The sequence below is a fragment of the Nitratireductor sp. XY-223 genome (assembly GCF_004959855.1).
Lineage (GTDB): Bacteria > Pseudomonadota > Alphaproteobacteria > Rhizobiales > Rhizobiaceae > Hoeflea_A.
Genome location: NZ_SPNT01000006.1, coordinates 57,672 through 115,342, shown reverse-complemented (window position 1 = coordinate 115,342; position 57,671 = coordinate 57,672). Strand labels below are relative to the sequence as shown.

48 protein-coding genes (2 of these 48 cut by a window edge) are annotated in these 57,671 nt (G+C 63.1%); 12 read left to right on the top strand and 36 right to left on the bottom strand.

Annotated features, from left to right (window positions below):
* Together E4M07_RS19715 and E4M07_RS19710 are read right to left on the bottom strand one after the other, a co-directional pair.
* Positions 1 to 36 carry the beginning of a molybdopterin cofactor-binding domain-containing protein gene (locus tag E4M07_RS19715; protein WP_136660115.1) on the bottom strand. 2,205 nt of this gene lie to the left of the window's left edge, so only the first 36 of its 2,241 coding nucleotides appear in the window; it begins with the start codon at positions 34 to 36; the stop codon falls past the left edge of the window.
* Position 37: 1 nt separating this feature from the next.
* Positions 38 to 496, bottom strand: coding sequence for a (2Fe-2S)-binding protein (locus tag E4M07_RS19710; protein ID WP_136660114.1), 459 nt, complete (start codon positions 494 to 496; stop codon positions 38 to 40).
* Between the two features lie 149 nt (positions 497 to 645).
* Between E4M07_RS19710 and E4M07_RS19705 the strand changes: the two genes are divergently transcribed.
* Positions 646 to 1,209 (top strand): TetR/AcrR family transcriptional regulator, encoded by a 564-nt coding sequence (locus tag E4M07_RS19705; RefSeq protein ID WP_136660113.1) that lies wholly within the window; start codon positions 646 to 648, stop codon positions 1,207 to 1,209.
* Here E4M07_RS19705 and E4M07_RS19700 read toward each other — a convergent pair.
* A complete protein-coding gene (locus tag E4M07_RS19700; RefSeq protein WP_136660112.1) occupies positions 1,206 to 1,640 on the bottom strand; it encodes a hypothetical protein in 435 nt (144 codons plus the stop codon). The two genes, E4M07_RS19705 and E4M07_RS19700, sit on opposite strands and share 4 nt — an antisense overlap.
* Before the next feature lie 139 nt (positions 1,641 to 1,779).
* Here E4M07_RS19700 and E4M07_RS19695 point away from each other — a divergent pair, with 139 nt between their 5' ends.
* Entirely contained in the window at positions 1,780 to 2,553 is a 774-nt protein-coding gene (locus E4M07_RS19695) for a helix-turn-helix transcriptional regulator (RefSeq protein WP_136660111.1), read from the top strand.
* A gap of 8 nt (positions 2,554 to 2,561) precedes the next feature.
* Here the strand turns inward: E4M07_RS19695 and E4M07_RS19690 are convergent, their stop codons facing one another.
* The 4 genes from E4M07_RS19690 to E4M07_RS19675 all read right to left on the bottom strand — a co-directional run bounded on the left by E4M07_RS19690 (position 2,562) and on the right by E4M07_RS19675 (position 5,582).
* The gene (locus tag E4M07_RS19690) at positions 2,562 to 3,272 is read right to left on the bottom strand and encodes an NAD-dependent deacylase (protein ID WP_136660110.1); all 711 of its coding nucleotides are present in this window, start codon (positions 3,270 to 3,272) and stop codon (positions 2,562 to 2,564) included.
* A gap of 62 nt (positions 3,273 to 3,334) precedes the next feature.
* The gene (locus E4M07_RS19685; protein ID WP_136660109.1) at positions 3,335 to 3,877 is read right to left on the bottom strand and encodes a hypothetical protein; all 543 of its coding nucleotides are present in this window, start codon (positions 3,875 to 3,877) and stop codon (positions 3,335 to 3,337) included.
* Between the two features lie 38 nt (positions 3,878 to 3,915).
* Positions 3,916 to 4,665 (bottom strand): class I SAM-dependent methyltransferase, encoded by a 750-nt coding sequence (locus E4M07_RS19680; RefSeq protein ID WP_169054300.1) that lies wholly within the window; start codon positions 4,663 to 4,665, stop codon positions 3,916 to 3,918.
* A 167-nt stretch (positions 4,666 to 4,832) separates the two neighbouring features.
* Positions 4,833 to 5,582: a class I SAM-dependent methyltransferase gene (locus E4M07_RS19675; RefSeq protein WP_169054299.1), complete on the bottom strand. Its 750-nt coding sequence runs from the start codon at positions 5,580 to 5,582 to the stop codon at positions 4,833 to 4,835.
* Between the two features lie 263 nt (positions 5,583 to 5,845).
* Between E4M07_RS19675 and E4M07_RS19670 the strand changes: the two genes are divergently transcribed.
* Positions 5,846 to 6,496: a cell wall hydrolase gene (locus E4M07_RS19670; protein ID WP_136660106.1), complete on the top strand. Its 651-nt coding sequence runs from the start codon at positions 5,846 to 5,848 to the stop codon at positions 6,494 to 6,496.
* A 6-nt stretch (positions 6,497 to 6,502) separates the two neighbouring features.
* Here E4M07_RS19670 and E4M07_RS19665 read toward each other — a convergent pair whose 3' ends face one another.
* From E4M07_RS19665 to E4M07_RS19655, 3 genes are all read right to left on the bottom strand, one after another.
* Positions 6,503 to 6,799 carry a MoaD/ThiS family protein gene (locus tag E4M07_RS19665; protein WP_136660105.1) on the bottom strand — a complete coding sequence of 99 codons (297 nt, stop codon included), beginning with the start codon at positions 6,797 to 6,799 and terminating at the stop codon, positions 6,503 to 6,505.
* 3 nt (positions 6,800 to 6,802) lie between these two features.
* Entirely contained in the window at positions 6,803 to 7,885 is a 1,083-nt protein-coding gene (locus tag E4M07_RS19660; RefSeq protein ID WP_136660104.1) for an exo-alpha-sialidase, read from the bottom strand.
* A gap of 109 nt (positions 7,886 to 7,994) precedes the next feature.
* Positions 7,995 to 9,575: a serine protease gene (locus E4M07_RS19655; protein ID WP_136660103.1), complete on the bottom strand. Its 1,581-nt coding sequence runs from the start codon at positions 9,573 to 9,575 to the stop codon at positions 7,995 to 7,997.
* A gap of 309 nt (positions 9,576 to 9,884) precedes the next feature.
* Here E4M07_RS19655 and E4M07_RS19650 point away from each other — a divergent pair, with 309 nt between their 5' ends.
* From E4M07_RS19650 to E4M07_RS19640, 3 genes are all read left to right on the top strand, one after another.
* The gene (locus E4M07_RS19650; protein ID WP_136660102.1) at positions 9,885 to 11,534 is read left to right on the top strand and encodes a folate/biopterin family MFS transporter; all 1,650 of its coding nucleotides are present in this window, start codon (positions 9,885 to 9,887) and stop codon (positions 11,532 to 11,534) included.
* Positions 11,535 to 11,625: 91 nt separating this feature from the next.
* Positions 11,626 to 12,873 carry an amino acid permease gene (locus tag E4M07_RS19645; RefSeq protein WP_136660101.1) on the top strand — a complete coding sequence of 416 codons (1,248 nt, stop codon included), beginning with the start codon at positions 11,626 to 11,628 and terminating at the stop codon, positions 12,871 to 12,873.
* A gap of 32 nt (positions 12,874 to 12,905) precedes the next feature.
* Positions 12,906 to 13,889: a zinc-dependent alcohol dehydrogenase family protein gene (locus tag E4M07_RS19640; protein ID WP_136660310.1), complete on the top strand. Its 984-nt coding sequence runs from the start codon at positions 12,906 to 12,908 to the stop codon at positions 13,887 to 13,889.
* A 17-nt stretch (positions 13,890 to 13,906) separates the two neighbouring features.
* Here the strand turns inward: E4M07_RS19640 and E4M07_RS19635 are convergent, their stop codons facing one another.
* Entirely contained in the window at positions 13,907 to 14,554 is a 648-nt protein-coding gene (locus E4M07_RS19635; RefSeq protein ID WP_169054298.1) for a GH25 family lysozyme, read from the bottom strand.
* Positions 14,555 to 14,781: 227 nt separating this feature from the next.
* On the opposite strand from E4M07_RS19635, the gene E4M07_RS19630 reads away from it, so the two are divergent.
* Complete coding sequence (locus E4M07_RS19630) at positions 14,782 to 15,732, top strand: DnaJ C-terminal domain-containing protein (protein ID WP_136660099.1); 951 nt, start codon at positions 14,782 to 14,784, stop codon at positions 15,730 to 15,732.
* Between the two features lie 3 nt (positions 15,733 to 15,735).
* Positions 15,736 to 16,068: a chaperone modulator CbpM gene (locus E4M07_RS19625; RefSeq protein ID WP_136660098.1), complete on the top strand. Its 333-nt coding sequence runs from the start codon at positions 15,736 to 15,738 to the stop codon at positions 16,066 to 16,068.
* Positions 16,069 to 16,122: 54 nt separating this feature from the next.
* On the opposite strand, the gene E4M07_RS19620 is transcribed toward E4M07_RS19625, so the two are convergent.
* Together E4M07_RS19620 and E4M07_RS19615 are read right to left on the bottom strand one after the other, a co-directional pair.
* Positions 16,123 to 17,253, bottom strand: coding sequence for a DUF3095 domain-containing protein (locus E4M07_RS19620; protein ID WP_136660097.1), 1,131 nt, complete (start codon positions 17,251 to 17,253; stop codon positions 16,123 to 16,125).
* 208 nt (positions 17,254 to 17,461) lie between these two features.
* Entirely contained in the window at positions 17,462 to 17,941 is a 480-nt protein-coding gene (locus E4M07_RS19615; RefSeq protein WP_136660096.1) for a fasciclin domain-containing protein, read from the bottom strand.
* 396 nt (positions 17,942 to 18,337) lie between these two features.
* On the opposite strand from E4M07_RS19615, the gene E4M07_RS19610 reads away from it, so the two are divergent.
* On the top strand, positions 18,338 to 20,356 hold the full coding sequence (locus tag E4M07_RS19610) for a pentapeptide repeat-containing protein (RefSeq protein ID WP_169054297.1): 2,019 nt from the start codon (positions 18,338 to 18,340) through the stop codon (positions 20,354 to 20,356).
* Positions 20,357 to 20,408: 52 nt separating this feature from the next.
* Here the strand turns inward: E4M07_RS19610 and E4M07_RS19605 are convergent, their stop codons facing one another.
* The 9 genes from E4M07_RS19605 to E4M07_RS19565 form a co-directional block, all read right to left on the bottom strand.
* Positions 20,409 to 20,864: a YHS domain-containing (seleno)protein gene (locus E4M07_RS19605; protein ID WP_136660094.1), complete on the bottom strand. Its 456-nt coding sequence runs from the start codon at positions 20,862 to 20,864 to the stop codon at positions 20,409 to 20,411.
* A gap of 276 nt (positions 20,865 to 21,140) precedes the next feature.
* Entirely contained in the window at positions 21,141 to 22,322 is a 1,182-nt protein-coding gene (locus E4M07_RS19600; RefSeq protein ID WP_136660093.1) for a glycine betaine/L-proline ABC transporter ATP-binding protein, read from the bottom strand.
* 4 nt (positions 22,323 to 22,326) lie between these two features.
* Entirely contained in the window at positions 22,327 to 23,199 is an 873-nt protein-coding gene (locus tag E4M07_RS19595) for an ABC transporter permease subunit (protein WP_136660092.1), read from the bottom strand.
* Positions 23,200 to 23,429: 230 nt separating this feature from the next.
* Complete coding sequence (locus E4M07_RS19590; protein ID WP_169054296.1) at positions 23,430 to 24,440, bottom strand: ABC transporter substrate-binding protein; 1,011 nt, start codon at positions 24,438 to 24,440, stop codon at positions 23,430 to 23,432.
* Between the two features lie 132 nt (positions 24,441 to 24,572).
* On the bottom strand, positions 24,573 to 25,580 hold the full coding sequence (locus E4M07_RS19585; protein ID WP_136660090.1) for an Ldh family oxidoreductase: 1,008 nt from the start codon (positions 25,578 to 25,580) through the stop codon (positions 24,573 to 24,575).
* Positions 25,581 to 25,592: 12 nt separating this feature from the next.
* Positions 25,593 to 26,216 carry a DUF3726 domain-containing protein gene (locus E4M07_RS19580; RefSeq protein ID WP_136660089.1) on the bottom strand — a complete coding sequence of 208 codons (624 nt, stop codon included), beginning with the start codon at positions 26,214 to 26,216 and terminating at the stop codon, positions 25,593 to 25,595.
* A complete protein-coding gene (locus E4M07_RS19575) occupies positions 26,204 to 27,904 on the bottom strand; it encodes a hypothetical protein (protein WP_136660088.1) in 1,701 nt (566 codons plus the stop codon). Before E4M07_RS19575 ends, E4M07_RS19580 begins: the two co-directional genes overlap by 13 nt.
* Positions 27,901 to 28,893 (bottom strand): membrane dipeptidase, encoded by a 993-nt coding sequence (locus E4M07_RS19570; protein WP_136660087.1) that lies wholly within the window; start codon positions 28,891 to 28,893, stop codon positions 27,901 to 27,903. The genes E4M07_RS19575 and E4M07_RS19570 overlap by 4 nt, the downstream gene beginning before the upstream one ends.
* A gap of 4 nt (positions 28,894 to 28,897) precedes the next feature.
* Entirely contained in the window at positions 28,898 to 30,349 is a 1,452-nt protein-coding gene (locus E4M07_RS19565; protein WP_136660086.1) for an aldehyde dehydrogenase family protein, read from the bottom strand.
* Between the two features lie 96 nt (positions 30,350 to 30,445).
* Here E4M07_RS19565 and E4M07_RS19560 point away from each other — a divergent pair, with 96 nt between their 5' ends.
* The gene (locus E4M07_RS19560) at positions 30,446 to 31,348 is read left to right on the top strand and encodes a LysR family transcriptional regulator (protein ID WP_136660085.1); all 903 of its coding nucleotides are present in this window, start codon (positions 30,446 to 30,448) and stop codon (positions 31,346 to 31,348) included.
* Between the two features lie 25 nt (positions 31,349 to 31,373).
* Here the strand turns inward: E4M07_RS19560 and E4M07_RS19555 are convergent, their stop codons facing one another.
* From E4M07_RS19555 to E4M07_RS19510, 10 genes are read right to left on the bottom strand one after another with little or no spacing between them, the layout of a single operon-like run.
* On the bottom strand, positions 31,374 to 32,003 hold the full coding sequence (locus E4M07_RS19555) for a TetR family transcriptional regulator C-terminal domain-containing protein (RefSeq protein ID WP_136660084.1): 630 nt from the start codon (positions 32,001 to 32,003) through the stop codon (positions 31,374 to 31,376).
* The gene (locus tag E4M07_RS19550) at positions 32,000 to 32,455 is read right to left on the bottom strand and encodes a RidA family protein (RefSeq protein WP_136660083.1); all 456 of its coding nucleotides are present in this window, start codon (positions 32,453 to 32,455) and stop codon (positions 32,000 to 32,002) included. Before E4M07_RS19550 ends, E4M07_RS19555 begins: the two co-directional genes overlap by 4 nt.
* An 11-nt stretch (positions 32,456 to 32,466) precedes the next feature.
* Complete coding sequence (locus tag E4M07_RS19545; protein ID WP_136660082.1) at positions 32,467 to 33,060, bottom strand: NAD(P)H-dependent oxidoreductase; 594 nt, start codon at positions 33,058 to 33,060, stop codon at positions 32,467 to 32,469.
* Positions 33,061 to 33,069: 9 nt separating this feature from the next.
* Positions 33,070 to 34,083, bottom strand: a complete 1,014-nt coding sequence (locus E4M07_RS19540; protein WP_136660081.1) for an ABC transporter substrate-binding protein — start codon at positions 34,081 to 34,083, stop codon at positions 33,070 to 33,072.
* A gap of 38 nt (positions 34,084 to 34,121) precedes the next feature.
* Positions 34,122 to 35,507: an FAD-binding oxidoreductase gene (locus E4M07_RS19535; protein ID WP_136660080.1), complete on the bottom strand. Its 1,386-nt coding sequence runs from the start codon at positions 35,505 to 35,507 to the stop codon at positions 34,122 to 34,124.
* Positions 35,504 to 36,715, bottom strand: coding sequence for an amidohydrolase family protein (locus E4M07_RS19530; RefSeq protein ID WP_246660521.1), 1,212 nt, complete (start codon positions 36,713 to 36,715; stop codon positions 35,504 to 35,506). The genes E4M07_RS19535 and E4M07_RS19530 overlap by 4 nt, the downstream gene beginning before the upstream one ends.
* Entirely contained in the window at positions 36,712 to 37,569 is an 858-nt protein-coding gene (locus tag E4M07_RS19525) for an ABC transporter permease (protein ID WP_136660079.1), read from the bottom strand. The genes E4M07_RS19530 and E4M07_RS19525 overlap by 4 nt, the downstream gene beginning before the upstream one ends.
* On the bottom strand, positions 37,550 to 38,356 hold the full coding sequence (locus E4M07_RS19520; protein ID WP_136660078.1) for an ABC transporter ATP-binding protein: 807 nt from the start codon (positions 38,354 to 38,356) through the stop codon (positions 37,550 to 37,552). Before E4M07_RS19520 ends, E4M07_RS19525 begins: the two co-directional genes overlap by 20 nt.
* A 2-nt stretch (positions 38,357 to 38,358) precedes the next feature.
* Complete coding sequence (locus tag E4M07_RS19515) at positions 38,359 to 39,159, bottom strand: creatininase family protein (RefSeq protein WP_136660077.1); 801 nt, start codon at positions 39,157 to 39,159, stop codon at positions 38,359 to 38,361.
* A 51-nt stretch (positions 39,160 to 39,210) separates the two neighbouring features.
* The gene (locus E4M07_RS19510; RefSeq protein ID WP_136660076.1) at positions 39,211 to 41,589 is read right to left on the bottom strand and encodes a transketolase; all 2,379 of its coding nucleotides are present in this window, start codon (positions 41,587 to 41,589) and stop codon (positions 39,211 to 39,213) included.
* Between the two features lie 135 nt (positions 41,590 to 41,724).
* On the opposite strand from E4M07_RS19510, the gene E4M07_RS19505 reads away from it, so the two are divergent.
* On the top strand, positions 41,725 to 42,963 hold the full coding sequence (locus tag E4M07_RS19505) for an FAD-dependent oxidoreductase (RefSeq protein WP_136660075.1): 1,239 nt from the start codon (positions 41,725 to 41,727) through the stop codon (positions 42,961 to 42,963).
* 31 nt (positions 42,964 to 42,994) lie between these two features.
* Here the strand turns inward: E4M07_RS19505 and E4M07_RS19500 are convergent, their stop codons facing one another.
* The gene (locus E4M07_RS19500; protein WP_136660074.1) at positions 42,995 to 43,528 is read right to left on the bottom strand and encodes an invasion associated locus B family protein; all 534 of its coding nucleotides are present in this window, start codon (positions 43,526 to 43,528) and stop codon (positions 42,995 to 42,997) included.
* Positions 43,529 to 43,584: 56 nt separating this feature from the next.
* A complete protein-coding gene (locus E4M07_RS29150) occupies positions 43,585 to 54,342 on the bottom strand; it encodes an autotransporter outer membrane beta-barrel domain-containing protein (protein ID WP_169054295.1) in 10,758 nt (3,585 codons plus the stop codon).
* A gap of 236 nt (positions 54,343 to 54,578) precedes the next feature.
* Here E4M07_RS29150 and E4M07_RS19490 point away from each other — a divergent pair, with 236 nt between their 5' ends.
* Positions 54,579 to 56,264: an alpha/beta hydrolase gene (locus E4M07_RS19490; RefSeq protein WP_136660073.1), complete on the top strand. Its 1,686-nt coding sequence runs from the start codon at positions 54,579 to 54,581 to the stop codon at positions 56,262 to 56,264.
* Between the two features lie 28 nt (positions 56,265 to 56,292).
* On the opposite strand, the gene E4M07_RS19485 is transcribed toward E4M07_RS19490, so the two are convergent.
* Positions 56,293 to 57,054 (bottom strand): enoyl-CoA hydratase-related protein, encoded by a 762-nt coding sequence (locus tag E4M07_RS19485; RefSeq protein WP_136660072.1) that lies wholly within the window; start codon positions 57,052 to 57,054, stop codon positions 56,293 to 56,295.
* Positions 57,051 to 57,671: the 3' portion of a 2-hydroxychromene-2-carboxylate isomerase gene (locus E4M07_RS19480; protein ID WP_136660071.1), read on the bottom strand. Its footprint extends 6 nt past the window's final position; 621 of the gene's 627 nt are visible here — the last part of the coding sequence; the start codon falls outside the window, past its right edge — the gene reads right to left on this strand; its stop codon occupies positions 57,051 to 57,053. Before E4M07_RS19480 ends, E4M07_RS19485 begins: the two co-directional genes overlap by 4 nt.

The window sequence follows — 57,671 nt, the reverse complement described above, 5'->3', positions numbered from 1 at the left end:
GAAGGTACGGCGGGCGATCGTTGTTACGCGTCCCATATCATGCACTCCTCAGGTTCTTGGCTGCCGTCTTCACCGCCTCGCGGATGCGCGGATAGGTGCCGCAGCGGCAAAGATTGGCCGACATCGCGACATCGATATCCTCGTCGGTCGGATCGTCATTGGTCTCAAGGAAGGAGGCCGCCGCCATGATCTGCCCGGACTGGCAATAGCCGCACTGGGCAACCTGGTGCTCCACCCAGGCGGCCTGGACCGCATGCAGGGCGTCCGGCGTGCCGAGACCCTCGATTGTCGTTATCTCGCCGTCGACCGCTCCGGCCGGCAACTGGCAGGAGCGTACCGCCATGCCGTCCACATGCACCGTGCAGGCGCCGCACTGGGCGATGCCGCAGCCATATTTGGGTCCGGTGATCCCAAGCTCGTCCCTCAGAACCCACAAAAGCGGCATGTCTTCTTCGACATCCACCTCGTGGACCTGGCCGTTCACGGTGAGTTTCATGGAGTAATCTCCTTTACAGATGGCTGCGGAACCGACTATTCACAACCGACCGGTCAATATGGGACATGCGTCCAAATGACCGATCGGCGCCAACGGCCCCCGGCTGGCATAGATATTGACAAGCTAACAGAATTTGTCAAGTTGTAGAAATGAATGACAAGGAAAGAAATATCGTCGAGACCGCCATCGGGGTGATTTCCCGCTATGGCGTGCGCCGCACGACCATGAGCGACATCGCTGCGGCGGCCGGTATTTCGCGTCAGACGCTCTATTCAAGCTATGCGAACAAGGAAGAGGTCCTCGCCGCCGCCATCTGCTATTCGACGGACCGGACCATGGAGGCGCTGGAGGCCGACTGGAGCAAGGACGGATCGATTGCCGACAAGCTCGATGCCTATTTCCAGCACTGCGTCATCGCCTACTACGACATGCTGAGCCAGATGCCGGATGCCGAGGACCTGGTGACCGGCTACAACACCGTCGGCAAGGCCGAGCAGGACAAGGCCATGCAGCGCAAGGGAGAGGTTCTGGCCTCTCTCCTTGCGCCCTATAGGGACAAGCTGGCCAGGGCCGACATGACGCCCCAGGACCTGGCGGATATGGTGTTGAACGCTTCGTCCAACTTCAAATATGTGGCGAAGGACCGCGCGCATCTGCTGAAGCTGATCGCTTCCCTGCGCAAAGCGGCCCTGTCGCTCATCGGCGAGGTCTAGGCGGAGTTGGCAGCGGCCTCGACCGGCCGCCACAGCGGCACCACAAAAAGGACCAGGAAGCCGACATTGTAGAGCGCATTCATCGGCGCGCCGGCAAGCGCCGACCCGAGACTGTCGATAACGAACCAGACCACCGCCGCGGTCAGGATCATGCTGCGCGCCAGCGCCGGATCGCGCGGCAAGAGCCGCGTTGCCGTGATCCAGATCATCACGCCCCAGCCGGCGATCACGCCGCCGGTTATCGCCCAGAAAAAACGCGCCGCCGGGTCGAGCTGCGCCGGTGAGCCGTCGAGCGGAAAGAAGGCGAGATCCGCAAAAAAGCGGGTGATTTCAGAGGTCGCCGGCAGGGCGCCGATCGGTCCCAAAAGCCCGAAGCCAACAAGGACGACCGCGCCCGTCTTGAGCCAGTTTTGTGCCGTTTCGATATGCATAGCCTCATCTCCTTGCGATTGACATGGGCCATGGGATAGCCGCCGGGCCGACGAGCCTCAATTACCTTGGAGGTAAGTGTTTCCTGCCTCCGCAGCCGCTATATTGCACCCAAACGCACAGCCACCCGGGGTTACATCCATGCAGAACGCTTTCGGAGACACGTTGAAGGAATGGCGCGGCCGGCGCCGCATGAGCCAGCTCGACCTCGGTCTCGCCGCCAATGTCTCGGCGCGGCACATCTCGTTCCTGGAGACCGGCCGCTCGCGGCCGAGCCGGTCGATGGTGCGGCTCTTGTCGGAATCGCTGGAGCTGCCGCACGGCGCCCGCAACGCTTTCCTCGGCGCGGCCGGCTTCGCGCCGGCCTACCGCAAGCGCGCCCTCGACGATGCCGACATGGCGCATGTGCGCGCCGCCGTCGACTGGACGCTGGAACGCCACGACCCCTTCCCTGCCATGGCGCTCGACCGGCACTGGACGGTCGTCAAGGCAAACCGCTCGGGCGGCTTCCTGCTCGCCGGCGCCGGCATTTCGACCGGCGACAGCCTGCTCGAGGCGCTGACCGACACAGGCAGGATGCAGGATGTACTGGAAAACTGGCGCGAGGTGGCCGAGCACATGATCGTGCGCCTTCGCACCGAAAGCGCCCATCTCGGCGGCGACGACGTGCTCGACGCGACGGTGGGTAAACTCGAAGCGGTGCTCGGTCCGCGCACCGGCGGCGCCGACGGCCCGCTGCCGGCCATCATCCCGGCCCGCTACCGGGCCGGCGACCGGGTGCTTTCTTTCTTTTCGACCATCGCCCAGTTCGGCTCGGCCGAAGACATCGCGCTGTCGGAGCTGCGCATCGAACTGCTGTTTCCCTCCGACGACGAGACGCGCGACACGCTTGCGATTGTAGGGCAGAACGGCTGAGGCCGTGGTCACCCCCCGTTCAGCAGCTTCTCCACATAGACCGGCACGATTTCCGTCGCCTTGCCATGGATGGCCTCGTCGAAATGGGAGATGCCTTCGGAAGGTTCGAGATTAAGCTCGACGGTGCGGGCGCCGGCGCCGCGGGCCTCGGCCACGAAGCCTGCCGCCGGGTAGACATTGCCGCTGGTGCCGATGGAGATGAAGAGGTCGCACCGCGACAACGCCGCATAGATCCGCTCCATCTGGTAGGGCATCTCGCCGAACCAGACGACATCCGGCCGCAGCCCGCCCCTATTGCCGCACTGCCGGCACACGTCGTCCGCCGAAAGGTCCCGGTCGTAGGGTTCGCGCCCGCCGCAATGGTTGCACAGTGCCTTGACGATCTCGCCGTGCATGTGAATGAGGTTGGTCGTTCCGGCGCGCTCGTGCAGAGGATCGATGTTCTGCGTCACCGTCAGCACCTCGCCGGGATGGCCGGCTTCCAGCCGTGCCAGCGCCGCATGCGCCGCGTTGGGCTCGACGCCGCCCGAATTGTTGCGCCGGCCGTTGTAGAAGTCGAGCACGCCCTGCGGATCGCGCATGAACGCTTCCGGCGTCGCCACGTCCTCGATGCGCACCTTCGACCAGATGCCGTCCTTGTCACGGAAGGTGGAAAGCCCGGATTCGGCCGAAAGCCCGGCGCCGGTGAGGATGACGATGCGCTCGAATGAATGTGCCATGCGGCGACTTTAGGGGAAGATAGCGCCGCCGTCAGGCACTAAATGAGCGGCAATCGGACCGGTCAATCCTCCACGACGGCAACATGAAACAGTGCCCACACGCCCTTGCCGCGCAGTTGCTTGTCGAGGTCCGCGTCGCCGGTCTTGGGAAAGACGAGCTTGGCGGGACCGAGTTCGCCGATGGATAGAGGCCGGTCGTCGACCGAAATTGCGATGATCGGCTGGTGTTGCTCAACGACAGCCATCTCGAACTCCGCCGCATAGCCGTCGAGGCCGGTCAGCGCCACGCGGGTTCCGCCGGCTCCCACGGCGTCGAGAAGGTCGGTCAATAGCGGGCCGCTATAGGTTCCCTCGGCCCGGGGAATGTCATCCTCGTAGCTTGTCTGGGGCAGCGCTGACAATTCCTCCCGGGTGAACGCGAAGCCGTTGTCGAAGGCGATGCCGTGATGGGAGAAGAGGCCGTGCGTCCGCTCGTTCACGGGGCTTCGGTTGGTTTCGCTGATCGCGCCCGAGATGGTCACCACCGCGGGACTGTCGGCGAACGCCGCCGCCGGTGCCAGGGCCAGCCAGGCGAGAGTGGCAACAAGAGCTGCAAGGCGTTTCATGGCGCGCTCCTTCCTTTTACCGGCAACGGTCCGTTCCGTCAGATCATGCGCGCCCGGCGTGCCGAGAAGACAACGCATTGCGGGTTCTTGCGCCATTCAGCGTAGCGCGCCTGCAGGTCCGGGCGGCTGTCGGGCAGATCGGTTCCCTGCCAGGAGAAGTCCCGCAGACCGGCCATGCCGAGCTCACGCTCCAGGACGTCGCGGTCCCAGCGCCAGACCGGGCAGCGGAAATCGCCAATGCGCATGATGCATTCCGGTTCGCTGTCGTAGTCGATGAAGACGCCCTCTTCGGCCTGCGCCAGCGAATGATCGTCATCCGGGTCGAGATCGGGGCTCAGCGTCACCAGCGCGCAGCGCCCATCGACCTTGAGGTTGCGGGAGATGAAGCGACCCATGCCCCAGATGCCCTCGGGCGTGTCGGCATAGAGGAAGACATAGAGCCCGGTGACGATATCGACCGGCGGCAGCGTGAGGCCGGAGTTGCGCAGGTCCGCCTGCACGAACGCGACCCTTTCCCGCTCATCGGCCGGCAGCAGCTTGCGCTTTTCCTCCGCCCGCTTGAGCATTTCGCCCGAGATATCGACGCCGATGACGGATTTCGCGCCCATTTCGAGCAGCTTCCAGGTGAGGCGGCCATCGCCGCAGCAAAGATCGATCACCGTCTTGCCGGCGGGATCGCCCATGGTTTCCATCAGCGTGTGGGTCGCAAAGAGATCAAGATCGTCCTGCTCGTCGGTCCGGCAGATGGTGTCGAGATAGGCGTCGGTGTTGAGGTCGTAATCGGCCATCGCCAATCCTCCGTTCATCCAAACTGTTTGACTGTGAGATGGCGACGAAACGGGTGTTTACAAGAAAAACCGCGCTCCATTACGGCGAATTAACGTTGTGGCGAAACGAAGGCAAAGCACGTTGCCGCCACATCGCCATTCACCGGCCGCGCCCCATGTGCTGCTACCTAGATCGGGCGCGCACGGCGCGCCGAGAAGACGACGCATTGCGGGTTCTGCCGCCATTCGGCAAAGCGCGCCTGGAGGTCCGGACGGCTGTCGGGGAGATCCATGCCGGTCCAGGCCAGGTCGCAAAGGCCCGCCATGCCGAGCTCGCGCTCCAGCACCGCGCGGTCCCAGCGCCAGATGGGGCAGCTGAAATCGCCGATCTGGAACCTGCATTTCGGCTCGTCCCGGTAGTCGATCAGGATGCCCGCTTCCGCCTGAGCCGCCGAATGATCGTCCTCGGGGTCGATGTCGGGGCTGAGCGTCACCAGCGCGCAGTGCCCGTCGGCCTTGAGGTTGCGGGAGATAAAGCGGCCCATGCCCCAGACGCCCTCGGGCGTGTCGGCATAGTGGAAGACGTAGAGCCCCGAGACGATATCGACCGGCGGCAGCGTCAGGCCGGAGTTGCGCAAATCGGCCTGCAGGAACCGGACCCTTTTCTGCTCGTCGGCCGGCAGCAATTGCCGCTTTGCCTCCGCCCGCTTGAGCATTTCGCCCGAGATATCGATGCCGACAACGGATTTCGCGCCCATTTCGAGCAGCTTCCAGGTGAGACGGCCGTCGCCGCAGCAAAGATCGATCACCGTCTTGCCGACGGGATCGCCGATCGTCTCGAACAGCGTATGGGTGGCGAAAATATCGAGGTCGTCCTGTTCGTCCGCCTGCGCAATGGTGCTGAGATAAGCATCGGTGTTGAGGTCGTAGTCAGCCATCGGCGTTCCTCCGTTCATTCACGTTCTTTGAATTTGAGATGGCAATGAAACAGGTGTTTACAAGTCAAAACCGCGCAGCCTTACCGCGATTTAATCTTGTGGCGGGATCGGGGCAGAACAGCCCGATAGCGGCCGCGACGTCAGCTGGAGAACCCCCCCATCATGCCTAACAAGCCGTTAATTTAGTCAATAAAATCCGCATCTTAGACTTTCCGGAATCTTGATTCGATTGCGTCACACTCCCCCGAGGAAGGGATGTTGTGATGTTTCGTATTGTCACGTCGATAGCGATGTGGGTGCTGATGACGCTGGCCGTTTGCGGCCCGGCGAATGCCGCATCCTTGTTCGCGCTCAAGATGACCCTGGCGTCGCCGGGTTTCCTGATGGTCACGCCGCGTGTGCCGCTGGTCGACTGGCGCAACGCCGGCAGGGAAAGATACTGCCTGGCGCTCGCCATTTATCACGAGGCGCGGGGCGAGCCGGCGCACGGCCAGCACGCCGTTGCCGTCACGATCCTCAACCGGGTGCGCTCCAGCGCCTATCCGGACACGGTGTGCGGTGTCGTTTTCCAGAACGCGCACAAGTTCAACCGCTGCCAGTTCTCCTTTGCGTGCGACCGGCTGAGCGATTTTCCGAAGAATGCCGCGGCGTTCCGCCGTTCGCACGAGGTCGCCGAATTCACCACCCGGTTCGATGCCGCGATGGACCATGAACTGGCCCCCGGCGCGCCTTTCGCGATGCTGCGCGGAATGACCCACTACCACCGCCACGATGTGCGGCCGGTCTGGTCGAAGAAGCTCAAGCGCCTGGCGCGCATCGGCGATCACGTGTTTTTCCGCAGCGAGCGCGTCGTCAGCCGCTATCGCGCGGCACCGGTCGCAATGCTGGTCAGGACGGCGTCGGTTGCCAACTGACCGCCGTCATCCGCCGGACATCGCCGTCAGCACGTAGACATCGGTCCGGTCCGGCAGCGGCGTATCGAGTTCCGCGCGCACCCCGTCGACGAAAATACTGATATGCGGCCGCACCGCGGGCGAGGTGTCGGCCAGGCGGTCGCGCATGCCCGGCCAGCGACGGTCCAACTCGTCGAGCATGTGGCCGACGGAGGCCGCATTGACCAGACTGCGCGCCGGGGCATCCGGGAACAGGCGCCGCAGCGGATCGCACAGGATAACGGTGACTTGCGGCACATTGCGCAGGGCCTGGTGCTCGGACATCGCTTAGGCGTCCGTCACGAAGGTCTCGACCGAGGTGATCACCGGAAGATGCTCGGCAATCCGTGTCCAGTGATCGCCCTCGTCGGCGCTGACATAGAGCGAGCCGGAACTGGTGCCGAAATAGAGCCCGGCCGGCTCCAGCCCGTCGGTCGCCATCGCCTGGCGAAGCACACCGAAATAGGCGCCCTCCTGCGGCAGGCCGTTGCGCAGGTCCTGCCAGTTGCGCCCGCGATCGCGGGTGCGCCAGACCGCCGCCTTGCCGTCCGGCATGAAGCGGCCGATCGCATCGCCGTTGAGCGGCAGCAGGAACAGCGTGTCGGGATCGCGCGGATGGGCGATCGCCGGGAAACCGAAGGTCGACGGCAGCCCCTCCTCGATGCACTCCCATTCCTCGCCGCCGTTCTCGGAGACATACATGCCGCAATGGTTCTGCTGGTAGAGCCGGTTCGGCATGCCCGCCGCCATGGAAAGCGAATGTACGCACTGGCCGAATTCCGGATAGCGCTGGTCGTCGGGGGCGTAGTCCTGCCGCGTGCCCCTGTTGCGCGTCGTCCATGACGCGCCGCCGTCGTTGGTATGAAAAACGCCGACCGCCGAGATGCCGATCCACATCTCGTCGGCATCATCGGGATGCGGCACTATATGATGCAGGATGAGGCCCGCCCCGCCGGGCATCCATTCGGGCCGCGAGGGGTGATTCTGCAGACCGTCCAGGTGGGTCCATTCTTCGCCGCCGTCGTCGCTGCGGAACAGGCCCGCCGGCTGCACGCCGGCCAGCAGCCGGCCGTGCGAGGCGTTGAGGCTCCATACGCAATTGACCGGCGTCTCGCCTTCCGAATAGGCGAGCCCCTCGCTCGAATGGGTCCAGGTCTCACCGAGGTCCGTGGTCTTCCACACCGCCGGCCCGAACCATTCGTTGCCGCCGCCGGCATAGACGGCGCCGGTGGCTGGATCGCCGATCACGTGGTTGATCGGCCAGGCCTCGCAGAACGGTCCGCGCACCGACCAGTCGCCGCCGTCGCGGTCGCCGTCGAATATGAACACGCCCTTCTTGGTGCCGACGAGGATATGCAGGTTACGCGGCATCGTTTCCTCCCGCTGACGGTCTCACGCGCCTCGGGCAGTATGGGCTCTTTTGATGACAATTGGCAAACGGCGGAGCTTTGGAGCAAGGCCGCTCCGGCGCATGTCCGTGTCAGTTGGTCGCCACCAGGTCGAGCAGCTCGCGCACCTTGGCAACAGGCACACCGAGATTGGAGCCGCCGTACTCGGGCAGGATAGCGGTATTCACCGCCACCACGTCACCATTGACGTCGAGCACCGGCCCGCCGCTGCCTCCGTGCGTGGTTTCGGCATCATAGGCGATCGTCTCGCGCGACACGCCGCCGACGATGCCGCGGCTTGCCAGCGGCATGATGCGGCCGGCCAAAGCCAGTCTTTCGGCAACGCTCCAGAAGCCGGTCTCGCCGGTTTCCCGCAATTCTTCGATAAAGGTCTCGCCGGCCTGGGCCAGCATGGAACGCAGACCCGTCGGGTAGCCCATGAGGATGATCTCGTCGCCGGGTGCGGGCGGCGCGCCGGCAAGGCGCAGGCCCTTGGTCTGGAAAACCTCCTCGGTCTGCCGCAACAGCGCGATATCGGCCGTGTCGCTCGACCGCACCAGCGCGACCGGCACGGCATCCGGCAGGCCCGGAATATAGGCGATGAATCGGGTCATCACCGGCTCCAGCCCCTGGGCGAGCATCATCTTGACATTGGCATCGTAGTCCCACGGCACGCCGACATGCTTGTTGGTCACAATCAGACCGTTGTCGCCGATGATAAATCCGGTTCCGGTGAACTGGCGCTCGGCGACCGGCCCCGTGCCGTCCAGCGACAGAGACGGCAGGCCGCTCGGCATCGGTATGGGCTTGCCGTCAGCGTCGACCACGATGCGCAGCATGCGCTCGCCATCTTTTTCCTTGAAGCCCCACGCGCCTTGCAGGAACAGGACCGATGGCATCGATGTGGCGACCACCTTGGCGCTGGCCTCCGAACGCCGCTCGATATCGGTGACGCGCTCCGCCTGGGTCGCCAACTGGCCGCGCAGTTCCTGGCTGAGCGCCTGGAGATCCTCGGGCCTCAGCGCCTCTTCCTGCGATCGCGCGAACGTGCTTGAGAAATTCTCAAGCTCCGCCACGCCGCTTTCGATCTGGGTGTTCTGCAGCGTGTTGATCTTGCCCTGCTGGTAGACGAGCCAAGCGAGGGCGACGATGGCGAGGACCACCGAAAACCGGAACAGGATCGTCGTCTCCCCGGCAAGGCGCGAGGCGGCCTGCCGGCAGCCGCGTGCCAGGCGTTTCGGCATCGGCTGGCGGCTGTTGCGGAAATAGGCGAACGCGTCGCCGAAGATATCGCCGACGCTCTCGGGCATCGGGTGCTTGTTGTCGTAGACGTAGCAGCGCGACATCGGCCCGTTGTTGCCGAACTCGATCGTGTCGTGATGGCTGAGGCGCGACGAGTTCACCTGCTGGCGATTGACCCAGAGCTCCGCGTTCTCGACGGTCTCGATCTCGTAGCCGCTCTCCTTGCGCTGAATCCGGGCGACCCAGCCTTCGCGGGCGTCGTCGAATTCCTCCACCACATGCATGTGCCCGTAGGGGCCGAGGCGCAGATAGACCGATTGCTGCCAGATCCACGTGACCGTGCCCCGGCAGTGCCCGGTCATGTGCTCGAGCGCCAGCACCGACTGGGTTTCGCCGAATTCGGTCGCGGGCTGTTGTACCTTGTCGTCCATGGCTGCGTTTTGTCCTCGGTGCTCACCTCAAAACATAGCGTAGAGCGCTGCGCTGTTAAACAAATGCATGAACGCGGGACATGCACCGATTCCCCGGCCGATGGTCGTCCGGAGCAAGTCAGTCGAAAACATAGCAATGAATTCAGCGGGTTGCGGCCGTTAACAATCCGGTGATCTCAAAAAGCTCATGCTGAACAATAAGGTGAAGTGCGCGATGGCCGCGGTGATCGGCCCGTTTCGGCCGCCTATTGACCGGTATCAACGCCGGAAGTGCCCAAATCTGCGTTAATGTCGGCGCAAGGGAAAGAAATGACCGACGTCGCCACACAGGACCAGCCGTTTATTCGCCGCCTGGCGCAGGCCGTCTTCGTCGATCTGTACCGCCAGTTCCGGTGGTCGTACCTGCCGCCGCTGATGGTCTATTTCGCCGCCGGCATTTCCGGTCTGACGGCCATTGTCGGCACGTTCTTCGTCAAGGAATATCTCGGCCTTTCGGCCGCCTTCCTCGCCGGCCTTGCCTTCTGGGCCGGCATTCCATGGGCGCTGAAAATGCCGATGGGGCATCTGGTCGACATCATCTGGCGCTGGAAGGGTGCGTTGATCTTCCTCGGCGCGGGCCTGGTCACCGCCAGCCTGATGATCATGTTCGCGCTCATCGCCTACACCGCCGATATGGTCGCGATCATGCCGATCTCGGCCTGGTATGTGCTGAGCGTCCTCCTGGCGCCGAGCGGCTACGTCATCCAGGATTCGGTCGCAGACGCGATGTCGGTGGAGGCGGTGCCGCGCCATGCGCCCGACGGGCGGCCCCTCGACGAGGCCGAGACCAAGGCGCTGCACACGACCATGCAGACACTCGGCCGCATTGCCCTGATCAGCGGTCTGGTGTTCGTGGCGCTTCTCAACATCTTCATGTTCGCCGGCGTCGAGAACATGAACCAGGACGACAAGGCGGCGGTCTATGCGCGCATCTATCTCACGGCACTGGCGATCCCGGCGATCTCGGTGTCCGGTGTGCTGCTCGCGTCGGTCATGAAGGCACACCGGCGGCGCGCGCTGCGCCGGCGCGGCCGGTCGGAGGAGGAGATCGCCGCCGCGGTCGACCGGCCGGTGGACAAGGTCGAGCCGAACTGGTGGTATTTCATCGGCGGCGGCCTCTTTGTCGCCCTGACTCTCATAGTGGGCCTGTCCGACATCGCCTTCTCGCAGGAGATCGTCTTCACCGGTTCCATGGCCATCGTCCTCGTGCTGATGCATCAGCTGATCGCAAGGCTCGACCGTGAACACGCGCGGGCGCTGATCGGCACGGCGATCATCATCTTCGTCTTTCGCGCCGTTCCGCTGCCCGGCGCCGGGGCCACCTGGTTCTCCATCGACGTGCTCGGTTTCGACCAGCAGTTCCTTTCCGTTCTGTCGCTGATCGCCTCGATGCTGACGCTCGCCGGCATGATTGTCCTGCGCCCGCTCATCGCCACCAGGACCATCACCCATATCGTCGTGCTTCTGACGATCGCCGCGGGCATCCTGTCGCTGCCCAATATCGGGCTCTATTACGGCCTTCACCACTGGACGGCGCCGCTGACGGGCGGTGTGGTCGACGCCCGCTTCATCGCCGTCATCGACACGGCGATTGAATCGCCGCTCGGCCAGATTGCCATGATCCCGATGCTCGCCTGGATCGCCAAGAACGCGCCCTACGAGCTGAAGGCGACGTTCTTCGCCGTCATGGCCTCCTTTACCAATCTTGCACTGTCGGCGAGCAGCCTTTTGACCAAATATCTCAATCAGATCTTCGTCGTCACCCGCGAGGTGCGCGACCTTGCCACCGGCGAGATCGTCACGTCCGCGGACTACGGCTCGCTCGGCCGGCTGCTGATTGTCGTCGCCGTGACCGCCGTCATCGCACCGCTGATCACCATCGCGCTGGTCCAGCTCACCGTTTTCAGGACGAACGAGTAAATTCCGCTACAATTGACCTCGCTCAACGCGGCGACGCGGCCGATCTGCAATCCTGATAGAATGTTGCAACGGCCACCGGGAGCTTCGACGAATGGAACACACGACGGTTCCGACCGAAAACGGGCCGGAGAACGCGCTGAAGCGCACGCTCACCCTGCCCTATGTCGTCTTCTACGGTCTCGGCGTCACCGTCGGCGCCGGCATCTACGTGCTGATCGGCGAGGTGATCGGCCGCGCCGGCGAATTCGCGCCGCTGTCCTTCCTGATCGCTGGCTTCGTCATGCTGTTTCCGGCGGCCTGCTATGCCGAGCTGACCGGCCGGCTGCCGTTCGCCGCCGCCGAGGCGCATTTCGCCCTGGCCGGTTTCAACTCGAAGACGCTGTTCCTGATCGTCGGCCTCGCGGTCGCTTCCGTCGGCATCGTCTCGTCGGCGGCGATCGCCCACGGCGCGGTGGGCTACCTCAACCAGGTCCTCGACCTTCCACCGACCGTGCTCCTGGTGGGTGTGATCCTGTTGACGGGCCTTGTCTCAGGCTTCGGGGTGCGCGAATCCATCGGCCTCGCCGGCCTGCTGACGCTGATCGAGGTCAGCGGCCTCATCGCCATCATCGTCGGCGCCGCCGTCTCGGACGCCGATCTTGCCGGCCAGGCCGTCCGCATGGTTCCGCCGTCCTTCTCGTCCGTAATCTGGTTCGGCATTATCAGTTCCAGCCTGCTCGCCTTCTTCGCCTTTATCGGCTTCGAGGATATCCCGTCGATCGCCGAGGAGACCGTCAATCCGCAAAAGACCCTGTCGCGCGGCATCTTCATCACCCTTGCGATCAGCCTGACGCTGTATGTGCTGGTGGCCGTCGCCTCCCTCGCCTCGGTGTCCGTTGCAGAGATTTCCGCGACCGAGGCGCCGCTGGCACTGGTGTTCAGACAGACCACGGGCCTGTCGCCGCTGACCATCACCCTGATCGCCATCGTCGCGACTGTGAACGGCATCATCGTCCAGGTCCTGATGGCCGCCCGCATCCTCTACGGCCTTAGCAGCCGGGGCGCGCTGCCGCCGGTGTTGGCGAAGGTTCATCCGAGGACCCGCGCCCCGGTTGTCGCGACCGCCCTCGTCACGGTCATCGTGCTTGCACTGGCGCTGCTGTTTCCAATCACCCGCCTTGCGGAATGGACGTCGGCCATCACGCTTTCGATTTTCATCACGGTGTGCGCGGCGCTGATCCGCATCAAGCGGTCCGGCGTGGAAGCGCCCGCCGGCACCTTCATCATTCCCGCGTGGGTGCCCTATTGCGGCATCGTCGCCTGCGCGGCATTGTTGATCTCCGGATTGCTCGCCGGCTGAAAGGAGACCTGGCCGTCATGCCGCCGAAAACGATGAAGGCGATGATGCTCGATCGTCCCGGCACGGAGCTTCACCTGCGGGAGATCGCGGTTCCGGAACCGGGCCGGCACCAGGTGCTGATCGAGGTGCTTGCCTGCGGGGTGTGCCGGACCGACCTTCACGTCGTCGACGGCGATCTGACGGAGCCGAAACTGCCGATCATCCCCGGGCACGAAATTGTCGGGACCGTTGTCGCGACAGGCATGGACGTGACCGGGCTCGCGCCGGGCGCGCGCGTCGGCGTTCCCTGGCTCGGCCACACCTGCGGCGCCTGCCCCTACTGCCGCACGCAGCGCGAGAACCTTTGCGATGCGCCCGGTTTCACCGGCTACCAGATCGACGGCGGCTATGCCGACTATGCGGTTGCCGACGCCGACTATTGCTTTCCGCTCCCCGCGGACGGCGATGCCGCGAAACAGGCGCCGCTGATGTGCGCCGGCCTCATCGGCTACCGGTCCTACCGGATGGCGGGCGAGGCGAAGCGGCTGGGGATCTACGGCTTCGGCGCGGCCGCCCATATCCTCGCGCAACTCGCCGTCCACCAGGGCCGCGAGGTCCACGCCTTTACCCGTTCCGGCGATCGCATGGCGCAGGAATTCGCCGCCGAGCTCGGTTGCGTGTGGGCCGGCAGTTCCGAGGAGGAGCCGCCCGTTCCGCTGGACGCGGCGATCATTTTCGCGCCGGTCGGAAGTCTCGTGCCGGCGGCGCTGAAAGCCGTCGTCAAGGGCGGCACCGTGGTCTGCGCCGGCATCCACATGAGCGACATCCCGCAATTTCCCTATTCGATCCTTTGGGAGGAGCGCGTCGTGCGCTCCGTCGCCAACCTGACGCGCCGGGACGGCCATGAGTTTCTCGAACTGGCGGCAAAAGCCCCGATCGAGACCGAGATCCGCCGCTACCCGCTGGCGAATGCGAACCGGGCACTCGCCGACCTGCGTTCCGGCGCCATCACCGGCGCCGCTGTCCTCATACCTTGATGGACGCATGACCGGCGCTAGAGCCGGATGGTGTGAAGCTGGTCTTGCCCGCCATTGAAGATATCGAGATCGACCGCACCGTCGATACCGGCGACCTTGCCGCTCTGCGAATGCTGCCAGATCGTGTAGGCGCTCCAGTCCTGTGGCAGGCGCGGCGCGTCGACGCCGTATTCGGCCACCCAAAGCGGATAGTCCCCGAAGCCGCCGGGTGATCCGATTTGCGACCAGAAGCCGGCCGTCGTGTAGAGCAGCGGCTTTTTGCCTGTTGCGGTGGCAACGGTTTCCAGCCAGGCCTGCGCACCCGCCGCGATCTGTGCGGCGCCGGCATTGCCTGTCTGTTCGAGATCGAGCATCGGCAAAAGGTCGCCTGATCGCGGCTGCGCGATTTGCAGGAAATAGTCGGCCTGTGCCTTCCCGTCGGCTTGCGGATTGAAGAAATGATAGCCGCCGACCACGAGGCCGGCCTGCCGTGCCGGACCGGCGTTTTCGGTGAAATAGTCGGTATAGGCATAGTCTGACGCGCCTTCCGTCGCCTTGATCGCGACGAAGCTGATGCCCGCGTCCCTGACCTGCCCCCAGTCCACCGTGCCCTGATAGCGCGAGACGTCGATGCCGGATGCGGGCGCATCGGATCGGTCGTCACGCAATCGTTCCAGCAGGGACATGCCCGGCACCCCGTGTCGTTTCGCTTGCCCGATGAGTGTCGCACAATCGGAGCCGCGCCAAAACCTCGTGCCGCGCAACGCGCAAACGATTGAAAACGCGTGCCCAATACCCATCTGGACAAAAGGTCACGAACAAGACAGATTTGGCGGCGGCTCCCCTCCGGAGCCCGGATGTTCATCTCCATCCTGCGCCCTGCGCGCCGCCATGCCCGCAACGGAAAGCTCACATGGATTTCAAGGATTACTACCAGACGCTCGGCCTTGAACGCGACGCCACCCAGGACGACATCAAGCGCGCCTATCGCAAGATCGCGCGCAAGTACCATCCCGACGTCAACAAGGAGCCCGGCGCGGAGGACAGGTTCAAGGAGGCCGGCGAGGCCTACGAGGTCCTCAAGGACCCCGAGAAGCGTGCCGCCTACGACCAGCTCGGCGCCAACTGGAAGGCCGGTCAGGACTTCCAGGCACCGCCGGACTGGAACGAGGGTTTCGAGTTCTCCGGCGGCGGCTACACGGAGGCTGACGAGGCGGCGTTCAGCGACTTTTTCGAGTCCCTGTTCGGCCGCGCGAGACAATCCGGTGCGGGGGCGCGCAGCCGCCAGACGTTCCACGCACACGGGCAGGACCACTACGCCAGCATTACCATCGATCTGAAGGACGCCTATGAGGGCGCGACCCGGACGATTTCGCTGCGCGCCCCGGAGATGGACGCGGACGGCCATGTCACGGTCAAGGAACGGGCGATCCGGGTAAAGATCCCCAAGGGCGTGACGGAAGGCAAGCACATCCGCCTTGCCGGCCAGGGAACGCCGGGGGTGGGCCAGGGCCGGGCCGGCGACCTTTATCTCGAGATCCATTTCCCGGAGGACGGCCCCTACTCGGTCGAAGGCCGCGATGTCTTTTTCGACCTGCCGATCACGCCCTGGGAGGCGGCGCTTGGCGGCAAGGTGAAGGCACCGACGCCGAGAGGCAGTGTCGAACTGAAAATTCCGAAAAATGCCCGCGCCGGGCAGAAATTGCGGCTCAAGGGACGCGGCATTCCGGGAAAACCGGCGGGCGATCTCTACGCGGTGTTGCAGATTGCCGTCCCGCCGGCGACGACCGACGAGGACCGCGCGCTTTACGAGCAGATGGCGCGCCAGATGAATTTCGATCCGCGTGCAAGGCTGGGAGCTTAGGAGATGGCACACAAACCTGCGAATGCGATTGCCGGCGAAGTGATCGAAGCCCTCAGCCTCGGTGAACTGTGCCGGTCATGCGGTGTTCGCGCCGAATGGGTGGTTGAACTCGTGGAGGAAGGCATCATCGACCCCGAGGGACGCGCGCCCGCGGCCTGGCGTTTTTCCACTGTCAGCATCACGCGGGTCCGGACCGCCTGGCGCCTGCAGCACGATCTCGGGATCAACAAGGCCGGCATCGCCGTTGTGCTAAACCTGATGGACGAACGCGAGGAACTGCGCCAACGCGTGCGGCGCCTGGTACATGCGACGTCGAGACGGGAGTCCGACGGATAGAGGGCAGCGGATTGCTGCAGTCCGTGACCGGTCGCAGCGCGCGGATCCTTGCCCCTACGGCGCCTGGCGCAACTGCCGCGCCGCCGATGCGTAGCCGCCCCCCGACCCGTCGATGAAATGCATGTGGCCCCTGTCGAAAGCCGACGGCACGACACAGGTGATCAGCGCTTCGTCCTGGATTTCAAGACCGTACCTGATCGAACCTTCCTTCCTTGCCTTCTCCAGAACGCCTTTCAGCGCGCCGATGGCCTCGGGCGGGCAGTCCACCGTCATCATCAGGCCGTCGCTGAACTTGCGGAAGTCGGAATTGGCCGCGATATCGGCCCGGTACCGGTCGGGCAGGAAATCGCGCACCGGAAGCGCGGCCTTGAACAAAGCCCAGTAAAAAACGGTTTTGAAGAATGTCGACGTGGTCTTCCAGGCGCGCGGGCCGGGGCCCCTTCCGATCCGCGACTGCAATCCGATTGTCCCCGCCGGCCAGCGTATGTCCGGGCCGGCCTTCGGTACCGGATTGGCCGCCCTGGCATTCGCCAGCGCCACGATGATCCTTGCAATGGTCTTGTCGTAGCGCCGCGGGGCCGCACCGGGCGCCCGCTTGACGATCAGCGAGACGATCCTGCCCCTCGTGGCCATCACCGGCCCCCACTGGCACGACAGGCCCGTCAGGTCCGGATCGCCCGCCTCGGTGTTGCTGGCGAGCGCGGTTCGCCCTGCCTTCAGCGCCCTTTCCGCCCATTCCAGTCCGCCGCCATTGAACATCGAATAACGGACGTGATCGGAGGCCTGCCAGTAGGCTGCGCGCACATCGGCTCCCTGCTTTCTGATCGCGTCGACGCCGACCATGCCGACGCGCAGGTCAAGTCCGAGTTCGCGCTTCACCCATTGCCGCACCTGGACGAGCGCGTTTCCGGCCGTCCCGGCCTGGTCCGGAGAAACCGCGAAATGGGCGCCGTCCCCGCCAAAGACGAAAAGCGGCAACCGGCCGCCGAGGGCATTGGACACGGCACTGATGGTCGCCGCGCCGGCGAAATTCACCGATTTGTAACGGCCGGCGGCCAGTGCCGCCGTGGAATTCACCACGTCGGAGGTGCCGATCTTCCAGTCCGGCGGCAGGGGAACGTAGCGCGATCCGTCGGCGACCTGCTCAAATTGCGTCAGAACCGGATAGTCCGGAATACCTGTCATCGACACGATTCCTTCGGATCATCGGGATGGGTGGCCAGCGACCGCGGGTGTGCACCCGGGAGTGCTGTTTCCCGCCGGATTGTCAGGCGGCTGCGCCGGTGTTCAGCCAGGTTGGCCTCCACCGGCGAAGCGGCGGCGCCGCCCGGCGCCGTCGCGGCCGGGGCCGGTCAGACGCCGGCCCCGCATGTTCGTCGAGCGACGGTGCGTCCTACTTCGGCAAAACCACCTGGTCGATGACGTGGATCACGCCGTTCGAGGTCTCGATGTCCGGTGTAACGACATTCGCCGCATCCACCTTGACGCCATCCATGGCGTCGACGGTCAGTTCGCTGCCCTGGACGGTCTTCACGCCCATTTTCTTGCCGGCGATATCGCCGGACATCACCTTGCCGGGAATGACATGATAGGTCAGCACCGCAACGAGTTGATCCTTGTTTTCCGGCTTGAGAAGGTCTTCGACGGTGCCGGCCGGCAGTTTCGCGAAGGCTTCGTCAGTCGGCGCGAACACGGTGAAAGGTCCCTCGCCCTTGAGCGTTTCGACAAGGCCCGCCGCCTGCACGGCCGCGACGAGCGTGTTGAAGTTTCCGGCTGAAACGGCCGTGTCGACGATATCGGCGGCCTTGGCGGCAACGGTGCCAAGCGCCAGCGAAGCGACGGCAAATCCAGCGAGAAGGGTACGTCTGAACATTTAGTGTTCTCCTGTGAGAGTGGGGATGTGTGTTGCCGGCACCCGCTATTACGCAAGAGCCGCCCCGACGGATCAGAGGAGACGCATTTTTTTGATTTTCGGGAGATGTCCACATGCCGCAACAAACAGGAGTTGAATCGGATCTGTGTGGTAAAACTCATATTTGCCGGTGAAAAACGGCGCTAGTCTGCCTGTCAGAGGGCAATTATGGCCGATGAACCGACTGACCGGGCTGGAAACGCGGATGAACCGGAAACACCGGTCACTCCAGATCCGCCGGAGCGCGCCGCACAGCCCGATCCGAACGATTTCGAGGCGATCGAAGCGGCGCTGAACAGCGCGGCAGCACGGCTGCGCAACCTGTGGATCAGCTATCTTCTGCTTTCGACCTACCTGATGATCTCGGTCGGCTCGGTTACGCACCGCATGCTGTTTCTAGAGACGCCGATCCGACTGCCTGTTCTGAATGTCGACCTGCCGCTCAACGGCTTCTTTTTTGTCGCGCCGATCATATACGTGATCTTTCACTTCTATTTGCTGCTGCAGCTCAGCCTGCTGGCCCAACGGGCGCGGGACTACAATGAGGCGGTCTCCGGCTTCGGTTTCAGCAGCGAAGACGAGAACCGCCTTCGGCAACGCCTCGATTCCGCGGTTATCCTGCAGTTCATCGCCGGGCCGCAGCAGGAGAACCATCGCCGCCTTTCGGCCATGCTGGCGCTGATCGCCTGGGTCACGATGGCCGTGGTTCCGGTGCTGCTGCTGGTCTTCATGCAGCTCCAGTACCTGCCCTACCATCATCCCTGGATTACCTGGCTGCACCGTATCTGCGTGATCGTCGATCTGGTCATTTTATGGGCCTACTGGGGCGGGATCAGCGGCGGCAAACCCATCGTCCCGGGCTGGACGCTCTTTGGAAGGTACCTGACCGTCACCGGCACCGTGTTGGTGTTCCTGTTCGTCTTTGTCGCCGCCTATCCGGGGGAGGCGCACTATTACCTTGTAAGATCGGCCGCGTTCTTGCCGACCATCGATTCACGCCTCGATGGCACAGGCAACCCGGTTTTGACACTGGACCACCCATTCACCTCGCCGACCGAGCTGATGTTCGAAGGCGATGTCGATGACGTGGAAGGCGACACCGCGGGCTGGTTTGCCAATCGCCTCATCGTGCCCGACCAGGATTTTGTCGACGACAAGGTGCTGGTGAGCATCCGGGAGCGCGAGAAGAAAAACGGCATCGAGCCGAAGCCGGGTGAATTTGAGACCATCAATTCCTTCCGCGGGCGGGATTTGCGCGGCGCGATCCTCGACCGGACGGATTTGCGGCGGTCGGATTTCACGGCGGCAATTCTGTCCGAAGCATCGGTAGAGGGCGCACGACTCGATCATTCACGCTTCGAATGTGCGGACACAAGGCGACCTCCGGGCGAGGATTTCCGGTCAAACGAACAGATCAAAAACGACAAGGTCTGCGCCGATCTCACGGGCACCAAACTCGATCACGCCAGCCTGCAGGGTGCAGCGTTTGCCGAAGCCCGGCTTCAGGGTGCGAACTTTGAAAATGCGAGCCTCCAGGGAGCTGTACTGAACAGCGCCAGCCTGCAAGGCGCCTCGTTTGCGTTCGCCAGGCTTCACGGCGCATCGCTGCTTCGCGCCAGCCTGCAGGGTGCGACGCTCGATGGCGCCAGCCTTGAGGGCTCGACCTTCAATTTTGCCAAACTGCACGGTGCAACACTCAACAACTCAAGCCTGCGGGGCGCGTTGCTCGATGGCGCGCAGCTTCAGGGTGCGTCCCTCATATCGGCCGGACTCGACGGTGCGTCACTCAATAGCGCCAAGCTTCAGGGCGCTGCAATAAACGGTGTTACTTTTAGGGGCGCAGCGCTTTCCAGCGCGTTTGTATGGCGAGCCTATGGAAGACTGAATAGCGACGGCTTGGTAGGCATTTGGATCGATGAACCGCAGTTGTTGCCGATATCGAATGAAGAATTCGAAAAACTGAAAGAGATCGCACTGCAGGGTGTCGAAGGTGAAAACACAAAGCGCAAAATAAGCGACGCCCTGAACCGGTTGAAAGCCTCGCGGATCCAGGTTGACAGGATGTCGTTGGAGGAATTCTGGAACGAGCGCGATATGAAATCGGATGAGGAGGAATCCGTCCTGGAAGAATTGCATCGGCGACGACTGGCCGAACTTCTAGTCGCACTGGCATGCAGCGATGATGGCGAGAACGCCCCCCATGTCGCCCAGGGATTGGTCAGGTACTACCGCCTGGAGGCCCTTGGCTCGCCTCACCTTGCAGGCGTGGCCAAGCGGTTTCTCGACGCTGCCGAGGGTAAGAACGAGGACTGCCGCGGCGTGATGGGGCTGAATGCCGAATCGATCGCCCTTCTGCGCAAGTGGGCGGGGGAATGATCGCGGACAAAGCTTCTATCGGCTGGCTCTTCACCCTGACTTCGAAATCCCGCTATTTCGTTTTCAGGACCGCGGGCCAGTTGCGGTTCGCCCTCGTGATAAACCCGTTGATGTCCCGGTTCCATTTGCCCTGCACCGAGCGGTTGTAGTTCAGGTAAAGCTTGCCGTTGACGATGCGCCAGACCTGCGGATCGCCGCGAACGGCATAGCCCCGCGCGGTCCCCCACGCGCAGTGGCCGCCATATTGGGGAACAAATTTTCTCGGATTTGCGTCGAAGGCCGACTTGTTCTCGGCGCTGGAAAACCGCCAGACAACGCCTTTATACGTCGATGCGAATTTCGGGTTGCCGGCGACGGGTTTTCCCGAAACGAAGTAGGAAACGGCGTCAAAGCCCTCAAGCGCGAGCGTGCTGCCGCCCCGGGTGAATATTTCCTGTGCCGAAGTAATTGCCGGCTGCAACACCAGGAGCAAAAGAACCGCGATAACGCCATGCGCCCGCTGCAACATTGCATTCCTCCACTGCTTCCCGTCCGGCCTCTGTCTTGGGCGGTATTCTGCATGTGCCCCTTGCACCAGCCCGAACACATTGCGGGCGATTATGCCCGCAATGCCCCCGCTCCAGGGAACAAATTGTCGTCAAAACTTCGTTAGCGGTGGGGGGACCGGCTTTCCGACTTGCGCATCTCGAACAGCAGACCGCGCGTTTAAACACGCCTCACCCGCAGTTTCGTTTTCAGATCGGTCCGGCAAATAATCTGTTTTAGGTCCATCGCCTTCGCAGCTTCAACGAACCGCATCGCGCGCAAGTGCATGCAGCACACGCTGCCGCGTGACAACGCCTAAGGGCACATCCGAGCCGTTGGTGATGACCAGCGGATTTTGCGTTCCCGCGAGAAGCGAAAAGCCGTCTTCCAGCACCATGCCTCTGTCAATACAGACGGCCGCCGGCATGACGGTCTTGTCGCGAAACAGATCGTCAAGCTTGTGACGATCGCCGCGCCCGACCACGTGGCACGGCTTGCCGTCGTCGGTCAGGATGATTGCCTCATTGTCGTCCAGCAACGCATCGCAATTTGCGGCATTGGCATCGCTGAGCGGCATCAGGCCCGCCTTTTCGGCAAGCGAACCCACGGTCACAACGCGCGCGCGATTTACGTCGTTGACGAAGCGCGCGACATACTCGTCGGCCGGATTGATCAGAATGTCCGGGCCGGTTCCGGCCTGGCGCAGCTCGCCATCCTTCAAAATGGCGATGTGATCGCCGAGCCGCAGCGCCTCGTCGAGATCGTGAGTGATGAAAACGATCGTCTTGTGAAGCCTTGCCTGCAGCTCCTTGAGCTGGGCCTGCATGTCGTTGCGGATAAGCGGATCGAGCGCGCTGAAGGCTTCGTCCATGAGCAGGATTTCGGCGTCGGTGGCCAGCGCCCTTGCAAGCCCGACGCGCTGCTGCATACCGCCCGACAGCTGCTTTGGATAACGGTGCTCAAATCCGTCGAGCCCCACCAGCTCGATCTGCCGCATGCCTTGCTCCCGTGCCTCGGATCGGCTCATTCCCGCGATGGTCAGCCCGCAGATGACATTGTCCAGCACCGTCTTGTGGGGCAACAGCGCGAAGCGTTGAAACACCATGGAGATCTTGTTGCGCCGGAAATCGCGCAACTCGACCTCGCTCATTTTCAGAACATCGACACCGTCGACCAGGATGCGCCCGGCAGTCGGCTCGATAAGCCGGTTGAAGTGCCGGATGAGCGTCGATTTGCCTGATCCCGAAAGCCCCATGATGACGAAGGTCTCACCGGCACGTATGTCGAGGCTGACATCGCGTATGCCGACAACGTGGCTCGTCTTCTCGAGAATCTCGGACTTGCTCGCGCCGGCCCTGACGGTGTCCATGACCGATGCCGGATTGTCGCCGAACACCTTGTAGACATTCTCCACACGGATTTTCATCTCATTGCCGGTCATGACGTCAGTCACCGATATGCAGATGCTGCTGCATGCGGCGTCCGTAGGCCTGCGCGATGCGGTCGAAGATGATGGCGAGGAAGACGATGGCAAGTCCGGCCAGTAGTCCGCGGCTGACCTCAAGTCTCTGTATGCCCTGCAATACCTGGTATCCGAGACCGCCCGCACCGATCATCGACGCGATCACGACCATCGACAGCGCCATCATCGTGGTCTGGTTGATCCCGGCCATGATGGTTGGAAGCGCCAGCGGGATCTGGGCGATGAACAAACGTTGTCTCGAGGTTGCCCCAAAGGAGGTCATGGCCTCCGTCACTTCGGCATCCACCTGCCGGATTCCCAGATTGGTCAGCCGGATGACCGGTGGAATTGCGAAAACGATCGTGGCGAGAAGAGCCGGGATTTTACCGGGCCCGAAGAGCATGACGAACGGAATGAGATACACAAAGATCGGCATGGTCTGCATGATGTCGAGAACCGGCAGCGTGACCGACTGCATCGGGTTTGACCGGGACATTGCAATGCCGATGGGAATGCCCAGAAGAACGGCCAGGATCGTCGCCGTCAGCATCAGCGCGATGGTTGCCATGGCGGCGTCCCAGATTCCGATGACGCCGATCAGGAACATCATAACAGCCGTTCCGACGGTGGCGCTCAGGTTTCGCACCATCACATAGGTCAGTCCGGTAAGAACCAGGAGAACCACATACCAGGGCAGCCACTGCAAAAACTGCTCCATGGCCGTCAGCACGCGCAGCACAGGCAGGAAAGCGATCTCGAGTGCCTCGCCATAGTTCGCGACGATAAGATTGAAGCTGTCGTCGATCGCGATCCGCAGGGCGCGCGTGTCGATCAGTTCCGGAAAATCTGCTGTCATGGTCTGCCACTCCAGTCCCAGGGCGCGTTCCGTCCCCGGGACTTGATCGGTTTTTCAGCTCAATCCGCCAGTGTCCTGAATCTGAAGTTCGTCACACTAAGCTGCATCTTCTGAACGAACTTCAGATTCAACCAGGACACTAACAACATTATGATTCTAGTGTGGCTTACGGATTTGAAGTTCCCCACTGAGAGCGCTGCAAACGATGAGGGAACTTCAAATCCACCACACTAGAGCGACGACTTCACGGATGCGGCGACGTCCTCGGGCACCCACTGCGTCCAGATGGACTCGTAGTTGACCAGAAAATACTCGGCCACCTCTTCAGGTGAGGCCTTGTTGTCGTCGCCCCAGGCAAGAACCGCGCTGATCTCGGCGTTGGGGACCTGCATCTTGGAAAGGAATTCCGCAACGTTGGGTGCCTGTTCCTTGAGCTCGCTGACAGCGGCAATCGCCACCTCGCCGACGGCCCACCCGGTGACTTGCGGATTTTCGCAGTTCTTGTCGGTCAGGCAGGTAAATTTCTCGGCGTCGTATTCGGGCATGCCGAGGCGCACCAGGTTGTACTTGCCGATAACGTCCGTCGGTCCCCAGTAGTAGCCGACAATCGGCTTTTTACGCGTGACCTGACGGGCAAAGGACGCCTTGAGGTTCGCGCCCGACCCCGGCGAGAACAGCTCGAAGGTTTCCTCCAATTCGAGTGCCTTGTAGAGGTTGTTCGTTATGATCTCGCAGCCCCAGCCCGGAGGGCACCCGTAGAGCCTTCCCCTGTCCGGGTCGGAGATATCGGCAAAAACCTCCCAGTTGTCCTTCAGATCCGAAATGGTTTTGATCTGCGGGTGTTCCTTGGCGACGTAGTCCGGGATCCACCAGCCCTCTTCGCCGCCTCCGGCGAAAATGTCATTGGCCTTGTAAACGTTTCCCTTTTCCTGCATCTGGTCCCAGATGGACTGTGCCGTCGAAACCCAGAGCTCCGGCGCGATATCCGGTTCGCCCTTGCTCAGCATGGATGTTGCGGTCGGCACGGTATCGCCCGGCACCAGCTCGGCGTTGCAGCCATATCCCTCGACCAGAATCCTCTGGGTGATATAGGCGAGCGAACTTGCCGAAAGCCAGGTCATCTCCGCGATGGTGATTTGGTCCTCTGTGCCACAATCCGTTGCGGATGCTGTTGCCGGCGCGCCAAGCGATATTGTCGCCGCCGCAGCCATACCGACAATCAGTGAAGTCAGTTTGGTCATCAGTTTCCTCCCATTGGCGGAACACGAAAAAGTGCTCCAGCCGGCTGTCATCATCAGCCATGTGAAAGAATGTGCCGATTGCCGATTTCAGGCAAATCGAAACATTTTAGGTAGATTTCAAAAAAACTGAAGCTAGCGGACAAATCCGCGAATGCGACCGATCAATGCTGCGTCGACACGGATGCCCTGCTCCTTCAACCGCCGGCTGTTTTCCTTGCGGCGCGCGCCGGGCACGCGGGAGCCGCGCTGTCCTTCAATCTGTTCAACCAGTGCGGCGATGCGCTGATAGAACACCGCGCCGGAAAACGCGGCAGGATCGATCGCAATCAGGCACTGACCGGTCCTTGGCGGGCCGCCGGCGGTGCCTGAAAACGGGCTGGCATCGACGCTGGACACCGCACCGGACAGGCAAGAGGCCAGAATTTCGACGAGTAGACCGACGCCAAACCCCTTATGGCCGCCTGCCGGCAGCATCGAACCCTTGAGCGCCAGTTGTGCATCTGTCGTCGGCCGCCCCTCGGTATCGAGGGCCCAGTCGGGTTCAATCGGCTCACCCGCCTTGGCGCGCAGCATGATTTCCGATTTCGCGATCACGCTCGCCGACTGGTCGATAACAAGAGTGGCTTCGCCCTTGCCGTCGGGCACGGCCAGCGCGAACGGATTGGTCCCGACGACCGGCCGGCTTCCACCTGACGGAGCGATGGAAGCGGGAGCATGGGTAAAGCACAGACCTACGAGACCGTCTTCCGCCAGACGCTCCGCGTGGTGCCCGAGGACACCGCAATTGTAGGAATTGTAGACGGTCATGGCGGCGATACCGTTGGCATGCGCGGCCTCACGCAACGGCAGCCATCCGGCATCGATGGCGGGGTGGGCAAATCCGCACCCGGCGTCAACGCAAACGGCGCCGGGTCGCGGCTGCACCACTGCCGGAACCGCATCGCCCGCAACCTTTCCGCATTGGACGTGTTCCGCATAGATCGGCACATACAACAGACCGTGGCTGCGAATGCCATCGCGCTCCGCAAGCGCGGTTGAACGCGCTACGGAGGCAGCATTGACCGAGCTGGCACCGGCACCTTCAAGTGCGCTTTGCGCAAGCGATTGTACCTCGTCCAGGCCCAGCACCGGATCAGCCATTCGCAACTCCCGTCAATCGTTGTCTGTCAGGTTGGCACCCGCACCCATGATGCGTGACTGCTCCGATGCCGGCACATGGGTTCGTGCCGCTAGCTTCTTGCATGCGGCCCACGCAGCGGCGCCGACCTCCGCACCATCGATATGTTCATCGCCTTCGACCGAAACCGGGCGGCCCCCAAGAAACAGGGTCATTGCCGTTGCCTGCTCGATTCGCTCGAAATCGCATTCGGCAATGTTCTCCGCGACGCCCCCGACCTCCGCAATCACCGCCAGACCGGTTTCCCGGGCCCGGGCGCCTGCCAGTCCGGCAATCAGCATCGGTGCGTCGACCGTCTCGAACCGGACCTGTTGGATATCCCGTCCCGAAAGCAGAAGATCGAGAGCCGCCAGACCCGCCATTGCGGGTTGCCCTGGACCGAACACAGCGGCCGCGCCCTCAAATCTCGGAGTGACGGGGCTTTCATGCCCGGCGCTCATGGCCGCAAGAACGGAGCCGGCGCCATCTTGTCCCCGTGCGCAAAGCCATACGCCCGCCCTGCCGATTTCCTCGGCAACGCCGTGGGAATAGCCCGACGCGATCGCTGTCTTTCGCAGCGTCGTGAAAATCTCGTTCAATGATCGCTTTACTGTCGACATGTCAGCACCGGGAGCCACCAATCGTCAGCGTTTTCATCCGCGATCTCGTCGAATAGCGGTGCGCCCTGATACAGCGTTATGCGCGTCCACCGGTCGGATTTCGGGTCGAATTTCGAAGCGCCGAAGAACGACAGCTTGCATCTGAGCATGTCGATCGGCAGGCAGTCCCGCCCCAGAAGATTGTCGCGTATTTCAGCGTAAGGCAGTTGCGCGACGCCCTGAACCCTTCGCACCGCGTGACGGTGTTGCGGATGCTTGATCAAAAACTCCGCAACGCAGAGGTCCCTGTCGGCGCTGCCGATGTCGCGCGCCATGTGCTGAACCTGCCGCCCAATATCCAGCGGTATTTCCAGTTCGGCCCCCGCCTCCTCATAACGATTGCCAAGCCGGGGCTCGAGCTTTTCCTCCGAGACATACCAGAAGAGATGGGTCTCGGACCGGTCCGAAAAATCGATATCCAATGCCCAGCCGAAATGGGTTCGGCACAAGGCGAGCAAGGCGTCGACCGACATGGAGCTGTCCAGGGCCGGCTCGCTGGCGATCATCATGTTGTCCGCAAGGTCGTCCACGAGATTGCCGTGGCATTCAAGCAGCAACGCAACGACCAGTTCCTGGCATTCCGCCGAGCGATCGGCCGCCAGGTCGAAGAGCCGTTGCCACGGAAGGGGCGATGACAACCAGTCGGCGGTTGCGACGACCCGCAGTTCACGCCATTCGCGACGCACGGTTTCTATCCGTGCCATCTGGCGATGGTCGTCCACGGACCATTGACCGAGATGCCGTTCGGCCCGGTCCATCAACTCCGTCGCCCGGGCAATGACGTCCGGTTCCGACATCGGAGCGGCACGAACCCGCGCAAGCGCCGTTTCCCTGCCCTCGACCCAGTTGTTGAACAGGGCGGGATGGGTAACGAGAAACGGCGCCATGCCCAGGCCCGTTGCGTTGCCGATGCCCAGGTGACGTCTCAGCCGCCGCTCAAGGGGCACGAACGTTTCCGGCGCCCGGCACCGGGCGATATGTTCCACCAGATCGTGCGAAAATCCCCGGATCATCCATACGGTCAGCATTTCCGCCTGGAACGATCCGCCAATCAATCCGCGGTCCGCTAGGCGGGTCCGGTCGGCGATTCCGAACTTGCCGTTGCCGTAAACCGCGGTCGTGCGCATCAGATATCCGACAGAGCCGACCAGGGTCTCATCCGGCTGCTGACCCCGGGCAAGCCGCTCGACCACATGGTCGAAAAAACGCACCGATTTGTTGGCGCGGCTCAGGACCAGTTCGGTCGCCTCGAACCGTCCCGCCTCCTGCCGCGGCGCATTGGCCTCGAGCCGGTCCAGATCGGCTGCCGTCGGCTCCCCGTCGAAAAGCGCAAAGCTCGTGTCCCAGGCTTCGGCGATGACCCGATCCGTTCGCTGCTCGGCCGACAGGCGGTTGGAGAAGGCCGCAAGGCTGTAACGGTGCCCGTCCACATCGATGCTGTAGACGGCCCGGCCGTAACCCTCGTCATCGATTTCCCAGACCGGGCGGCTGACACGCGCACGATCGCGGTTGAGCCGCCTGATCAGCGTGCGCATGAAGCTCAGCCGCGTGGGATAGAACGCGCCGAGACGCGACAGGCGCATGACTTCGTCCGGTGCGCGCAGCGGCACCGGTGAAACCTCTGCCTTGGCGCTCCGGCGATCGCTCATTGTCCCTCGGCTCCGAAGGATTCGTCATAAAAACGCAGCCAGTTGCCGCCCATGATCGCGGCGACATCCTCTTCCGAAAATCCGACTTTGCGCAGGCCCCCGGATATGTTGCCGAAATCGCGGTTGTTCCTGAACCAGGACGGCTGTCCGGGAAAGCCGGGCGCCGCACTGGATCCTTCGCCGAAATCGAGCTGCTTTGTCCAGCGCCCGTTGCGCATCCAGGTTACAACGCTGTCCGGCTGGTCCTGGCACAGATCCGATCCGATCCCGATATGGCCCACGCCGTAGCGTTCCGCCGCCCCGGCAATCATTGCGCAATAGCTCTCAAGCGTGCAGCCGGACCCGTTTTGGAGGTGATGCGGATACATTGAAAAGCCCAGCATGCCGCCGCTTTCCGCCAAGGCCCGTAAGACCGTGTCGGATTTGTTGCGCATGGCCGGGTGCCACCAGTCCGGGTTGGCATGGGTAATCGCGATCGGCCGCCGGGAAAGCTCCATCGCTTCCAGCGTCGACCGCTCCGCCGAATGACTCATGTCGACAACCATGCCGACCCGGTTCATCTCGGCGATCACCTGCCGGCCGAAACGGGTAATACCCGTATCTTCGTTTTCATAGCAGCCGGTCGCCAGCAGCGACTGGTTGTTGTAGGTGAGCTGCATGAACCGAACACCGAGGGTGTGGCAGATTTCCACCAGCCCGAGATCGTCTTCGATCGGGGACGGGTTCTGAAAACCGAAAAAAATGGCGGTGCGGCCCTCACGCATGGCACGCCGGACATCGTCTCCGCTGCGCCCGGCGAAAATCAGATCCGGATAACGCTCGAAATTTGCATTCCAGTTTTCGATGTTCAGCACCATTTCCCGGAAGCACTCGTGGTAGGCGATCGTCACATGAACAGCATGGACGCCGCCGTCACGCATCTGGCGGAAGATCGGCTCCGACCAATTGGCATATTGCAGACAATCGACAAGGGGTTGGGTGGTGGCCATTTCGCTACTCCGGCTCGCCGGCTCGAATATAGGCCGTCTTGACTTGCGTATAAAACTCGGCGGCGGCCCTGCCCTGCTCGCGCGGACCGGAACTGGAATTCTTTCGGCCGCCGAACGGCACATGATAATCGGTGCCGGCGGTCGGCAGGTTCACGGTCACACAGCCGGTCTCGACATTCCTGCGAAAATGCGTGGCGCGGGCGAGCGAGCGGGTGAAAATTCCGGCGACAAGACCGAATTCGGTGTCGTTTGCGATGGTCAGCCCTTCGTCATAGGAACCGATCTTCTGCACGGCGGCCACCGGCGCGAACAGCTCCTCGCGGTTGAAATCCATGTCGTTGGTCGTGCCGGTCAGGAGGGCCGGTGCCATGTAAAAGCCCTGGTGCGCGCGCTCCAGCCTGTTGCCGCCAGTGACGCATTCCGCCCCCGCCTGCCTTGCCCGCACGATCCAGTCCAGGTTCGACTGCAATTGCTCCTCGCTGACAACCGGCCCGATCTGCGTGCCTTCATTGAGCGCGTGACCGACCTTCAACGCGGCAACGGCCGAAGACAGCTTTTCAACAAAAACATCATGGACGGCATCGTGGACGAGCAGCCGCGACGACGCGGTGCACTTCTGTCCTGTTCCCGAATAGGCGCCCGCAACCGCTGCCGCGACGGCAAGATCGATATCCGCGTCCTCCATGACCAGCAATGCGTTCTTGGAACCGAGTTCGAGCTGATACTTGGTCAAGTTCGCGGATGCGGCAATGGCAACCTGCCGGCCAACCGGATAGGAGCCCGTGAACGTCACCGCATCGACACCCGGATGGGAGGCAAGCCCGTTGCCGATTGCTGAGCCCGGGCCCATCAGCAACTGAAATGCGCCGACAGGCAGACCCGCCCGCGAAATGATCTCCGCGAGCGCGCAGGCCGAGGCCGGGGTCTGGTTCGCCGGTTTCCAGATTACACTATTTCCGAACGCAAGCGCGGGCGCGATCTTCCAGCTCGCCGTCGCCGTCGGGAAATTCCATGGCGATATGACGGCAACAACGCCCATCGGCTCGCGGCGCATATCGATTTCGATGCCGGGGCGCACGGAATCCGCGTTTTCGCCGATCTGGCGCAGTACCTCTGCACCGTAGTAGGCAAAGAACTGCCCGGCCCGGTAGACCTCGCCCTTGCCCTCGGCCAGCGGCTTGCCCTCCTCGCGGCTGAGCAATTGTCCAAGCTCCTCGGAGCGGTCCATCAGCTCACGGCCAATTTGGTCGAGTATCGCCTGGCGCCGCTCCAGGCCGACCTGCCTCCAGCCAGGCAGTGCCTCGCGCGCCGACTGCACGGCGACGTCAAGCTGAGCGGCATCCGCCTGCGCGTAGAGGCCGATCAGGTCGGAGACATCGGACGGATTGCGGTTTTCGACCGACGCCGTTCCTTCTTCCCAATGTCCCGCAATCAGGTTTTTGTGCAGCTCAGCCATGACGCCTCCTTCAGACAGACAAGTTCCCCGAAGCCGTCACTTCAATCAAATGGATATTTCTGTTATTTATTTCAGAAATTTTGAAATGGGCTGGATATGATCAAACTGGAAGCGATGCGGGTCTTCGTCACCGTTGCGGAACTGGGCAACATCAAGGATGCATCGGATCAGCTCGGCCGCACCGGATCCGCCATCTCGATGACGCTCAAGCAGATCGAGGAGGAATTGGGCGGGCCGCTTTTCGAATCGGACAGAAAAAACGCCCTTACGGCGCTCGGCCAGTTCGTTCTGGACACGGGCCGCGACCAGATACGCGGCTACGACCGGGCGCTGTCGATGATCCACGACTATGCGCAAAGCCGCATCGGCGGCATGACCCTGGCTTCGGTTCCGTCCGTCGTCGCCAATCTGATACCGCCGCTTCTTCACCGGTTCATCGCGGACCGTCCCGGCATTGAAATCGAATTGGTCGACACCGACAGCCGCGCCGTGCACGCGGCAGTGGAGAGCGGCGCGGCCGACCTTGGAATAGCCGGAACGCCTCCCAACGACCGCCTCGTCTCCTTTCAGCCTCTTTTCCAGGACCGGTTTCGGCTGATCTGCAATTCGGACAGCCGGTTTTCGCAAGAGGACGGACCGGTGGACTGGTCGGACCTCAGTGACCAGATGCTGATACTGAACGGCGCCGTGACCATTGACGACGCGCCGGAATATGAAAAGCTGGCGCAAAAAACATCGGTGACGGTCAGAAACGTCACCTCGCTGATCGCACTGGTCAGGGAGGGTCTCGGCGTGACGCTGCTTCCCGCGCTCAGCACGATCGATCTGCCGCAAGGGGTCATCGCCGTGGATCTCGCAGACACAAAGATGCAGCGGCAGGTCGGCTTTGTCACACGACGAAACACGGCGCAGAATCCGGCGGCCGCCGCGTTCAGCGATTTCGTTCGGGGTGAGCTTCCGTCAATGATCGAGAGATTCGGTCTTGAACCGGCGGCCTAATGGGCACAACGCTCCAGAGTCGGAACTAAGACTCAGGATCCAACCCGCATGCGCGCAGGAACAACGCGGTGACGTCGGCGATGATCCGCTCCTCGTCGATGGGGTGGTCTTCACCCAGGTCGAGCATGAAGCGCACCTGCGCCTCGTAGTCGGCGAAATGCTGGGTGACGGCCCACATCTCCATCTGGAAGAGATAGGGATCGACCGGCTTGATCTTCCCGTCGGCAATCCACGACCGCATGATGTCGGCGGCCTTTTCGACCGATTCCCGCGATGCCGACCAGTGACGCTTCAGGATCGGCGCGCCGCGCGCCACCTCGTTGGCGAACAGGCGGCAGAGCTTCGGCTCGGCAAGTGCGTGCCTCACCTTGATGGCGATATATTCCGAGATGACCGTCTTCGGATCGTCCGACCGAATCGACAGGAAGAACTGGTCCTTCCACTTGTCGACGATGAAGAGCAGCGTTTCCTCGTAGAGCTCCTCCTTGGAGGATATGTAATAGTGGAGCTGCGGTTTCGAGAGGCCGGCCCGTTTGGCGATCGCCTGCGTCGAGGCGCCGACGAGCCCGTTGGCCGAAAATTCCTCGATCGCCGCCTCGTGGATGGCCTGGCGGATCTTCTGGCGTCGGTCGAGAACTTTTTCGCGGGCGCTCATGATTTCTCCGGCAGATAGGCAGTCGCTTCGACTTCGATGAGGATTTCGGCGCTCGGCATCATGCCGCTGACCTCGACGACGGTCGAGACCGGCGGCTCATCGGGGAAAAACAGGCCACGCACCCGGCTGTAGTCGGGAAAGTCGCGCAAGTCCTTGAAATACTGCACGAGTTTGAAAACGTCACTCATCTGGCCGCCATTCATCTCGATCATCGAACGGATACGGTCCAGCACATACCAGCTCTGCGCCCTGATCGGACCCTCCTTGAAATCGACGGAAAATTCGCCGGTCTCGCCGAGCGCCGAGCGGGCGGAATCGGGCAGATCCTCATAGCCGGCAACGATCCGTTTGCTGTCCGGATCGACGGCGATCACCCCGGACATGAAGATGAAGTCGCCCCGCCGCTTGAAGGCGGCGTAGCGGGCGAGTGGTTTGGCGATATCGTCGGACATGAAATCTCCGGTCAGACCTTGGACAGGGCGCGCTCGACCTTGTTCAGGAAACGCTCCCTGTCGCCTTGCGTCGTGTGGTTCATATTGTGCAACTGAAGCCAACGCATGCGGCACAGGGGATGGAATAGCACCCGCTGGGCCCGCATGAACAGGCTTCGGCCCGGATCGCGCACAATTCGCAACCACCACCAGGGCGAACCCGACGTCGTAATGCCGATGAAAAGGCGGATATTCTTCAGCGCACCGACCGCCCTCTTGTGTTTGCCGGGCGCGACATCAAAGGCAACGCCGGGCAGCCAGACCCGTTCCATCCAGCCCTTGAGCATTGCCGGCGGACCGTACATCCATGTGGGATAGATCAGGACCAGGCCTTCGGCCCACTGCAAGGCATCGACATGGCTTTTGACCGCGGCGATGTTCTTTTCCGTCTCGCCGATATAGGTCAGCCATTCTTCGCGCCCGAGTATCGGCTCGAAACCGTCCCGGTAAAGATCGAGCGCGCGGACGTCATGTCCGCGCGCCGAAAGCGCTGTCTTTGCGCATTCGAATAGAGCCGCGCCGTAACTCTCCTCATAGGGATGACAGAAAATGAGCAGAATACGCACGCTTTCTCCTCAATTGCCCTGGAGCTTCTTGGCGATATCGAGGCCATGGCCCTTGTTGACGAACTGGTCGGTCGCAACCTTCGAAAGATCGACCGATCCTTCCTCGATGATTCCGGAATTGACGGCCGTGTCGTAGAAGGCCTTTATGCGCTCCGTGCTCATCGCGCCGATGCCCTTTTCCTTTGCATCGCCGACATCGATGATGCCGAGTTTTTCGAACTGCGCCATCTCCTTGTCGAGCTTCTCCTTGGTCATTTCCGGGTTGTCTTTCATGATCAGCGCATAGGCTGCCGTGCGGTCGCCGTAGAGAAAGTTGTACCAGCCCTCGATGGAGGCATCGATGAAGCGCTGGACAAGTTCGGGATTGTTTTCAACAAGTTCGGCCCGTGTTTCGATGGTCGTTGAATAGGTGTTCCAGCCCTGGTCGGCAAGCAGATAGGCAACGGGCTTCGCGCCTTCCGCCGCAGCATAAATCGGCTCGGCGGTGCCATAGCCCTGCTGGACCATTTTGTCGTCGGACAGGAACTGGGCAAGATTGTAGCCGTAAGGCCTGAGCTGCTCATTGGCGAAACCGTGATCCGTTACCAGCCACTTCCAGAAGCTGAACTGGCCATCCTTTGAAATCAGGATCGTCGGCGCATTCTTCAGATCGTCAAAACTGGAATAGGCCCCGTCATGCGCCATCAGCACCTGCGGATCCTTCTGGAAGAAGGCGGCCACCACGACGGTCGGGATATCATTGCGCACATTGTCGAACGACAGCAGAAGGTTGCCCGCCATCAGGAAGTCGAGGCGTCCGGCCGGAAGCATCGGCCGGTTGTTGACCTGCGGTCCGCCCATCCTGATCTCGACGTCAAGGCCGTACTTCTCGTAGGTGCCGTCGGCCAGCGCCTGGTAGAAGCCGCCATGGCCACCCTGGGCGAGCCAGTTCGTGCCCATAACCACCTTGTCGGCGGCGGCCGCAAGGCCGGCGCTCGCCGCCAGCATTGCCGCAGCGGCTACAATTTTCAGAGTATCCTTCATGTTTCTATCTCCTATTGCCCTCTGTTTGGTTCTTTTTGTTATTCGCCTTGAACCGCCATGTCGGCGGTCCATCCCCGGGTTTTGCCCGGATTCATCAGGCCGTGCGGATCGGCCAGTTTCTTGAAATCGATTTGTGCGGTGTCGATCTCCTTCATGCCGCCATCCTCGATGGTGACGACATGCGGGTCGTAGATCGTGCAGCCGTCCCGGTCTTCCATTTCGCCGATCATGGCGTAGATCGCGTCCTTCCCGCGATATTTGACGAGCGGCAGCGCAAAGATCTGAACGCGGCCGTCCATGCGGGCCATTTCGTGGTGCCAGTAGACGTCGTCGCCGTAGCGTTCCATCTGTTCCATGACGAGCACCGGATCGAACGGATGCGGATAGGCGACCTGGAGGTACGTCCAGCTCTTGTCGACCTTCAGCGCCTGCAACGTCGTGTGGTTCCAGCCGCATTCATAGGCGGGCTGCAGGCCGGCTTCCCTCAGATCCTTCTTCTTCATGGCAAATGAGACAGACCCGCCGGTTTCGGAGGCCAGCGCCTCGAACCGGGGCATTTCATCCGGAGCGACCATCGCAAAGACCGCATCCCGGTTATCGGGAAAGAGGTCGCCGAATTTCGTGTAGTACGGCGCAAATCGCCGCTCCACCGTTGTCAGCAGATAGCAGTCGAGCCCGCTTTCCTGCGCCGTCATGGCAAACCGCAGCGCCGTCTCGTAACCATCGAACAGCGCCGCACAGTGGATCCAGTCGGTCGCTGCGGTCAGCGCCAGTTCAAGCTCCAGAATGATCCCGTTGGTGCCGTACGCGTGGTGAACCTTCTGGATGTCGTCGGCATAGAGCTCGATGATCCTGGGCTCCGCCTCGACGGTCATCACCTTCACGTAGCGGACATTGCCGTGATCGCGCAGCATGCCGTGGCGTAGCGATCCGATACCGCCCGAGCCCCCCGACAGGAAGCCGCCGATCGTGGCGATACGCCGCGTGGACGGATACATGAGAAGCTGCTGACCGGTCTCGGCGCAGGCATCGTCAAGCGTGGCGATGCGGGCACCGGCTTCGACCCGGACGCTGCCGGATTTGATCTCGATGATGCGGTTCAGCTTCGTAAGGTCGAGGACGATACCGCCTTCCAGCGGCACGCACTGCCCGTAATTGCCGGTTCCGCCGCCGCGTATGGTAACGGGCACGCGGTGCCGTGCGGCGGCGGAGGCGATGGTCCGCACTTCGTCCTGGGTTTTGGGAATGACAAGCAGCTCGCCGCTCTTGTCCTTCAGCATGTCATTGAGGATCGGGCTGTACCAGAAGTAGTCGCCGGAGCGCACCTTGACGGTTTTTTCGTCGTCGATGACCGAGATGCCGTCCAGTTCGCCCCGGAATGCGTCCCAGTCGATAGCGCGATTGGCAATTGCCGCCTCACTCATGGATTCGTCCTTTCCAAATCTGTTCTTCCATCGCGCCACACTTCGCGCGGTGCACCCAGCCGGGAAACAAGATCGCGGAGATCCGTTGCGTCGAAGCGGAGGAAATCCGCTTTGGCGCCCACGGCCAGATCGCCGGCCTCGGCGCCGCACCAGCGCGCGGCGGAACCGGATATGGCGTCAAGCCAGTCTCCGGGTTCGAGCTGCGCGGCCATCACACCGGCCCGTAAAACATCGAACGGGTCGTAGTCGCCATAGGGGTAGAAAACATCCGCCACATTGTCGGACGCCAGAAAGACGTCCATTCCGGCGGCACGCGCTTCCTTGATCGGGGCAAGACCGCGAAACCGGGGTGTGCGTCCGCTGTTGCGGTCCTGCAGATAACTGTTGGTTGTCGGAAGGCTGACTAGTCCGATTTTCGCCGCTGCCGCCCGGGCCACGAGGCGCGCGATATCTTCAGGCGCGCGCAGCGCCAGCGAGCAGACGTGGCCGCAAAGCACCTGGCGGCCGCCGCCGCGCTTCTCAGCCTCGGCAACGATGGCCTCGAAACCCCGCGCCTCGTACTCGAGACCCTCGTCAACGTGAAAGTCGAGCTCCAGATCGTTGCGGTCGGCAAGCAGGAACACCCGGCGCATTTTTTCCGCCAGATTGTCATTGCGGTAGACGAAGGCGCCTAAAACACCGCCGTCCGCGCCTGCGCGTGCCGCAATCGGCTCGCCCGCCTCGGCAATCAGATCGAGCGGGCACAGCGCCACGACCTGGAGGTGAATGCGTCCACGCCACTCCTGAGCCAGCTCGTTGAGCACGCTCCAGGCCATCGGCACGTCCGGTTCGGTCCAGTCCACATGGGAGCGCATGACGCTGACACCGTGCGCGTAGGCCTTTTCAAGAGCACGCGCAGCACGCGCGCGGATATCCTGTGGTGTCCAGAGCGCCTTGTCGGCGTCCATCCGGTCGATCGCATCGAACAGCGACGCCGCGCCGCTGCCGGTGCGGTCCACCGTGTATGTCTTGTCGAGATGAACGTGGATATCGCTCATCAACGGAAGGACGACGCCGCCGCCACTTTGCGGCGAGGGCTCGATTGCCTTGATGCGCGCGCCCTCTATCAGGATATCGACCGGCTTTGACGCCCCGCCGACCAGCACGCCCCGCATGGTCGTTCCAAAGCCCGTCGCGCGACGATCGGTTGTTTTGACCGACGTGTTCATCGCTCCCTCTTGACCTCGCTCTCGTGCCATCTGCCGAGCACGAGTTTCGACATCCAGCTGGTGGCCAGGAAAATCACGATGCCCAGAAGCGAGACCAGGAAGAGCGCCGCGAACATGCGCGGGATCTCGTTGCGGAAGCTCGATTCAAGAATGCGTGATGCAAGGCCGGAATTCTGGCCGGCGGTACCGGCGACGAATTCCGCAACCACCGCGCCGATCAGCGCCAGGCCGCCGGCGATCTTCAGCGCCGCCATGAAATAGGGCAGCGCGCTGGGTGCAAGCAGATAACGCAGCCGCTGCCAGGGCGTTGCCTTGTAAAGCGTGAACAGGTCGCGCAGATTGTGGTCGGCGCTGCGCAGTCCGATCACAGTGTTGGACAGGATTGGAAAAAAGGCGACGATCCAGGCACAGATCAGCAGCGCCACGAACGTGCTGTGAACATAGATGAGGATCAGCGGCGCGATCGCCACGATCGGCGTGACCTGCAAAATGACCGCAAAGGGAAACAGGCTCATTTCCACCGTGCGCGACAGTGCGAATATCATGCCAAGAGCGACACCGCCGATGATGGCGAGCGCCAGCGAAAACAGCGTCAGCTTGACCGTAAACCACGCGGACGTCATCAGCGACGGCCCGTCGGTAATCAGCGTCTCGCCGATACGGCTTGGCGCCGGGATGAGATAGTGCGGCACCTCGTAATAGATGACGAGCGCCTCCCAGATCAAAAGGGCCAGGGCAAGGGCGCTCGCGGGCATGATAATGCGCAGGCGGCGTTCCAGCTGTTCCTTCTTCAACAGTTCGACATTGAGAGCAACGCCGTCCTGTTCGCCGTCTTCAGTGATCGATTTCAGCATGGCTCAGCGTTCCTTCCAGCGCCTTCGTCACAAGGCGCGTGTTTTCGGCAAATTCCTGCGAGGTCCTGTAGGCATCGGTGCGCGGATAGCCGCCCGGCAGCGCGATATCGTTGACGACCCGGCCGGGCCGCGCCGCCATCACCATCACCCGGTTCGACAGGTAAACGGATTCAAACACGCTGTGGGTGACGAATATGACCGTCAGCTTGTGCTCTTCCCACAGTTTCAGCACGTCGTTGTTGAGCTTGAAGCGCGTCATTTCATCGAGCGCCGCAAAAGGTTCGTCCATCAGCAGCAGCGCCGGCCGCGTGACCATGGCGCGGGCAATGGAAACGCGCATCTTCATGCCGCCGGAAAGCTCGCGCGGATAGGAACTGCGGAAACTCGAGAGCCCGACCATGGCGAGCGCTTCCTCGACCTCAGGCGTCGCGGCTTTCCTCGAAGCGCCCGCAAGCCGCAGCGGCAGGTAGACGTTGTCGAAGACATTCGCCCACGGCATCAGCGTTGCCTCCTGGAACACAAAGCCGACATCGCGTCCGTCACCGCCCTCGCCCGCAGGATGGCCGTTCACGGTGATCGAACCGGCTGATGCCGACAGCAGGCCCGCAATCATGCGAAGCGCGGTGCTCTTGCCGCATCCGGACGGCCCGAGAAAACTGACAAATTCGCCTGGCTGGATGGAAACGGACATTCCCTCCACCGCCAGTGTCCCGTTGCCGAAGCGCTTGTGGACACCGTCCATTTCAATCAGCGCATCGCCGGCTCCAAGTTGTCTTTGCTGTTCCATCCCTACCATTCCGGTTCGTTTTCAAGCCACGAGAGCGGGGCCCTGTGAACGTCCTCCAGCACCTCGACGATGCGTTCCGCCGCATGATCGATCGTTGCACTGCCTTTTTCCGCGGTCGCGGCCGCGGCATTGCCTGCGGCACCCGCCGGATGAAGGTCCTGTGCCTGCCATCCGGGCTTTGCGCCGCGTGCCAGGCCGATATGCCTGTAGTCACGCTCGAAACGCTCGATCAGCGGGCGAAAGTCGCGCGCCTTGTCCATGTCGACGAGCTCCGGTGTCAGCGCCAGCATCATCGAGGTTTCCATGTCGCCGGCGTGAACGCCAAAGCGCTGTTCTTCCTCGCCATAGAGGCCGTCCGGCAGGCCGAGGGCAAACCAGTTGACCGAAAACACCAGCATGGAGTGGCGTATGCGCAGCTCCCTCGCGACAATGTCCATCGTCGAGATCTGTCCGCCGTGGCTGTTGAGGAGCACCAGTTTCCGCACGCCGCTTGCAGCAACGCAGTCGCCGATTTCGAGCCAGGTCCGCATCAGCGTTTCCACGCTGAAAGTCAGCGTTCCCGGATAGCGCCGGTGCTCGTCGCTCTTGCCGATGGCCTGGGTCGGAAGAAAAAGCGCCGGATTTTCTTCCGGCAGCTTTTCAACCACCGCCCTGACCAGACCATCGGCGATCGCCGCATCGACACAAAGCGGCAAATGCGGGCCATGCTGCTCGGTCGCCCCGACCGGCAGTACGGCAATCAGGTTCTCGTGGTCGAGCCTGGAGAAGGCTTCGCTTGTATAGTCGGACCAGTATCGTTTCATCACTGATTAATCCGTTCCGCCTCAAATCCGGTCTTCATCGCGGGCCCCTGCCTAAATCGCAAGCCGCACGGGCCTGCCCGGCAGCAGCCGCGCCGCCGTTGCGGCTATGGAGTTGGCGTCGATGCCAAAATGCGCATAGAGATCGGCAACCGTTCCGGTCTGTCCGAAATGCTCGACCCCGAGCCCGGCCGCGCGGTGTCCGCAGACACCGCCAAGCCAGCTCATCGTCGCCGGATGCCCGTCGATCACCGTTACGATTGCCGCGTCCCGCGACACCGGCTGCAGGAGCCGTTCGATATGGCTGATCGCCGCCGCGTTTCCGCGAATGCGTTCGCGCTGTGCCGCCTGCCAGCCGGCATTCAGACGGTCCGCGGAGGTAACCGCGAGCACGCCGACATTGCGGCGCGCGTCGCCGATCGTGCCGGCCGCGGCAATGGCCTCGGTGGCAACAACGCCCTGATAGGCGATGACCACATCGCATCCCGGTCCCGGTTCTCGCAGCCAGTAGGCCCCGTCGATAACGCCTTGCCGAAACGCATCGTCGCTGCGCTGCGGCGGTTGCTCGATGGCACGCGTCGACAGGCGCAGATAGACCGAACCGCCGGTTTCGTCGCGCAGCCAGGTCCGTTCATTGAGCACTGCCTCGCCATCGCGTTGCATATAGGCAAATGCCCATTCCATGATCGCGGCGAGCTCGTCGGCGAAAGCCGGCTCGAAAGCGGCGATGCCATCCTGGCTCATGCCGATCAGCGGCGAGCCGACGGACTGGTGCGCACCGCCCTCCGGCGCAAGCGACACGCCCGACGGTGTTGCCACCAGCATGAAGCGCGCATCCTGGTAACAGGCATAGTTCAGCGCATCGAGGCCGCGGGCGATAAACGGGTCATAGAGCGTGCCGATCGGAAGCAACCGCTCGCCGAACAGCGAGTGGCTGAGACCCGCCGCGCCAAGCAGCAGGAAAAGGTTCATTTCCGCAATGCCGAGCTCTATGTGCTGACCGTCCGGCGAAAAACGCCACTTCTGGGCGGACGGCACGCGCTGTTCATGGAACGTATCGGCGATTTCGGTGCGCGAGAAGAGGTTGCGCCGATTCACCCACGGGCCGAGATTGGTCGAAACGGTGACATCCGGCGACGTCGTCACGATGCGGTCGGCAAGCGCGCTGCCGGAGGCGGCGATATCGTTCAGGATCTTTCCGAAGGCGGTCTGTGTGGCGATCGCCCGGTCTGCCGGCAACGCGATCTGCGGCACCGGTACGGTTTTGGCCGCATGGCGGCGCATGGGGCCGCTGAACGGGACTTGCTTGAGAAAAGCCGCAAGGTCGGCCGGTGGTGTTGCCAGCCCTTCGAAGTGATCCCACTCATGACCGCCGCGGATATTCATGGACGCCTGGAACGCCTCCATCTGTGCGGCGGTCATCAGCCCGGCATGGTTGTCCTTGTGGCCGGCCAGCGGCGTCCCCCATCCCTTGACCGTATAGGCGATGATGGCGACCGGCCTGTCGTGATCGATACCGCCAAGGGTTTCGAGGATCGTCTGCAGGCAATGACCGCCCAGGTTCTCCATGAGCTCCGCCAGCGCTTCGTCCGAGCGGCGGGAAAGCAAGTCGGCAACATCGGGCTCGCCGCCGATATCCGCCGACAGGCGCTCGCGCCATGCCTTGCCGCCCTGATAGGTCAGCGCCGAATAGAGCTGGTTCGGACAGTCATCGATCCAGTCCCGCAGCGCCTCGCCGCCGGGCTCCTCGAAAGCGGCGCGCTGCAGAACGCCGTATTTCATCAGGACCACGTCCCAACCGAAGGCGCTGAATATGCCGTCAACGCGCTTGGAAAGCCCTTCGCGCACGACACCGTCAAGGCTCTGCCGGTTGTAGTCGATGATCCACCAGGTATTGCGCAGCCCCTGTTTCCAGCCCTCCTGCAGGCATTCGTAAATGTTGCCCTCGTCGAGCTCGGCGTCGCCGACGAGCGCGATCATGCGACCCTCTGAGCCATGCCCCCAGCCGCGGGCACGGACATAGTCCTGCACCATCGATGCGAATGCGGTGATTGCGACGCCAAGGCCGACCGAACCGGTCGAGAAATCGACATCATCGGTGTCCTTGGTGCGGCTCGGATAGGATTGCGCACCGCCATAGCCGCGGAAATCGATCAGCTTTTCCTTCGACTGCTTGCCAAGAAGATACTGGATTGCGTGGAAGACAGGCGCGGCGTGGGGCTTGACCGCAACGCGGTCCTCGGGGCGCAGGATCGAGAAATAGAGCGCCGTCATCAGCGACGCGATTGAGGCGCAGGATGCCTGATGGCCGCCGACCTTCAACCCGTCATCGTTGGGACGGATGTGGTTGGCATTGTGGATTGTCCATGCACTCAGCCAAAGAACCTTGCGCTCAAGGTCCTTCAGCGTCGCGAGCTTCTCGCGCGCTGACATTCAGTATCCCCTGGCTCTTGTTTTTCTTCAGGTTAATACGATATGATCAATCGGTCAAACTACTTGTTCAAATTTTGATCAGGGCGGCATTGAAAAACCATCAGAACCGCCTAAAAACAAGGGAGTTGAGGGAACATGAACAAGCCGTTGATCGTCATCGGAGGCGGCCATGCAGGCGCCCAGATGGGCGCAAGCCTGCGCCAGGAAGGATATGACGGGAGGATCGTTTTAATCAGTGCGGAAGATACGCTGCCCTACCACAAGCCGCCGCTCTCGAAGGCGTTTCAGAAAGACCCGGCAACACAGCCGCAGGTGCTGCGAGCGGAAGGATTCTACAGCGACAACGCCATCGAACTGGCCCTCGGGCAAACGGTCGAGCGTATCGATACCCATGATCGTACGGTCAGCCTCTCCGACGGCCGCAAGCTCGGCTACAGCACCGCCGTTCTGGCAACGGGCGCAAAGGCGCGCAGTATCGAGGCGCTCGACGGCGGCTTCACGAATTGCCTGAGCCTGCGCACGCTTGCCGACGCGAATGCGCTGCGCGATGCAGCGGCTGATGCGAACGACATCGTCGTTATCGGCGGCGGCTTCATCGGCATGGAACTGGCCTTCACCTTTGCCGGGCTTTCGAAGAACGTCACGGTGCTTGAGGCCGCGCCGCGCCTTGTCGGCCGCGCCGTCGCGCCGGTGGTCTCCGATCACATGCATGCCCGGGCGCAAACCGCCGGCATCCGGATCGTCACCGATACGGCAATCGAGGCCGTCGACGGCAATGCCGGGCGCATCACCGCCGTCCGCGTGAAGGACCAGGCGCCTGTGCCGGCGGATCTCGTCATCGTCGGCGTCGGGGTCGATGCGGACAACCGGATTGCGCGCGAGGCCGGCCTGGCCTGCGAAAACGGCATTGCCGTGGACGATCATCTGAGAACTGCGAATGCGGACATCCTTGCGATCGGCGACTGTGCGAACTACCGCCACGGGCTGATCGACCGGAAGGTACGGCTCGAGTCGGTGCAGAACGCCACCGACCACGCCAAACATGCCGCACGCACCATAACCGGGACCCTCCGGGCCTATGACGACGTGCCCTGGTTCTGGTCCGATATGGGCGATACCAAGATCCAGATGGTAGGCGTTTCCTTCGGCGCCGACGAGCACATCCTGACCGGCAACCGCGAGGACAACGCATTCAGCGTGTTTCACCTGTCGGCCGGCAAGCTGGTTGCCGTCGATTCCATCAACCAGCCCGCTGTGCACATGATCTCCCGCCGCTTGATAGCCGCAGGCCACACGCCGCAACCGCATGAGATGACGGGCGGCGCCGAGGGTCTGAAACAAGCGTACAAGGCGATTTCAGATGCGGGCCGCTAGCACTGGTTCGACGAAAATAGGCACGGACCCGCTAATCGATCCTGGCGTAAGCCGCCGTGAAGCCCGCCAGCGTGAAATTGGCGTCTATCTTCTGCTTCTGCAGATCGAAAAAGCTCAAGACAAGCTGGCTGCCGGCGCGCAAGGCCGTAAGCAGCGCCTGGTCGACGATATGTCCGCCGTAGCAGCCATTGGCATCGCAGGTCTGGATGGGGATCGCGACCGGCGCGGCCTGGTCCACCTGCATGGACAGGCCGTCGACGATGGACAATCCCAGGGGAACCTGCAGCAGCAGCGACGCGAAACCGTCCTCGGCGGCTTTTGTCGTCTTGATCGTCAGTCGCGCCAGCCGCTGACCGGTCTCGCGTACGATGATCTGCTGTTCCATCGTGCATGCAAGGGCGTCCTCGCGGCCGGCGGACACGCAGACAACACTCCAGTTCCTGGCATTGTCGGGCGCGCCGGCATTTTGGGCACTTGCCGAAGAATTGAAGGCCAGTCCGGCTATCAGGACCGCAAGCGCGGCCGTCGGCCCCGCACTCTTGCCGTTTCCAAATCTGAGAAGCATGTCGTTCAATCCCCCTTGTTATCGCGGCTCATCGGATCTCCGCCATCCTGTCCGAATTAGAAGGGAACCGTCAATTTCAGCGAACCCTGCTTGTTGGTGGTGTTCGGGCCGAACTGGCCGCTGACATTCGCCTGCAGGTTGACGCCGTTGCCGGCGATCCAGTCCAGACCGGCGGCAAGAGTCAGCAGCGTATTATCCTGGCCGGCTTTGATAATGGCGGAGGGAACGCCGGCCGGGGTTCCGTCGATATTGGCTGCGACCGCCGGCACTTCCCCGAGATGCTGCAGTAAACCGACCTTGGCCTTGGCCCGAAGCACTGATGCGCCGAGATCGAGTTCGCCGCCCGCCTCCATGTGCGGCGCGATCCACCAGTAGACCTGCGAGCTGCTGTCGATGGTCAGATTGGTGAGGCCGCCCCCGGTTTCGGTAAACCCCTTCTGGTGCATGTAGGTTGCCGCGCCATCGACCGTCGGCATCAGATAGGTGCCGCCGAAATCGTAGAGATGTGCCAGCCTGACATTGAGCGACAGATACGCCACCTTCTGCGTCGCCGTGGCGATGCCGCCCACCGTGCCGACATTGACGACGCGGCTCGTGTCGAAGGAGCCGAGGCCGCCGATGAGCGATCCGGCCAGCTTTGTGCCGCCGTTGATATATTTCAGCACCAGGCCGGCCTGCGGACGATGTCCATCGCCAGTGGCGTTGGACCCGGAGCGGAATGACGTCTGCTCATAGGAGCCGGCCATGCCCAGATAGAGCTTTTCGTTGATATCGCCCTGAATTCCCGCGGCAAAGCCGTGGCTGGTCTCGTTATAGGCGAAATTCTCGATGGTGCCGCGATAGTTCTGCTCGACGGCGGTGATCCGCGCCCAGGCGCATGTGTGTTCGGCGATGAACCGGTACTTCCCGTCCCTGTCGTTGCAGCTCAGCATCGCGTCGGCGAAATTGCCGGCGCTGACGGTGGTCGTGGCAAGGCTGGTGGCATAGGGCTCCGGGCTGAGCGAATCATACGCCTCTTTCAGGCCATCAAGCGTTTCGATCTTGAACACCGTCCCGACAAGATCGGCAAACTTGGGGGAGCCGCCGGCGAGCTGGACATTGTTGATGTAGTCGCCGAAGGTGGTCTGGTTCCTGTTCAGGCCGACCGGCGAGAAGTCAATGATGTATTCGAATTTCGCCTCCTTCAGGCTCGGATACAGGATGTCATACTCGGCGACGGCCGATACCGGCGCGTTCAGGACCAGATTCTGCGACGTCATATCCTGTTGCGTCGTGAAGAACGTGACCTCGTGGGTACCGGGCGCGGCGGCGTTGGGATTGACGACGAACAAATCGAACGTGCCGTCGAGCGACGCCGAACCGGTCGCGTCGATGCGGTCGATCTTGCCCACCTTGGTGTCGCCCGAGACAAAGTCGAAATCGGCCATGATGTTGGCCGTGGCCGTCTGAACGAATGTGCCGCCGAGTTGGGTGGTGGACACCGTCTCGATCTTGCCCGTATCGGCAAGTTCAATGATCCCGTTGTTGAACAACCGGTTGGAGGCCAGCCCCAGATCGACGGTCTTGCCCATGTTGAACCGGGCGGCGTCCACCCTGTTGTTGAACGCGTTGATGCCGCCGGCCAGCTTGATATCGCCTGTTACCAGACCGTTGTTTTCGATAGTGTCGTTGCCGGTGGTTCCTGAAACAGCCAGACCGTCAACCAGAGCCATGGTGGTGATGACGCCGTCATTGGTGACGGTGTTGTCGGCGCCTTCCCTGAGGTCGACGCCAATGCCCTTCGCACCGCCGGCGATCAGTCGGCCGGTCTTCAGGTGGATCGCAATGTTGCCGCCCGATGTCCCGGCGCTTTGAGCCAGGACAGCCGTCGATGTCTCGTGGCTTGTCTCGACATTGCCATCGAGCGTCAGGTCGACCCCGGCGCCGGTTCCACTGCCTCCCGCAGTACCGGTGAAGACCCCGTCGATGAAGCCGCCGCCGCCGCCAAGGCTCTGCAGTACGATGCCGAAGGATTCCCGGCCGCTGGTGGCGACATTGCCGCTCTGCACCAGTGTCACGGCGCCGCCGTCTCCGGAATTGGCGGCGCTGAGTGTCATGTTTACCTGGGTGGCGTCGGCGTCGTGGAACACCGCGCCGCCGCCGCCGCCGATGGATTGCAGGACAATCGCGTGCGAACGGCTGCCGGCTGTGGAAACGATGCCGGTATTGTTCAGCGTCACCGCGTCGCCATCGCCGTTCGCGCCGGACTGGCCGCCAAGCGTCACATTCAGCTGCGCGCCGCCGGCACTCACCTGCTCGACGCCGCCGCCGGCGCCGATGCTCTGATGCACGAGTGCGCTGGAATTGTCGCCTGCCGTCGCCGTGTCGCCGAGCCTGGTGATATTGACGGCACTGCCGTCATTGCCGGTGCCGCCATTGGAACCGAGCACGACATCGACGGGAGGCGGGGCGGCGAGCGCGGCAGCGGCAAAGCCTGCCGCCACCGGCGCGGCGAGTGCCGCCGCGGCGGACACGGAGGAGGGTGGCGGTGTCGTGTCGAAGGTCTGGTAACCGCCGCCGCCGCCGATGGACTGTGCAAGGACGCCGACGGACTGTTCGCCGATGACGATAACGTCGTCGTCAATGTGATAGGTCACCGTTCCGCCGGCTTCGGACGTGCCGTTGATGCCTCCGGCCCTTAACGCCGATAGCCCGATCTCGCCGTCTGTCATATCGACGGTGAATGTCGAGCGGCCGCCGCCGCCACCGATGCTCTGCAGCAGGACGCCCTGGGTATCCGCGCCAAGGGCAATCAGGCCGCCGGCGTGGCTTCCGGTGATGGCTGCGCCGTTGTTGTTCTTGCCGTTTTCGCCGCCAAGCGTGGATACGATTTCGATCGCGCCCGGCACCTGTCCGGCGGTCTGCGCGAGGACCAGCTGCGTGAGCGTCGTGCCGCCGCCGCCGCCGATCGCCTGGATGCTGCTGCCGGTATTGTGATGGCCTGTCAGGCCGAACGTTCCGGTCGTGTTGACGGATACCGCCGCGGCGGCCGAGTTCTCAGTACCCTTGCCGCCGGCGATGATCTCGAGCGCTGGATTGGAACTGACGGATGTGCTGCCCCCGCCGATTGGAATAAGCGAACCGGGACCCAGCGCCGTGGCACGCTTCAAATCCAGGATGAGACCGCCGCCGCCGCCGTTGATGCTTTGCGCCTTGATCGCCTGGGAGCCCTGACCGGTGACCGTGATGTCGCCGGAGTGGTTGACCGTCACCTTGCCGCCCAGGCCGCCGGACCCGCCGCCGCTGCTTCCGACAAGCATCGAAAGGTTGTTTGCAATCAACGTTGAAATCGCGTTACCGCTGCCATTGGCGACCGCCAGGCCAAGGGAGGCGTTGCCGCCGCCGCCACCGATGGATTGGGCCAGAATGCCGTGGCTGTTCTTGCCTTCGGTGCGAATGGTCCCGGTGTTGTTGACGACGACATCACCGGCGTCCTCGCCGGACCCACCCTTGCCTCCTATGGCAACCAGGGGGCTGAGGCGGTTTATGTCTTTTGCCAGCACGACACTCCTTGCAATGCTGGTCCCGCCGTTACCGCCGCCACCGCCGATGGATTGGGCAAATATGCCGTGGGCCTGATCGCCCAAAGTCTGGACCGCCCCGTCATTGGTCACGAGGACGTTTCCGGATCTGCTGCCGCTGCCGCCGTCGCCGCCTATGCTGATACCGGCAAGAATGCTCTTTTGCCCGGTTGCGATGTTCTGCGTGAATATGGCGCTGCCGTTGCCGCCGCCGCCGCCGATCGCCTGTGCGAAGATGCCGTGGGCGTTTTCGCCGCCGGTATCGATGCGGGCCGAATTGGTGTTCGTGACGGTGACATTTCCGCTGCTGCCCCCGGTTCCGCCGCTGCCACCGATATTGATGTCCAGCCTGTTGGCCGCCGATCCGGCCGTCGGCTTGGATGTGGTGTCGTTGACCACCAGGCTGCCGTTACCACCGCCGCCGCCGACCGACTGCGCCTGAATGCCGTAGGACCGCTTGCCGGCGGTCTTGATATTGCCGGTATTTTCGACCGTCACCGTCCGGCTCAGGCCTCCGGTGCCGCCGCTGCCGCCGATCCCCAGATTGGCGGCATTGCTGTTCTGTCCGCCGACGAAGGTCTCGTTGATGACGAGGCCGCCGCTGCCGCCGCCGCCGCCGATGGATTGGGCGACGATACCGGCGGATTGACCCTCCTTCGTCTCAATGGTCCCCGAACTGACGATTTTGACCTTTTCCGCCTCCGCGCCGCTTCCGCCGCTGCCGCCGACACCGACCGTGACGGAGTTGGATCCATTGGACGATGCGCTCCCGACAAGCGGCGCGAATGTCACGGCACTGCCGCCGGTGCCGCCGGCACCGCCTATGGACTGGCCGAGAATACCGTGCGAATCCGCCTTGTTTGTCGTGATATCCGCGCTGCTGGTCACGTCGACCGTGTCGGATTTGGCCCCGGCTCCGCCGCTGCCGCCAACGCCGACTTTGGCAGAGGCACTTTCCTGGAACAGGATGTTGGTTACAAAGCCACCGGTCCCGCCGCCGCCGCCGATGCTCTGGGCATGGATGCCATGCGAGGCCTGACCGTTTGTGGAAACAACGCCATCCACCGTGACAATCACCTTGCCGCCCGTGCCGCCACTGCCGCCGTCAAGCCCGACCGACAATTGCGCGGCGGCTGATTTCTTGGTCTTTTCGGTGCCTGATTGAGCGCCGACAGCCACCGTTGTCGCCGTGCTTCTTCCGCCGCCATTGCCGAGGCTTTGCGCGATAATGGCAGTCGCCATGTCCCCCGCCGTTGTGAAAACACCGTCGGCCGTCACCGTGACGTTCCCGCCGGCGCCGCCGGTCCCGCCGGTGCGTCCGATGGTGACATCCAGAGACTTGCCGGTGCCCGGATTGAGGATCAGGCTCAGAGCCGTGTTGCCACCGCCGCCGCCGATGCTTTGAGCGATGATCGCCGAGGCACCAAGACCAGCCGTCGTGATGTTGCCGGTCTGATCGACCGTGACGGCGCCGCCGGTTCCGCCATTGCCGGCGCCGCCGCCGATGGCGAGGTTGACCGCCTTTGCGTCCTTGTTGAAGCCGGCGCCGATGTTGAAATTGGCATTGCCGCCGCCGCCGCCGATCGACTGGGCGAGCAGGCCGACGGAATGGTTTCCGGCGGTTTTGATTTCACCCTTCTGGTTCACCGTGACCGTCGATGCCGATCCCGAGGCGCCGCCCGAACCGCCCACCGCCAGGATCAGGGACTGGCTGCCGGTCGGATTGGCAAGGCTGGCTGCCAGGACAATGTTGATTCCGGCATCGCCGCCGCCGCCGCCAACGGACTGGGCGGTCAGCGCATTGGCGTTGTTTCCGATGGTCTGCAGCAAGGCCTGGCTCGTCTGGCCGCGATTGACCAGGACCGCGCCCGCATTGCCGCCCGCGCCCCCGCTTCCGCCGACGCTGGCAGCCAGAGGGCTGCCGAACGGCGAAATGGCGCCCGCGACGTTGACGCCGCCGGACCCGCCACCGCCGCCGATCGACTGGACCAGGATGCCGTTGGCGCGGTCCGCAAAGTTCGTTCCGGCCGGTCCGAGAGGCGTTCCTCCAAACGGGTTGTTGGATGTGCGGGCACCATTGACCGTCACCGCGCCGTTGCTGGTCAGGGTGACCATTTTGGAATTGGCGCCGGCGCCGCCATTGCCGCCGATGCCGATCGTGGCGTTGTACCCGCTGCCGACGGCCACATCGGCAGAGACGTTGAGGCCGCCGGACCCGCCGCCGCCGGCAACGGACTGGGCGAGGATGCCGATGGCCTCCACGCCGGTGGCAACGACGGTTCCGCTCTGTGTTGCCGTCACGGTGCCGCTGGCATTGCCGCCGCCCCCGGCACCGCCCAGGCCAAAAACGAGTGAGGGGTTTGCCGACGCAGTGTTGGCCTGAATGCCGCCGCTGATGTTGATGGCGCCGTCACCGCCGCCGCCGCCGACCGACTGCGCCACAAAACCACGGGACCGCGCGCCAAACGCCGACACATCGCCGCTGACGGACGCAATCACGGTGTTGCCGATGCCGGCATTGCCGCCCGATCCGCCGATGCCGGCCGTGATCCCGCCATCGATGCTGACGCCACCCGACACATTGATGGCGCCATTGCCGCCGCCGCCGCCGAGGCTCTGTGCCAAAACGGCGGATTTTCCGAATCCCTTCGACTGGATGATCCCTTGCGCGACAACAATTCCCGAAACTTCCTTACGCTCCGCAAGGACCGCCAGGTCGACGGTGCCGGCATTGCCGCCCGCACCGCCGAAGCCGCCGAAGCCGAGCGTCAGAGCATAGTTGCCGCTGCCGGTCAGTGAGCCGAGCGACAGGCCGCTTGAGACATTGACCCCGCCGTTGCCGCCGCCGCCGCCGACCGACTGCGCAACAACGCCGTTGGAGCCTTGCGCCCGAAGCAACGTCAACATTTCCGACGGCACACCGGCCGGGATGTTGATGCCCAGTGCCTGGACATCACCGGTCACGCGACCCTTGACATTGCCGGCGCCGCCGCCGGTGCCGCCAAAGCCGCCAACGCCGATATTCACTGCAGCGGACGTGCCCGATGTGGTCCCGGCTATGCCGCTGCTGATGTTCATGGCGCCGTTGCCGCCGCCGCCGCCGATGCTCTGGAACGTCACCGCGTCCGACAGCACGCCGGTAGTGACCGTGTTTCCCGTACGGCTGAAATCGACATTGCCGCCGGTCCCCCCGGTTCCGCCGAAACCGCCGATGCCGACCGACGCCGTTCCGGAAAATTTGGTCGCGAGACTGAGCGTGCCGGAGATATTGACGCCGCCCTGGCCACCACCGCCGCCGACGGATTGCGCCAGGACGCCGAACGCATTGGCACCGGATGTGTGCACCGTGCCGTCAACCCTGCCATCGACGGTCTGGCCGCTACCACCGCTGCCGCCGAAGCCGCCGACACCGGCCCCGATCGCTCCGCTGTTGCCGATCGACATGGAGACCGTTCCACTCACGTTAAGCCCGCCGCTGCCGCCACCGCCGCCGAGGCTCTGGACCAGCGCGCCATAGGCGTTGTCTTTCGTGGTGGTGATGTCGCCTGTCATCCGCAGGGTGGCAGCGCCCGCCTGACCGCCGCCGCCGCCGAAGCCGCCGACCCCGACACCGACCGTCGCAGCCCCCTGGCTCGATGCGGCAAGGCCGCCCGTCACGTTAAATGCGCCGTTGCCGCCGCCGCCGCCGACCGACTGAACGAGAACCCCGTTCGCATCTTTGCCACCGGTAGCGATGTCGCCGGCGATGTCCGCGATGACACGCCCGCCGGATCCGCCGCCCCCGCCGAAACCCCCGACACCGACGCCGACGGACGCGGCGCCCGTACCGGTTGAAGCCGACACGGCCGACGAGACGTTGAAGCCGCCATTGCCGCCACCGCCGCCAATGGACTGGCTGACGAAGGCGCTGGAAGCGGTGCCCATGGTGGTAATGTTTCCGGTGTGGTTCATGGTCACGGTGCCGCCGCTACCGCCGCTGCCGCCCGAACCGCCAACTCCGACGGATACGGCGCCCGCGCCTGTGCCCGAGCCGGAAAGCGAGCCCGATACGTTGAATGCGCCGTTGCCGCCGCCGCCGCCGACCGACTGCGCCACGATCCCGCTTGACCGGGCGGCGTCCGTTCGCACGCTGCCGTTAATCACGCCGGCGACCAAACCGCCGTGACCGCCGCCACCGCCGGACCCTCCCACACCGGCGGCGACCGCACCCGCGGCGGTACCAGCGCCTGCGACGGCACCGGAGACATTGAAGCCTCCGTTGCCGCCGCTGCCCCCGACCGACTGCAACAAGATTCCGGTCGAATCGGCCTGCCTGGTCGTCACCGTGCCGGCGTAGTGGACATCGACCACCCCGGCGCTGCCGCCATTGCCGCCCCGGCCGCCAATACCGACGGCCACGCCAACGGCAGCCGTGTCGGAGACCGCGCCCGAAAGGGAGAGGGAATATCCGCCATTACCGCCGCCGCCGCCAATGGATTGGGCGATCAGCCCGTCCGACATGACGCCGTTCGTTGTGACGGAACCGCCGGAACGGATCTGAACCCTGCCGCCGGCACCGCCGGCGCCGCCCGAGCCGCCGACACCGAAGGAAGCGGAAACCGCGCCGCCCTTGCCTGCCGCGACGGCGATGGAAGTCACCGAGCCGCCATTGCCGCCGCCGCCGCCGACGCTCTGGGCCAGAATACCGTCCGCATTCACGCCCTGTGTCGTTACCGCGCCATTGCCGTTGACCTGAACCTGGCCACCATACCCGCCCGAACCGCCCGTACCGCCGATACCCACGGACACCGCTCCGAAGGCCCCGGCCGCGATGGATGTCGAGAACCCGCCATTGCCGCCGCCGCCGCCAACCGACTGCGCCAGAATTCCGTTGGACCGGTCACCCTCGGTCGTGATGAGCGGGTCGATCTGGGTCGGCACGCCATTGATGACGACCGTGCGCGGACCGAGATTGACCGTGGTTGTCCCGCCGACCCCGCCATTGCCGCCGCTGCCGCCAATGCCGACGGACGCAAAAGCGCCGACGGCGAAGGAATTTCCGCCGCTGCCGCCGCCGCCGCCGACGGATTGCGCGAAGATGCCGTGCGAATCGTTTCCTCCGGTTGAGATGCGCCCGGAGTTTGTCGCCGTGACCGTGCCGCCATGACCGCCCGCACCACCCGCTCCGCCGATCGATACCGGCCCCCCGACGGAACCGCCATCGCCGCCGCCGCCGCCGATGGATTGAAGCTGGATGCCGTGGGAAACATTTCCGGAGGTGTCGATTTGACCGCTGTTGCTGACAATCACGTTCCCGCCGCTGCTGGCGACACCGCCCGAACCGCCGAGAGCGACGGCACCGCCTGTATCTCCGCCGGATCCGCCGCCGCCGCCGATCGATTGCGCAAGGATGCCCCGTGCCCGTCTGCCGGATGTCGCCAATGTACCGCTGTTGGCGACGCTGACCGTGCTCCCCGATCCGCCCTGTGCGCCCGAACCTCCCAACGCGACAAGGCCGCCGCTGGCGGCGCCCGAACCGCCGCCGCCGCCGATCGATTGCGCGAGGATCGCGTCGCTGCCGATTCCGCTGGTCTCAATCGCACCGGAGTTGTCGACCGTGACGATGCCCCCGTTGCCGCCGGACCCGCCGCCGCCGCCAAGCGACATGACACCGCCGGTGCCGGAGGCGGAACCGCCACCGCCGCCGATCGACTGGGCAAAAATTCCTTTCGCTTCATGATTTCTCGTGATTATGAAACCACGGTTTACGACGAGGATCTGACCGCCATGGCTGGCCGCTCCCCCACTGCCGCCCAAGGCAACCAGACCGCCCGCGGATCCGCCGGTCCCGCCACCGCCGCCAATGGACTGCGCCAGGATGCCATGGCCGGATATCCCTTCCGTCTGTATGGAGCTCCCGGCCTGTGTCCGCACATCAACGGTGCCGCCATTGCCGCCGCGCGAACCGCCGGAGCCCAGCGCGAGAAAGCCGGCAGCGAAGCCGCCATTGCCGCCGCCACCGCCGACCGACTGCGCGAAGATGCCCATCGAACCGTGGTTCTTGGTCAGAATGCGGCTCCCGGTATTGTTGCGAACGAAAACGGCACCGCCATTGCCGCCGCCGGCACCCGGCGTCGACCCGCCCAGGGCGACAACACCGATGGCATCGCCCGCATTGCCGCCTGTTCCGCCAATGGACTGAGCCTGAATGCCGTGAGCGTCCACGCCGCGTGTCTCGATTTCGCCGGCATTGGTCACGCTGACCGTATTGCCATGGCCGCCGACGCTGGCTGTCCCGACATCGCCGACGATCCCGTAGCTGTTGCCGCTAGAACCGCCGCCGCCACCGATGGACTGGGCAAAGATGCCGACAGCGCCCTTGCCGATGGTCAGGATCTTGCCGGTATTCGTGACGGTGACGGTTCCGCCGGCGCTTGCCGGCCCGCCGCTGCCACTGCCGGCGAAGATAAAGCCGCTGCCGCCATTTCCGCCGCTGCCGCCGCGGCTCTGGGCGAAGATACCGTGCCCGCCGGCACCCTGCGTTGATATCTCGACGCTGGAGGTAAGGTTGACGGGGCCGCCCAGACCGGCCGCGCCACCATGCTTGGCGCTGATATTCGCCCCGTATGCATCGCCGCCCTTTCCCCCGTTTCCGCCCTGGCTGATGACCGTGATGCCAGCCAGGCCCGGCGTTATCGATTGGATATTGCCGTTGTTTCCTACGGTTATGTTGCGCACGACTGCCGGCCCGTTATGGCCGGGATCGCCCGGATTGCCATTCCGGCCGACGGTAAAGCAGGTCTTGAACTTCCAGGCTCCAATGCAGATCCCGACGCCATAGCCATTGCGGCCGCTGGAGCCGCTCGGGCCCGCGCGGTGGTCGTGGACGACGTTGACATTGCCGGCCGGTATGGCAACCGAAACCGGCCCACCCGGGTCGCCGGGTATGATGCCGGCAGTTCCGCCATTGGGGTCATCCACAAAGGGTTGCAGCACCGGCTGGTCGATGGTCGCGGAGCCACCTTTTTCCTTCAGTTTGAGGGTGACAATGTGCCCGGCACCGTTTTTCACGACCGAATCGACGGCGTAGTCAACGCCGTCGACATCGTATATTTCGCCAATCCCGAGGCGCGTGAAAATGACGTTGTTGTGGTTGGTCAGCACAGACCCGTCAGCCTGCACCTGCACCACGGTCTCAAGGGCGCCGGTGACCGGGTTGAGCACGGGATCGCCGACGGAAACGGCGTAAGCGCTGTCCGGCAGGAGCAACAGCACAAGTAAAAGGAATCCACAAAATCGAGAAATGGTTCCTAACGCGGAAAACTCTTTTCCGGTATTGACGCCCCCTGATGCATCACACATCGGATTTCCGAATGTTAATAATACGTTAATTTGCAACTATCGCGATTGGCTATAGGGGCGTTTCTTGCACCTGTCATGATGCATGTGTACTATGAACCGCATATTCTTGCGCTAACTTGCTAAATACATTGAGAAACCCGCGAGGTTGCATGAAGTCGCCCAAGGGCCTGTCGCCGAAGCAGGCCGACCTGCTACACAAACACGATCTGGCGATGCGCAACCTGGACGACTACAGCGCGTTCCTGGAAGCCTGGCAGACGCTGATTGACGAGAACGACACGGACGAACTGCCCGATCTCCAGGGGTTTGCGGATTTCGAACGCTATGCCACCTACGCCGTTCACAGCTTCCTGGAAACCGGTCACACCTTGTCCGCCGGCGACCTGGCGCAGCACGAATGCGGTGCCGCACTTGTGACCGGTGCAGGCATGATCAAACAGGTCAATGCATTTGCGGGCCGATCCCAAAACCTGACACCCGGCCGCAGCCTGTCGACTTGCGGAATCACGTTCGAAGGCGACAGCGCCGTTGGAACGCTGTTGCAGAAAAAGGAAAAGGACCGGCGATCGACCTTTCATCTGGTTCAGGCGGAGGACAGCCGCTCCGGCGCCCCGGTCGTTCTGGCGATATCAAGAATCGACGCGGACGGCGAAGACGATCCCCTCTTTCTTGTTCTTTTTATCGTTCCGCCCGACGTCCAGTCCACGGTCGCGATCATGGCCAACAAATTCAATTTCACGTCCGCAGAAGCGGAAATAGCGGAAGCGTTTCTGGAAGGGCGCGCCTTGCGCGACATCGCCACGCAACGCGGAAGATCCTATGTGACCATACGCAACCAGTTTCAGCGGATCCTGGAAAAATCCGGCTGCGCGTCGCAGACAGAGCTGTTTCGGCTGTCGTTCAGCCTGTTTTCGCTGATCGGAAATCCGGTGGAGACCCGTCAGGGCGGCGGCCGGAAGGTGAGCCGGACGATGACACTGCCGCGCCCCAATGGCCGTGTTGTGGAACTGACCCTGAGCGGCGACGAGGAGGGGCGGCCCGTCCTCAACCTGCCCAGCCTGTTCGGTCACGGTGTGACCCCCGAGATCGAAGACCTGTTGCGGGACCGCGGCGTCCTGTTCGTCAGCCTGATGCGCCCGGGATTTGGCGGCACCAGCCCACCGGCGCAGGATCAGGACCTGTATAGCTGCCTGGCAGGCGATGTCCGGGCCATCCTCGACAGTCTCGAGATTCCGAACTGCCCGTGCGTCGCCCGCGCGTCGGCGGGGCGGCCGTTCTATAACCTGGCGGCGCAATTGCCGGACCGCATCGACCGCGGGATTGTCGTCAACGGTTTGATCCCGCGCGAATACATAGAAGGCAAGAGCGTCGTCTCAAAATGGACGACCGCCCTGATGAGCGCCTCTATCGTGTCCTATCCGGTGGCCATGCTCATATTGGGAACGGGCAACAGCCTGCTCACCCGGTCACACGGCGCGTCCTTCCTGAAGAGGATGTATCAGAATTCGGAATCCGATTGCGCGGCTCTCGATGACCCGGACGCGGTGGCCTGCATTCGGGCCGGCGTTCACCAGGTGACGCAACAGGGCCTTGGCGCGGGTGTTCAGGAAATGGTGGACGGGTTCCAGAACTGGTCTGCGGAACTGCGGGCGCTGCGAACGCCGGTCACCGTTTACCACGGGGTGCATGACCCCAATGTCCCGATCGCAGGTGTCCGCGAATTCGTCGGCGACAATGCCCATTGCCTGACGCTCGTGGAGGAAACCGAAGGGGGCGGATTGTTGAACCATTCCCACACCGCAAGGATCATCGACCTTGCGCTCGGGGATGAATGATGCCGGTGTGGAGCAATCCTCGGCCGCTCTAACGGCCTCCAAGAAAAGTAGAAATGGCCTCATGCATCTCGGGACTGCGACCGAGGTCTCCCTGAACGTCCCGTTCGAGATCGAGCTGTGCGTGGAGATCCTTTTCGGAGGCTGCGCTGACAAGGCGCTTGGTCGCAGCCACGGCGTTTGGCGATAATCCTGCTATGCGCTCTGCCGCGTTTCTGGCCGCCTTCATGAGACTTCCGGCATCGTGCACTTCCCAGACAAGGCCCCATGAGAGCGCTTCATCCGCTGAAATCCGCTCCCCGAGCAGCATTGCGGCCGTCGCGCGCATGCGACCGGCGATTTTGGGAAGGAAGAAGGTGTTGCCGCCGTCGGGCACCAGCGCAATGCCCGCAAACGGCTCGTAGAAATAAGCCGTATCCGCCGCCATTACGATATCGCAGGCAAGCGCGATGCCGACGGAAACGCCGGCACAGGGGCCGTTGACGGCGGCGATGATCGGCAGGCGCGACGAGCGCAGGGCCCGTATCAGCGGGTTGAAGTGATTTTCGATGACGCGGTCCAGTTCGCGTGAACCGGCCTCGCCCACGGTGGAAAGATCGTAGCCGGCGCCGAACGCCCTCCCTTCGCCCGTCAGCAGGGCGACACGTATTTCCGGATTGTCTTCGAGTTGAGAAAGAACAGCGCACAGCTCGTCGGCTGTTCGGTTAAGGAGGGCATTCAGCTTGTCCGGCCGGCGAACCGTGATCGTCGCGACAGCGCCGTCGATGTCCAGCGAAATATCCTCAAACGTCATGGTCTGTGCTCCTGTGAAACGGTTCCGTTGGCGCCTGCCAGGTGCCACTCGATCTGCGGAAGCCGGTCAATGCCGAAGAAGGCCTCGCCGTCGACGAACACATAGGGCGAGCCCCAAACACCCCTGGCGGCGGCATTCTCGTTGGCCGACGTCAGCGCCGCCCTGGCTCCGTCATTGTTCATCATTGCCCTGAGCTGTTTTCGGCCGAGGCCGTATTTTTCGCCGATCCTGGTCAGCACCGCGGCATCGGAGATATCCTGGTTGGCGTTGAAATAGGCGTCGAACACCGAGCGCACGAACGGGCCCGACTTAAGCGGATCGGTTGCTTCCAGCGCGTAGAAGATGCGGGCCGCCAGATGCGTCGAGATCGGAAACGCGTCGGGCATGCGATACGGCAGATCATAGAACCGGGAAGAGCGCTCCATGTCCCTCTTGAGGTAGTCGAACTTCGCGGCATCATCCATTGGCGATGCCATTCCGAGCGATTTGCGCACGGCCCAAAGCAGGATGGGATGAAGGCTTGCCTTGCGACCGTGCCGTTCGGCAAGCGAACCCAGCCGGCCAATGCCGAAATAGGCATAAGGGGAAGCGAAGTCGAAGAAGATCTCGATCGGTCC

Coding starts and splice junctions, on each gene's coding strand:
- E4M07_RS19710 (WP_136660114.1), bottom strand. CDS start 496: ATGAAACTCACCGTGAACGGCCAGGTCCACGAGGTGGATGTCGAAGAA.
- E4M07_RS19705 (WP_136660113.1), top strand. CDS start 646: ATGAATGACAAGGAAAGAAATATCGTCGAGACCGCCATCGGGGTGATT.
- E4M07_RS19700 (WP_136660112.1), bottom strand. CDS start 1,640: ATGCATATCGAAACGGCACAAAACTGGCTCAAGACGGGCGCGGTCGTC.
- E4M07_RS19695 (WP_136660111.1), top strand. CDS start 1,780: ATGCAGAACGCTTTCGGAGACACGTTGAAGGAATGGCGCGGCCGGCGC.
- E4M07_RS19690 (WP_136660110.1), bottom strand. CDS start 3,272: ATGGCACATTCATTCGAGCGCATCGTCATCCTCACCGGCGCCGGGCTT.
- E4M07_RS19685 (WP_136660109.1), bottom strand. CDS start 3,877: ATGAAACGCCTTGCAGCTCTTGTTGCCACTCTCGCCTGGCTGGCCCTG.
- E4M07_RS19680 (WP_169054300.1), bottom strand. CDS start 4,665: ATGGCCGATTACGACCTCAACACCGACGCCTATCTCGACACCATCTGC.
- E4M07_RS19675 (WP_169054299.1), bottom strand. CDS start 5,582: ATGGCTGACTACGACCTCAACACCGATGCTTATCTCAGCACCATTGCG.
- E4M07_RS19670 (WP_136660106.1), top strand. CDS start 5,846: ATGTTTCGTATTGTCACGTCGATAGCGATGTGGGTGCTGATGACGCTG.
- E4M07_RS19665 (WP_136660105.1), bottom strand. CDS start 6,799: ATGTCCGAGCACCAGGCCCTGCGCAATGTGCCGCAAGTCACCGTTATC.
- E4M07_RS19660 (WP_136660104.1), bottom strand. CDS start 7,885: ATGCCGCGTAACCTGCATATCCTCGTCGGCACCAAGAAGGGCGTGTTC.
- E4M07_RS19655 (WP_136660103.1), bottom strand. CDS start 9,575: ATGGACGACAAGGTACAACAGCCCGCGACCGAATTCGGCGAAACCCAG.
- E4M07_RS19650 (WP_136660102.1), top strand. CDS start 9,885: ATGACCGACGTCGCCACACAGGACCAGCCGTTTATTCGCCGCCTGGCG.
- E4M07_RS19645 (WP_136660101.1), top strand. CDS start 11,626: ATGGAACACACGACGGTTCCGACCGAAAACGGGCCGGAGAACGCGCTG.
- E4M07_RS19640 (WP_136660310.1), top strand. CDS start 12,906: ATGAAGGCGATGATGCTCGATCGTCCCGGCACGGAGCTTCACCTGCGG.
- E4M07_RS19635 (WP_169054298.1), bottom strand. CDS start 14,554: ATGTCCCTGCTGGAACGATTGCGTGACGACCGATCCGATGCGCCCGCA.
- E4M07_RS19630 (WP_136660099.1), top strand. CDS start 14,782: ATGGATTTCAAGGATTACTACCAGACGCTCGGCCTTGAACGCGACGCC.
- E4M07_RS19625 (WP_136660098.1), top strand. CDS start 15,736: ATGGCACACAAACCTGCGAATGCGATTGCCGGCGAAGTGATCGAAGCC.
- E4M07_RS19620 (WP_136660097.1), bottom strand. CDS start 17,253: ATGACAGGTATTCCGGACTATCCGGTTCTGACGCAATTTGAGCAGGTC.
- E4M07_RS19615 (WP_136660096.1), bottom strand. CDS start 17,941: ATGTTCAGACGTACCCTTCTCGCTGGATTTGCCGTCGCTTCGCTGGCG.
- E4M07_RS19610 (WP_169054297.1), top strand. CDS start 18,338: ATGATCTCGGTCGGCTCGGTTACGCACCGCATGCTGTTTCTAGAGACG.
- E4M07_RS19605 (WP_136660094.1), bottom strand. CDS start 20,864: ATGTTGCAGCGGGCGCATGGCGTTATCGCGGTTCTTTTGCTCCTGGTG.
- E4M07_RS19600 (WP_136660093.1), bottom strand. CDS start 22,322: ATGACCGGCAATGAGATGAAAATCCGTGTGGAGAATGTCTACAAGGTG.
- E4M07_RS19595 (WP_136660092.1), bottom strand. CDS start 23,199: ATGACAGCAGATTTTCCGGAACTGATCGACACGCGCGCCCTGCGGATC.
- E4M07_RS19590 (WP_169054296.1), bottom strand. CDS start 24,440: ATGACCAAACTGACTTCACTGATTGTCGGTATGGCTGCGGCGGCGACA.
- E4M07_RS19585 (WP_136660090.1), bottom strand. CDS start 25,580: ATGGCTGATCCGGTGCTGGGCCTGGACGAGGTACAATCGCTTGCGCAA.
- E4M07_RS19580 (WP_136660089.1), bottom strand. CDS start 26,216: ATGTCGACAGTAAAGCGATCATTGAACGAGATTTTCACGACGCTGCGA.
- E4M07_RS19575 (WP_136660088.1), bottom strand. CDS start 27,904: ATGAGCGATCGCCGGAGCGCCAAGGCAGAGGTTTCACCGGTGCCGCTG.
- E4M07_RS19570 (WP_136660087.1), bottom strand. CDS start 28,893: ATGGCCACCACCCAACCCCTTGTCGATTGTCTGCAATATGCCAATTGG.
- E4M07_RS19565 (WP_136660086.1), bottom strand. CDS start 30,349: ATGGCTGAGCTGCACAAAAACCTGATTGCGGGACATTGGGAAGAAGGA.
- E4M07_RS19560 (WP_136660085.1), top strand. CDS start 30,446: ATGATCAAACTGGAAGCGATGCGGGTCTTCGTCACCGTTGCGGAACTG.
- E4M07_RS19555 (WP_136660084.1), bottom strand. CDS start 32,003: ATGAGCGCCCGCGAAAAAGTTCTCGACCGACGCCAGAAGATCCGCCAG.
- E4M07_RS19550 (WP_136660083.1), bottom strand. CDS start 32,455: ATGTCCGACGATATCGCCAAACCACTCGCCCGCTACGCCGCCTTCAAG.
- E4M07_RS19540 (WP_136660081.1), bottom strand. CDS start 34,083: ATGAAGGATACTCTGAAAATTGTAGCCGCTGCGGCAATGCTGGCGGCG.
- E4M07_RS19535 (WP_136660080.1), bottom strand. CDS start 35,507: ATGAGTGAGGCGGCAATTGCCAATCGCGCTATCGACTGGGACGCATTC.
- E4M07_RS19530 (WP_246660521.1), bottom strand. CDS start 36,715: ATGAACACGTCGGTCAAAACAACCGATCGTCGCGCGACGGGCTTTGGA.
- E4M07_RS19525 (WP_136660079.1), bottom strand. CDS start 37,569: ATGCTGAAATCGATCACTGAAGACGGCGAACAGGACGGCGTTGCTCTC.
- E4M07_RS19520 (WP_136660078.1), bottom strand. CDS start 38,356: ATGGAACAGCAAAGACAACTTGGAGCCGGCGATGCGCTGATTGAAATG.
- E4M07_RS19515 (WP_136660077.1), bottom strand. CDS start 39,159: ATGAAACGATACTGGTCCGACTATACAAGCGAAGCCTTCTCCAGGCTC.
- E4M07_RS19510 (WP_136660076.1), bottom strand. CDS start 41,589: ATGTCAGCGCGCGAGAAGCTCGCGACGCTGAAGGACCTTGAGCGCAAG.
- E4M07_RS19505 (WP_136660075.1), top strand. CDS start 41,725: ATGAACAAGCCGTTGATCGTCATCGGAGGCGGCCATGCAGGCGCCCAG.
- E4M07_RS19500 (WP_136660074.1), bottom strand. CDS start 43,528: ATGCTTCTCAGATTTGGAAACGGCAAGAGTGCGGGGCCGACGGCCGCG.
- E4M07_RS19490 (WP_136660073.1), top strand. CDS start 54,579: ATGAAGTCGCCCAAGGGCCTGTCGCCGAAGCAGGCCGACCTGCTACAC.
- E4M07_RS19485 (WP_136660072.1), bottom strand. CDS start 57,054: ATGACGTTTGAGGATATTTCGCTGGACATCGACGGCGCTGTCGCGACG.